This is a genomic window from Tenacibaculum sp. MEBiC06402 (assembly GCF_049239625.1).
GTDB lineage: Bacteria > Bacteroidota > Bacteroidia > Flavobacteriales > Flavobacteriaceae > Polaribacter.
Window position 1 is genome coordinate 1 of the sequence record NZ_JBMKKT010000081.1, and the last position, 57671, is coordinate 57671.

General features: G+C 28.9%; 55 protein-coding genes and 1 other RNA gene (1 of these 56 running past the window's edge). 30 read left to right on the forward strand and 26 right to left on the reverse strand.

What is annotated here, in order from left to right:
- Positions 1-81 precede the first annotated feature (81 nt).
- The 7 genes from ACOSP6_RS01595 to ACOSP6_RS01625 all read left to right on the forward strand — a co-directional run bounded on the left by ACOSP6_RS01595 (position 82) and on the right by ACOSP6_RS01625 (position 5046).
- A complete protein-coding gene (locus tag ACOSP6_RS01595) occupies positions 82-576 on the forward strand; it encodes a hypothetical protein (RefSeq protein ID WP_422095574.1) in 495 nt (164 codons plus the stop codon).
- 114 nt (positions 577-690) lie between these two features.
- On the forward strand, positions 691-1302 hold the full coding sequence (locus ACOSP6_RS01600) for a hypothetical protein (RefSeq protein ID WP_422095573.1): 612 nt from the start codon (positions 691-693) through the stop codon (positions 1300-1302).
- A 71-nt stretch (positions 1303-1373) separates the two neighbouring features.
- Complete coding sequence (locus tag ACOSP6_RS01605) at positions 1374-1985, forward strand: DUF6624 domain-containing protein (protein WP_422095572.1); 612 nt, start codon at positions 1374-1376, stop codon at positions 1983-1985.
- Between the two features lie 189 nt (positions 1986-2174).
- Positions 2175-2870: a CPBP family intramembrane glutamic endopeptidase gene (locus ACOSP6_RS01610; protein WP_422095571.1), complete on the forward strand. Its 696-nt coding sequence runs from the start codon at positions 2175-2177 to the stop codon at positions 2868-2870.
- A 151-nt stretch (positions 2871-3021) separates the two neighbouring features.
- Positions 3022-3705, forward strand: coding sequence for a DUF6624 domain-containing protein (locus ACOSP6_RS01615; RefSeq protein ID WP_422095570.1), 684 nt, complete (start codon positions 3022-3024; stop codon positions 3703-3705).
- A 21-nt stretch (positions 3706-3726) separates the two neighbouring features.
- Positions 3727-4359, forward strand: a complete 633-nt coding sequence (locus tag ACOSP6_RS01620; protein ID WP_422095569.1) for a hypothetical protein — start codon at positions 3727-3729, stop codon at positions 4357-4359.
- A 96-nt stretch (positions 4360-4455) separates the two neighbouring features.
- Positions 4456-5046, forward strand: coding sequence for a hypothetical protein (locus ACOSP6_RS01625; protein WP_422095568.1), 591 nt, complete (start codon positions 4456-4458; stop codon positions 5044-5046).
- 116 nt (positions 5047-5162) lie between these two features.
- Here the strand turns inward: ACOSP6_RS01625 and ACOSP6_RS01630 are convergent, their stop codons facing one another.
- The 5 genes from ACOSP6_RS01630 to ACOSP6_RS01650 all read right to left on the reverse strand — a co-directional run bounded on the left by ACOSP6_RS01630 (position 5163) and on the right by ACOSP6_RS01650 (position 11267).
- Positions 5163-6677, reverse strand: coding sequence for an NADP-dependent isocitrate dehydrogenase (locus tag ACOSP6_RS01630; RefSeq protein WP_422095567.1), 1515 nt, complete (start codon positions 6675-6677; stop codon positions 5163-5165).
- Positions 6678-7036: 359 nt separating this feature from the next.
- On the reverse strand, positions 7037-7555 hold the full coding sequence (locus ACOSP6_RS01635; RefSeq protein WP_422095566.1) for a hypothetical protein: 519 nt from the start codon (positions 7553-7555) through the stop codon (positions 7037-7039).
- Entirely contained in the window at positions 7555-8733 is a 1179-nt protein-coding gene (locus ACOSP6_RS01640; protein WP_422095565.1) for a hypothetical protein, read from the reverse strand. Before ACOSP6_RS01640 ends, ACOSP6_RS01635 begins: the two co-directional genes overlap by 1 nt.
- A gap of 2 nt (positions 8734-8735) precedes the next feature.
- A complete protein-coding gene (locus tag ACOSP6_RS01645) occupies positions 8736-10907 on the reverse strand; it encodes a type II secretion system protein GspD (protein WP_422095564.1) in 2172 nt (723 codons plus the stop codon).
- Positions 10908-10913: 6 nt separating this feature from the next.
- Positions 10914-11267, reverse strand: coding sequence for a hypothetical protein (locus tag ACOSP6_RS01650; RefSeq protein WP_422095563.1), 354 nt, complete (start codon positions 11265-11267; stop codon positions 10914-10916).
- Between the two features lie 85 nt (positions 11268-11352).
- Between ACOSP6_RS01650 and ACOSP6_RS01655 the strand changes: the two genes are divergently transcribed.
- Positions 11353-11766, forward strand: coding sequence for a type IV pilin protein (locus ACOSP6_RS01655; protein WP_422095562.1), 414 nt, complete (start codon positions 11353-11355; stop codon positions 11764-11766).
- On the opposite strand, the gene ACOSP6_RS01660 is transcribed toward ACOSP6_RS01655, so the two are convergent.
- Genes ACOSP6_RS01660 through ACOSP6_RS01690 form a run of 7 tightly spaced genes read right to left on the reverse strand, consistent with a single transcriptional unit; the run spans position 11763 to position 17247 of the window.
- A complete protein-coding gene (locus ACOSP6_RS01660) occupies positions 11763-12890 on the reverse strand; it encodes a type II secretion system F family protein (RefSeq protein WP_422095561.1) in 1128 nt (375 codons plus the stop codon). The genes ACOSP6_RS01655 and ACOSP6_RS01660 overlap by 4 nt on opposite strands.
- A 2-nt stretch (positions 12891-12892) precedes the next feature.
- The gene (locus tag ACOSP6_RS01665) at positions 12893-13342 is read right to left on the reverse strand and encodes a type II secretion system protein (protein ID WP_422095560.1); all 450 of its coding nucleotides are present in this window, start codon (positions 13340-13342) and stop codon (positions 12893-12895) included.
- Entirely contained in the window at positions 13335-13670 is a 336-nt protein-coding gene (locus tag ACOSP6_RS01670; RefSeq protein ID WP_422095559.1) for a hypothetical protein, read from the reverse strand. Before ACOSP6_RS01670 ends, ACOSP6_RS01665 begins: the two co-directional genes overlap by 8 nt.
- On the reverse strand, positions 13658-14902 hold the full coding sequence (locus ACOSP6_RS01675) for a hypothetical protein (RefSeq protein ID WP_422095558.1): 1245 nt from the start codon (positions 14900-14902) through the stop codon (positions 13658-13660). The genes ACOSP6_RS01670 and ACOSP6_RS01675 overlap by 13 nt, the downstream gene beginning before the upstream one ends.
- 6 nt (positions 14903-14908) lie before the next feature.
- Complete coding sequence (locus ACOSP6_RS01680; RefSeq protein ID WP_422095557.1) at positions 14909-15358, reverse strand: hypothetical protein; 450 nt, start codon at positions 15356-15358, stop codon at positions 14909-14911.
- Positions 15359-15360: 2 nt separating this feature from the next.
- Positions 15361-16770 carry a GspE/PulE family protein gene (locus ACOSP6_RS01685; RefSeq protein ID WP_422095556.1) on the reverse strand — a complete coding sequence of 470 codons (1410 nt, stop codon included), beginning with the start codon at positions 16768-16770 and terminating at the stop codon, positions 15361-15363.
- Positions 16771-17247: a prepilin peptidase gene (locus ACOSP6_RS01690; RefSeq protein ID WP_422095555.1), complete on the reverse strand. Its 477-nt coding sequence runs from the start codon at positions 17245-17247 to the stop codon at positions 16771-16773.
- A gap of 366 nt (positions 17248-17613) precedes the next feature.
- Here ACOSP6_RS01690 and ACOSP6_RS01695 point away from each other — a divergent pair, with 366 nt between their 5' ends.
- The 9 genes from ACOSP6_RS01695 (at position 17614) to ACOSP6_RS01735 (ending at position 27894) form a co-directional block, all read left to right on the forward strand.
- A complete protein-coding gene (locus tag ACOSP6_RS01695; protein WP_422095554.1) occupies positions 17614-18858 on the forward strand; it encodes a tyrosine-type recombinase/integrase in 1245 nt (414 codons plus the stop codon).
- A 9-nt stretch (positions 18859-18867) separates the two neighbouring features.
- Positions 18868-19725, forward strand: a complete 858-nt coding sequence (locus ACOSP6_RS01700; protein ID WP_422095553.1) for a hypothetical protein — start codon at positions 18868-18870, stop codon at positions 19723-19725.
- Positions 19726-19953: 228 nt separating this feature from the next.
- Entirely contained in the window at positions 19954-20247 is a 294-nt protein-coding gene (locus ACOSP6_RS01705) for a helix-turn-helix domain-containing protein (protein ID WP_422095552.1), read from the forward strand.
- A gap of 1 nt (position 20248) precedes the next feature.
- A complete protein-coding gene (locus ACOSP6_RS01710) occupies positions 20249-20569 on the forward strand; it encodes a hypothetical protein (RefSeq protein ID WP_422095550.1) in 321 nt (106 codons plus the stop codon).
- A 5-nt stretch (positions 20570-20574) separates the two neighbouring features.
- The gene (locus ACOSP6_RS01715) at positions 20575-21783 is read left to right on the forward strand and encodes a primase-helicase family protein (RefSeq protein WP_422095549.1); all 1209 of its coding nucleotides are present in this window, start codon (positions 20575-20577) and stop codon (positions 21781-21783) included.
- A 293-nt stretch (positions 21784-22076) separates the two neighbouring features.
- Entirely contained in the window at positions 22077-25340 is a 3264-nt protein-coding gene (locus tag ACOSP6_RS01720; RefSeq protein WP_422095548.1) for an Eco57I restriction-modification methylase domain-containing protein, read from the forward strand.
- Positions 25341-25391: 51 nt separating this feature from the next.
- Positions 25392-25964: a hypothetical protein gene (locus ACOSP6_RS01725; RefSeq protein ID WP_422095547.1), complete on the forward strand. Its 573-nt coding sequence runs from the start codon at positions 25392-25394 to the stop codon at positions 25962-25964.
- A gap of 39 nt (positions 25965-26003) precedes the next feature.
- Positions 26004-26966, forward strand: a complete 963-nt coding sequence (locus ACOSP6_RS01730) for a phospholipase D family protein (RefSeq protein ID WP_422095546.1) — start codon at positions 26004-26006, stop codon at positions 26964-26966.
- Between the two features lie 43 nt (positions 26967-27009).
- A complete protein-coding gene (locus ACOSP6_RS01735; RefSeq protein WP_422095603.1) occupies positions 27010-27894 on the forward strand; it encodes a restriction endonuclease in 885 nt (294 codons plus the stop codon).
- 25 nt (positions 27895-27919) lie between these two features.
- Here the strand turns inward: ACOSP6_RS01735 and ACOSP6_RS01740 are convergent, their stop codons facing one another.
- Positions 27920-28687, reverse strand: coding sequence for a hypothetical protein (locus tag ACOSP6_RS01740; RefSeq protein WP_422095545.1), 768 nt, complete (start codon positions 28685-28687; stop codon positions 27920-27922).
- 51 nt (positions 28688-28738) lie between these two features.
- Positions 28739-29467, reverse strand: coding sequence for an SMI1/KNR4 family protein (locus tag ACOSP6_RS01745; RefSeq protein ID WP_422095544.1), 729 nt, complete (start codon positions 29465-29467; stop codon positions 28739-28741).
- A 347-nt stretch (positions 29468-29814) separates the two neighbouring features.
- On the opposite strand from ACOSP6_RS01745, the gene ACOSP6_RS01750 reads away from it, so the two are divergent.
- The gene (locus tag ACOSP6_RS01750) at positions 29815-30711 is read left to right on the forward strand and encodes an alpha/beta hydrolase-fold protein (protein ID WP_422095543.1); all 897 of its coding nucleotides are present in this window, start codon (positions 29815-29817) and stop codon (positions 30709-30711) included.
- Positions 30712-30779: 68 nt separating this feature from the next.
- Here ACOSP6_RS01750 and ACOSP6_RS01755 read toward each other — a convergent pair whose 3' ends face one another.
- From ACOSP6_RS01755 to ACOSP6_RS01775, 5 genes are all read right to left on the reverse strand, one after another.
- Entirely contained in the window at positions 30780-32357 is a 1578-nt protein-coding gene (locus ACOSP6_RS01755) for a S8 family serine peptidase (protein ID WP_422095542.1), read from the reverse strand.
- Between the two features lie 124 nt (positions 32358-32481).
- On the reverse strand, positions 32482-32670 hold the full coding sequence (locus ACOSP6_RS01760) for a hypothetical protein (protein WP_422095541.1): 189 nt from the start codon (positions 32668-32670) through the stop codon (positions 32482-32484).
- A 98-nt stretch (positions 32671-32768) separates the two neighbouring features.
- Entirely contained in the window at positions 32769-34451 is a 1683-nt protein-coding gene (locus ACOSP6_RS01765; RefSeq protein WP_422095540.1) for a helix-turn-helix domain-containing protein, read from the reverse strand.
- Complete coding sequence (locus tag ACOSP6_RS01770; RefSeq protein WP_422095539.1) at positions 34448-35263, reverse strand: thiopeptide-type bacteriocin biosynthesis protein; 816 nt, start codon at positions 35261-35263, stop codon at positions 34448-34450. Before ACOSP6_RS01770 ends, ACOSP6_RS01765 begins: the two co-directional genes overlap by 4 nt.
- 5 nt (positions 35264-35268) lie before the next feature.
- Positions 35269-37479, reverse strand: coding sequence for a lantibiotic dehydratase family protein (locus ACOSP6_RS01775; RefSeq protein WP_422095538.1), 2211 nt, complete (start codon positions 37477-37479; stop codon positions 35269-35271).
- Between the two features lie 459 nt (positions 37480-37938).
- Here ACOSP6_RS01775 and ACOSP6_RS01780 point away from each other — a divergent pair, with 459 nt between their 5' ends.
- From ACOSP6_RS01780 to ACOSP6_RS01795, 4 genes are all read left to right on the forward strand, one after another.
- Positions 37939-38172 carry a hypothetical protein gene (locus ACOSP6_RS01780; protein WP_422095694.1) on the forward strand — a complete coding sequence of 78 codons (234 nt, stop codon included), beginning with the start codon at positions 37939-37941 and terminating at the stop codon, positions 38170-38172.
- Between the two features lie 27 nt (positions 38173-38199).
- A complete protein-coding gene (locus tag ACOSP6_RS01785; RefSeq protein ID WP_422095536.1) occupies positions 38200-38598 on the forward strand; it encodes a hypothetical protein in 399 nt (132 codons plus the stop codon).
- Between the two features lie 83 nt (positions 38599-38681).
- A complete protein-coding gene (locus ACOSP6_RS01790) occupies positions 38682-39407 on the forward strand; it encodes a GLPGLI family protein (protein ID WP_422095535.1) in 726 nt (241 codons plus the stop codon).
- 6 nt (positions 39408-39413) lie between these two features.
- Positions 39414-42074: a carboxypeptidase-like regulatory domain-containing protein gene (locus ACOSP6_RS01795; protein ID WP_422095534.1), complete on the forward strand. Its 2661-nt coding sequence runs from the start codon at positions 39414-39416 to the stop codon at positions 42072-42074.
- A gap of 71 nt (positions 42075-42145) precedes the next feature.
- Here the strand turns inward: ACOSP6_RS01795 and ssrA are convergent.
- Positions 42146-42544, reverse strand: a transfer-messenger RNA (tmRNA) gene (ssrA, locus tag ACOSP6_RS01800).
- A 362-nt stretch (positions 42545-42906) separates the two neighbouring features.
- Between ssrA and ACOSP6_RS01805 the strand changes: the two genes are divergently transcribed.
- Complete coding sequence (locus tag ACOSP6_RS01805; RefSeq protein ID WP_422095533.1) at positions 42907-44457, forward strand: helix-turn-helix domain-containing protein; 1551 nt, start codon at positions 42907-42909, stop codon at positions 44455-44457.
- A 21-nt stretch (positions 44458-44478) separates the two neighbouring features.
- On the opposite strand, the gene ACOSP6_RS01810 is transcribed toward ACOSP6_RS01805, so the two are convergent.
- Positions 44479-44658 carry a hypothetical protein gene (locus tag ACOSP6_RS01810; RefSeq protein WP_422095532.1) on the reverse strand — a complete coding sequence of 60 codons (180 nt, stop codon included), beginning with the start codon at positions 44656-44658 and terminating at the stop codon, positions 44479-44481.
- Between the two features lie 274 nt (positions 44659-44932).
- Here ACOSP6_RS01810 and ACOSP6_RS01815 point away from each other — a divergent pair, with 274 nt between their 5' ends.
- From ACOSP6_RS01815 to ACOSP6_RS01835, 5 genes are all read left to right on the forward strand, one after another.
- Positions 44933-45139 carry a hypothetical protein gene (locus ACOSP6_RS01815; protein ID WP_422095531.1) on the forward strand — a complete coding sequence of 69 codons (207 nt, stop codon included), beginning with the start codon at positions 44933-44935 and terminating at the stop codon, positions 45137-45139.
- 228 nt (positions 45140-45367) lie between these two features.
- A complete protein-coding gene (locus ACOSP6_RS01820; protein ID WP_422095530.1) occupies positions 45368-46591 on the forward strand; it encodes an NAD(P)-dependent oxidoreductase in 1224 nt (407 codons plus the stop codon).
- Entirely contained in the window at positions 46578-47213 is a 636-nt protein-coding gene (locus tag ACOSP6_RS01825) for a DUF2459 domain-containing protein (RefSeq protein WP_422095529.1), read from the forward strand. Before ACOSP6_RS01820 ends, ACOSP6_RS01825 begins: the two co-directional genes overlap by 14 nt.
- A gap of 22 nt (positions 47214-47235) precedes the next feature.
- Entirely contained in the window at positions 47236-47799 is a 564-nt protein-coding gene (locus ACOSP6_RS01830; RefSeq protein ID WP_422095528.1) for a hypothetical protein, read from the forward strand.
- Positions 47800-47805: 6 nt separating this feature from the next.
- The gene (locus tag ACOSP6_RS01835; RefSeq protein WP_422095527.1) at positions 47806-48021 is read left to right on the forward strand and encodes a DUF3820 family protein; all 216 of its coding nucleotides are present in this window, start codon (positions 47806-47808) and stop codon (positions 48019-48021) included.
- Positions 48022-48029: 8 nt separating this feature from the next.
- Here ACOSP6_RS01835 and ACOSP6_RS01840 read toward each other — a convergent pair whose 3' ends face one another.
- From ACOSP6_RS01840 to ACOSP6_RS01855, 4 genes are read right to left on the reverse strand one after another with little or no spacing between them, the layout of a single operon-like run.
- Entirely contained in the window at positions 48030-48809 is a 780-nt protein-coding gene (locus ACOSP6_RS01840) for a hypothetical protein (RefSeq protein WP_422095526.1), read from the reverse strand.
- A 42-nt stretch (positions 48810-48851) separates the two neighbouring features.
- Positions 48852-52340 carry a hypothetical protein gene (locus ACOSP6_RS01845; protein ID WP_422095525.1) on the reverse strand — a complete coding sequence of 1163 codons (3489 nt, stop codon included), beginning with the start codon at positions 52338-52340 and terminating at the stop codon, positions 48852-48854.
- An 18-nt stretch (positions 52341-52358) separates the two neighbouring features.
- Complete coding sequence (locus ACOSP6_RS01850; protein WP_422095524.1) at positions 52359-53951, reverse strand: hypothetical protein; 1593 nt, start codon at positions 53949-53951, stop codon at positions 52359-52361.
- A 26-nt stretch (positions 53952-53977) separates the two neighbouring features.
- Positions 53978-55516 carry a hypothetical protein gene (locus ACOSP6_RS01855; protein ID WP_422095523.1) on the reverse strand — a complete coding sequence of 513 codons (1539 nt, stop codon included), beginning with the start codon at positions 55514-55516 and terminating at the stop codon, positions 53978-53980.
- A 135-nt stretch (positions 55517-55651) separates the two neighbouring features.
- On the opposite strand from ACOSP6_RS01855, the gene ACOSP6_RS01860 reads away from it, so the two are divergent.
- Positions 55652-56020: a DUF1801 domain-containing protein gene (locus ACOSP6_RS01860; protein WP_422095522.1), complete on the forward strand. Its 369-nt coding sequence runs from the start codon at positions 55652-55654 to the stop codon at positions 56018-56020.
- Positions 56021-56024: 4 nt separating this feature from the next.
- Here ACOSP6_RS01860 and ACOSP6_RS01865 read toward each other — a convergent pair whose 3' ends face one another.
- Positions 56025-56972 carry a transglutaminase domain-containing protein gene (locus ACOSP6_RS01865; RefSeq protein ID WP_422095521.1) on the reverse strand — a complete coding sequence of 316 codons (948 nt, stop codon included), beginning with the start codon at positions 56970-56972 and terminating at the stop codon, positions 56025-56027.
- Between the two features lie 133 nt (positions 56973-57105).
- Here ACOSP6_RS01865 and ACOSP6_RS01870 point away from each other — a divergent pair, with 133 nt between their 5' ends.
- A protein-coding gene (locus ACOSP6_RS01870) for an outer membrane lipoprotein-sorting protein (protein WP_422095520.1) crosses the window boundary here: on the forward strand, positions 57106-57671 show its 5' portion. 175 nt of this gene lie beyond the right edge of the window; 566 of the gene's 741 nt are visible here — the first part of the coding sequence; it begins with the start codon at positions 57106-57108; the stop codon falls past the right edge of the window.

The window sequence follows — 57671 nt, forward strand, 5'->3', positions numbered from 1 at the left end:
AACATCGGAAAACGACTCGCGTCCTTTTCCCGCAAAAAATCATACACAAATACGTTGTATTTAATTTAAAACAAAAAAACTATGAATAAAATTAAAACACTTATTTTCTTATTGTTAGTAAATGCAAACTTATTAGCTCAACAAGTTGATATACCTCATGATTTAAAGCTAGAAACTCCTGAGGACTACAAAAAAACAGAACAATTAGTTTTGAAATCTACAGAATGGTTGTTAAAAACACCTATCGGAGACAACCCAAACAAACGAAAGGAAATTAATACATTCTTAATGAAATGGATGAGCGGAAGTCCAACTGTTACCATTGAATTAGTTGCTGGTATTGTACCGTTAGATTGCGCTGATTGCTTAATGTCTTTTTTAAGCGGATGGACTAAGTTTAGTCTACAAAATAATTACTCTAAAGACAAAATCAAATGTGCCCAAGCTGGAGCCGAAAATCTGATTGAGTTTTACAAGAAAAACAAGGTTGAATTGGGAAAAAAATCGGAGATTAAAAAACTAATTAAACAACAGAAAAAAGGGAAACTTAAAAAGTATATAGAATCGAAATTCTAAAAACTATCTACAACAAGATTTATAATTATTTATCTTTCCAAAAAATCGAAAAACTATTTGCGTTTCTTTCTCGTAAAAAAACAATAAGCAAATGCTTTTGCTTTAAATAAAATTATGAAAAAATTCATTTATACACTATACATCTTAACTTTTTTCACTTCCTGTGGCAAACCTTGTGAAACTTTAGAAGTATGGAAAATTAAAGATTATGTTATAACGAAAAAGGAATGCCCTGACATGGTAAAAACGTCCTATTATAGTTATTCTATTTACAGAAATAACGAGAAATCAAAAATGACTGCTTATAGAAAAGATAGTTGTACATTCACTTGGCAAGCCGAAAAGGACAGGTTTCTAATCTTAGACGTTTGCAAAAATCGAGTATCTGAAATTAAACCTAAAAAGAATTTGTTTGATTTGAAAAAAATTGACTCAGGATTAATTTATTCAAATACCCAAAAACAGATTAAAAAATTGACATTAGAACAGATTCAGAAGTTCACCTCTGACTGGAAAAATAGTAAAATTAGAGGATATTCAGAAGAACCTTTTGATTCCGCTTTTTCATTTTACCCAGCATATCAATACAAATTGACTTTATACTCTGGTCTAAATAAGACAGAATTTTATGGGTATAATTTTTTGATTTTAGATAGCACAAATTGGAAATATGAAATAAGTAATTCGGAAAATCTAGATTATTGGAATCACTATTGGGAAGAATAGAAACTAATGCCAACACGGTATAATTGCAATTAAAATACCTTCGGTATGACATTAAGATAAGTACTCTTTAAATGGAGCTAAAAAAATTTGCAGATAAAATAATCGAATTGAAAAATGCTGATTTGAAATTACGAGATGATTTGATAAAAACTGGTAATCTTGGAAATACTTACAACAAAAAAATGGCAGATTTACACATTCAGAATGCAAAAGAGTTGGAAAATATAATCAATTTAATAGGTTATCCCACAATAGACAAAGTAGGTAAACTAGCCAGTGATGCAGCATGGTTAATCATACAACATTCTATTGGGTTACCTCACTTTATGAAGAAATGTGCGAAGATGTTAGAGGAAGCTGTTCTTGACAATAATGCTAATCCCAGAAACCTTGCCTACTTGACGGACAGAATTGCGACATTTGAGGGAAAACCACAACTCTACGGAACCTCATTTGACTGGGACGAGAATGGAGAAATGAACCCAAAACCCTATGACAATCTGAAGAAGGTTAATCTCAGAAGAAAAAGCCTAGGACTCAACACAATTCAAGAACAAACACTACTAATGAGAGAACAGGTCAAAAATGAAAAGCAATATCCTCCTAAAGATTTAGAAAAAAGGAAAAAGGAATTCGATGAATGGAGAAGAAAAGTTGGTTGGGTTAGTTCAACACAACCATAGATAGATAGTTAATTTCAGCTTTCACAAAGCTTCTGAAGCTAAGAAAAAATACCATTCCTATAAATTATCTCACAAAAAATCTTTATGCATCATGAATAAGGAACTACTATGAATTGAAGGAAAACTCCTCTGATTTAATTGTAACCTAAACTAAAATATGATCGTCTTACCTACTCTTAAACAACAGAAATGAATGGAAAATTGACTTCTAAACAACTTAATCCTACTAGTTTTTTCTTTGATATCATTCTGTATCTCACAATAATGTTTTTGGTTAGAGAAGTTTATTTTTCCAAATTACCTTTTATCGGAAATGGATTAATCTGGTCCTGCACAACTTTGATAATTGCTATCTGGAGAATGAAAGTTCGTAATATTACTTGGAAAGATATTGGTTTACGTAAACCCAAAAACTTATTAAGAACATTCTTAATAACTATTGGGATATTAATTACTATTCCAATTTCAATTATTCTATTTCAGCAAATTCAAGAGTTACTTCCAATTAGCTTAGCACCAGATACGTCTGCAGAAGATTCAACTTCTAAATTCGGAAATTTAAAAGGTAATTGGATTCACTTTCTGACGATCATTCCATTTATTTTACTACAATCAGCATTAGAAGAACTCTTGGATAGAGGTTTTTTAATTAACTGGTTTGAACGATTTTTTTCTAAAATGCCTTTTGCAACTGCCACTGCCGTACTTTTACAAGCTATTATTTTTGGATTTAGGCATTCTTATGACATATCAGAAAGGTCAATTACAGTAGCTATAATTGGCTTAATAATGGGAATGGCGTATGTGAAGTTTGGAAGAAATTTATGGCCTATAATTATGGCTCATTGTATACTTAATACAATATCAATGATTGGAAAAATATAATCGTTAAATATAAAATTACCATCACAATAGTGAAATTAAAATTAATGTTTCTCTATAACTTCTGACCTTTGCAAAAAATCAATTTTATTCGTTATCTTTCCCTTGCAATGGAAAAGAATTCACTTCTTTTAAAAAACTAAAACAAATGCATATGAAAAGATTATTTATTCTAATGTTAATTACATTATTAAGCTGTAAAAACCACGATACAAAAATATCACAACAAAAAATAGATTTACCGAAAGACCTACCATCTATAGGAAAATTGCTAGACAGCATCTATGTGGAAGATCAAAAATATAGAAAAGAATTAAACGCTTTAGCTGAAAAGCATGGTTGGGAATCTGATGAAATAAATAAGCAATGGAAAAAAATTAGAAAGGTAGACTCCGGAAATCTAGTAATTATCGAACAAATACTTTCAAAACATGGATGGCTAAGTTCAAAGGAAATTGGAGAAAAGGCAAATTCTACATTATTTCTAGTTATCCAACATTCTGATCAAAAAACTCAAGAAAAATATTTACCCATGATGAGAAAAGCTGTTAAAGAAGGTCTGGCAAGAGCTACGAGTCTTGCCTTACTCGAAGACCGAGTTGCACTGGGAAAGGGAGAACTGCAAATCTACGGAAGTCAAATTGGAACTGATCAAGAAACAGGAGAAATGTATGTTTTACCTTTAAAAGATCCGAAAAATGTAAATGAAAGAAGAGCAAAAGTAGGATTAGGACCTATTGAGGATTATATATCTTACTGGAAATTAGAGTGGAATGTTGAAGAGTATTTAAAAAAACTACCAGAGTTAGAAAAAGAACTAAAATCTACTCACAAATAATTGTATTTATCTCTCCATATTATGAACCAACTAAAAACCATTAAATTTAAATTAACTGTCTTTCTTTTATTCTCTCTTTTAATTTCTTGTAAAACTGATCCTAATAAACAGATAGATGAAGGGAAAATTACTGCGAACGAATATCATAGCAATGAAATTGGTTGGACCATGGAGATCCCAAAAGGTTGGACTGTAACACAAAAAAGTATTGTTGATAAAAGAACCAAAAAAGGATTGGATGCTATTAGTGAAACAGTGGGAATAGAAATTGATGCTAGTGGTTTAAAACAACTTCTTAACTTTCAAAAAAATAAATTCAATATTTTTCAATCAACTTCTGAGCCAGTTGAGTTGGAATACGAAGGAGAGTGGGAAGAAATCAATAAAGGTTTAAAACAATTGATTTATGATACTTACTTACAACAAGGAATAAAAGCAGATTCTACCGAAACTAGAATTGTTACAATAGATGGTCTCGATTTTCAGTCTTATGAATTCACAATTTACGGTCCACAAGGAAATGTTATTCTGAATCAAATAATGTATAGTAGGTTTATCAATGGATTTGATTTTGGTGTAAACTTAAATTATAATAATGAGTCGGATAAAAAAGAGATGTTACAAGTTTGGTTAAATTCCAAATTTAAAAAATAACTGATTTTAAAAAAGGAGTAATTCTAAATAACAGTAAATCCATAATCTAAAAAAAATCATCGTGTCTATTACCGATTTTAAAAACTAGTGAAACTTATGAAGTATATTATCTGGGATGAAGATGATACCCCTCTTTCAGCAGAAGTTCAAATTCAGGATAAAGAATATTTTAAACGCTACGTTATACCAAATTTAAAACCCATAACAGAAAATGATTATATCGAGGCTTTTTCTGTTATTTTGCATACCGCAGCTCGCTCAGCATATATTTTATTTGATGAAAAATGTTTTTGGTTGATTGAATGGGAGCCTGGTTTAATTATACTTGAGTTTCAAAAAGAAGAAGTCATTAATTTCACTGCATTACGCTCTCCCATTCCTAATTTTGGAGGAAGAGAACCGTTAGAGATTGATATCGTATTAGAAGAAGAGGAAGATATCGATAATCACCAATACAACCTCATTTTTAATGCTTGGGATGCACAATTTGATAAACAACATCGAGAATGGTATAATTTTAAATCTGCGAGTCAAAATGAGTTAAAACTTTTTAATGATTGTCTATTATATGCTGATAAACTTGGGGATTTTACACAATCTAAATTTGAAAACAACTACGAAAACTACCTTAAAACAGGTAAGAAAAAAATTCAAAGCCTTGCTGGAACTGGAATTTTAACCAAGTGACAATATTTAGACATCTTATAAAACACATAGATTTTCATTGATTTACTAAAAAAGGGAAGATTTGAATCTTCCCCTTTTATGAAATTTGATGTTCTATAAATTATGTATGTTTTAGATTATTCTCCCTGTCCGAGTGAAAAAGCACGCTTGTTGTTAAACTCATATAAATTTTCCGTTTTTATGACATCAAAACCTTTACTATTTAGAGTCGATAAAAGTGCTAAAACTTGCTCGAATTCAACCTGAGTATACTTTTTATTCTTACTATTATTCAAAGCATCAAAGCCAACGAATCTGCATCGCCAATGATCCGTGCAATAGGTTTCTTTTAATCCTTCCGGATATACTTTAACTCCCCTATTCGTTATCATTTTAAGTTTAAGCTTATAAGCCGAAATCTTATCTAATGCATTTCCAAGTTCCTCTGAATTATTTCCTCCCCAATCTAAGAATACATCTACTCCGACTAAACTTTTTTCCTCAGGTTTACGAACATAATCAGGTATCACTATTCTTCCTGTTCCTTTATCCAGAGAACTCTTCTTTAATTGACTTGGAACTTTTCCTAAGTTATCTATTACTTTATCCGCAAATTCTTGAGTACCTAATTCCTGTAAGCTCTTCCCCTCTTGGAAGATATCCGCTGTGTGATATCCTTCCTCTAAAGTTGTCAACCAAGCATTCTTCACCTTATCTGCCACTTTTGGCTGACCAATATGAACTAACATTGAAACAGCCGCATTGATAAGTCCAGATGGATTCGCAATTCCTCTTCCAGCGATATCTGGAGCCGATCCATGAATAGCTTCAAACATGGCAATGTCCTTACCAATATTTGCCGATCCACACATTCCGACAGAACCACCTACTTCCGCTGCAATATCTGAGATAATATCTCCATATAAGTTTGAAGTTACAATTACATCATAATTTTCTGGATTAGCTGCTAGTTTTGCCGAACCAATATCTATAATTTGAGTTTCATTGATAATCTCTGGATATTCCGAAGCAATTTCTTCAAAAACTCTATGAAACAATCCATCAGTAATTTTCATGATATTATCTTTCACCATGCAAGTGACCTTCTTTCTTCCATAAGCCTTTGCATATTCAAATGCATAACGAATAATCCGTTCTGAACCTGGTCTTGTTATAAGTTTCAAACATTGATAAACATCCTGCGTTTGTCTATGTTCAATTCCTGCATACAAATCTTCTTCATTTTCACGGATGATAACTACATCCATATTTGGAAAATGACTTTTCACATATGGAGTATACGCTTGGACTGGTCTAACATTTGAAAAAAGTCCCAAAGATTTTCTCAAGGTGACATTTAAACTTTTATATCCTTTTCCTTGTGGAGTTGTAATAGGAGCTTTAAAAATTATCTTATTATCTCTAATTTTTTTCCAAGCATTGGCGTCGATTCCTGAAGTATTACCCGATAAATACATTTTTTCACCAAGTTCAATATACTCGTAATCTATTTCAGCTCCAGCCTTATCTAGAATACGTAGAGTAGCATCCATAATCTCTGGCCCAATTCCATCTCCTTTAGCTACAACTACTTTTGTTTTAACACCCGTGCTTGATTGTTTAATTCTTTCAGTAACTCCTATTGTACTCATAATAATCTAATTGTTTGCTTTACAATGCAAAGATCAAACAATAAATTCATTTATTTTTATTTATATTTTTTATACAATACATAAACAAGAGTAAATTAATTGAGTTTGAAATGATAAAATAAAAGACTTATATGGACAGGATATATTAGGTATGTTTTTCTAAACAACGATAACTTCATAATGGAATTCTGACACCTCCACTAACTTTAAAGATTAAATAAAATTTCGTATCAACAAACGAATCAATTAGTTGTGAACAATTAGATTTTCAAATTGACAATAAAAAAACATATTAATTATAAGAAACTCTTAATAATTATTAATATTAAACATTTTTGGTATTTGCATTCTCCACGTCCTTAATTTGAAATTACCTTTTTAAGTAACAACTCCAAAACAAGATACTCTTTTCTTCTAGCGTAGTCTTTTTTCTTTTTAAAGCTATAAGACTTTATTTCGCCTAACCCTTCACGTTCAAAATAATTTAAGAATTGTAATAAAGAATTAAAATCTCCTTTTATTGTGATTGGATATAACTGAGACTTTATAGAATTATCTAATACTTCAATAGGATTATTAAACTCTATTATTTCAATTTTAGAAGACTCTTGATAGCCGTTTATTTTTTTAAGTAAAATTTGTTGGAAAGAATTATCTACAAATATGTTTTCCTTAGCTAATATTGAATCTATATATTTTCCTTCGTACCTGAAAGCTAAAGTTCTTGAAGTTATATTATCAGTTTCAATCTTCTCTTTCAATAATTTAGCATACGTATTTTTTAAATCTATAGTACTTTTAAATGTAGTATAATATAATAACGGTATGGACACTATAAAACCAATTAAAAGAAGTATGTTTTTTCTCTTATAACTCATTATTTCACACGAATTAAAACATGAAAACTTGAATTCTTTTTTCTTTTATCTTTCTCTGTTGAAAGTTCTAGCAATTGGTTCACCCATTTTTTTTGTTCAATTTTATCAATCCAACTGGTAAACTCATTATAATTATTTAAAACTCCCTTTATTTCAATTTCTTTTACTTTAAACTTAACTTCTTTTTCTTTGCGAATTGTTCCTTCAATTGGTTGATAATTAATTTCGGAAAGGACAACTGAATTGGGAATTTCTTCTACAATTTGGTCAGCATATTTAGAAACTGAAAATAAACTTGAATTTTGTAACTCTGAAAGAAGCTTTCGTTTTTTTTCTAAGCTTACTGATATCTCTTTTAATCGGAGTTTTGCCCCTGTTTTTATTTCTAATTGTTCTTGTAGTTTAGCAACCTCTTTGTTGTAACTACTAAAAAAAAGAAAATTAACAAGAACCATAAGAAAAATAACTCCTAGAACGAGTTTATAGCCTAAATTAAAGGTCTTTTTTTCTTTGAACTGAGTTACATTATTTTCCGAAAAAAAGATACCTTTTTGCAAATAAAAACTCACAATAGCTCCTAATGATAACACATAAGAACTTTGAATTTTCAATCCATTTATAGTATAGATACTAACATCAAAACTTTTATTCTCAATTAGATGGATTTGTTTATCTAATAGAGTAACTTTTGCGTTAGAAGTATAAACTTCAGTCTCTTCAATTACATCAGAAATAGCGGAAACAGATAAACTTCCTATTAATACATCAACCACATCAATAGCATTTGATTGGTATTCTCTTACTAATTTCTCAACATAATCATTTCTAACTATTGAAATAAAAGAATTTGTATTGGAATAGGAAACTTGAGCATAAAAATTACTTTTTACAAGTGTTGGATATGCATTTTTAAAAACCAACTCTTTATTGGGCTCAACAAATGGTATTGATTTCGATAGTACTTGGTTATTATTTACAACCAATACCAAATGTTCCTGTTTAATTTCTTTTAGGTATGAAAATAAATTTTCTAAGCTATTAAAGCTTTCTGAATTCTTTAAAACTAGTTCATTCTTTTGCTTAGATAACTGCAAACAATGAAATTCTTCATTACCCTCACTATCAAACGAATGTTCAACCGCACAAAATGTATTCCCAAAAAACAAACGGTCTTTCATTATTAACGAATAATAGTTGGTTTAATTAACACAGATAATTTCTTCTTAGAATCGATTCTTGTTTTCTTACTAAAAAACCACTTAATAATTGGGATTCTTGCTAAAAAAGGCACTCCTGAACCTGAATCATTTTTCAATTTCTCTTCTAAACCTCCTAAAATAACTACATCTTGATTTTTAACTCTAATAATAGAGTTAAACTCTCTAGAATTAATACCTGGAGGTGCTTCGTTATCAATTCTGTTTGCCTCATTAAAACTAGACTGTAACACGTTAATACTCATAGTAATTTGATCATCCCCAGCAACCATAGGCTTTATTGAGATTGATAAATCCGCATCAATTGGCACATAATTTCGTATTTCGGTAGTTTGTGGATTCTGTGAACCAATGATATCTCTTCTAACAACAGCATAGTATGATCTTTCACCATTTGACAATACCGCTTCATGTCCATTTAATGTAGATAGTTTAGGAGTAGATCTAATTTTGATATTTCCGTTGGTTTCCATAGCCTGAATTTTTGCATAAAAATTAGGCACTACTTTCCCAATATTTAAAGACCCAAAACCATCAAATCCACCAATAACTTTATTTAAAGTAGTTGCTCCCAAAGTTACTCCGGTTGAAGGAAATAACGTCCCTGAATCATTTACAGGTTCACTTCCTAAACCTAGTTCTACTCCTGTATTAACTGTAGCTGTTTTGTTTACCTCAATAATCATTACCTCTATTAAAATAACTGGAACAGGCTTATCTATTTTTTTAATAAACTTTTGAAATCTTTTAATTTTTTCTGGATCACCAGCTACGATAAAGCTGTTTAATTCTGAATCTATTTCTATTTCTAAATCTTTTGTTAAATCCTTAGGTATTAATTTAGAAAACGATTGCAAATCTGATGAAGAGTCTTGGAAAGGAGTATCATTAGACCTTCTGGTCAAAGTGCTTCTAGAGCCTCCATTTCTACTTAATGTTCCCCCTTGACCTCCATTACTAAAGCTATTACCAGTACCCGAGAGCTGAGCATTGTTATTTAAGCTACCCAATGAAGAATTTGAAGAATTGAATAACGAATTATAATCATAATCATTTCGTTTAACACCTGTAGGTGTAGACATAATCTCGATAGAACGATGCATCAAAGGCACTGTAACATAAGTTTTCGCTGCTTCTTTATCTCCCTTAGTAAAATAATAAATATTATTTTCCTTTTTGTAAGTTAAGTTATCCTCGTCTTGTAAAATTTTAGTTAGTAACTCATCAAAAGTTATATTCTTTGTTTTGAACGTAAGCTTATTTAAACCTGATAAATTTGTATCAGTATCAACATACATATCGATGTTTAGAGCATAACTAATATCTTTTACAATTACTCCAACATCTTCATTTTCAAAATCAACTTCTAAAATTTTATTGATAGAATCTTTTACTTTAAAGTAAAAATTTGACGTTCTGTATCTACGTTTAGGAGTTTGTCTTTCGTTTCCTTTTTTTGTATAGTCGTTTCTTCCTGGATTCTCCTCTTCTTCAATTGATTGAAAAAGATAATAACCATCTTTGGTTTTAGTAACTTCTAAATCATTTGTAAATGCCAGTATTTCTATAGCCCCATCTAAAGGTTTATTTTTAATAAAACCGGTTATTTTTTTATTACCCGACGTTGGAGTAAATAACATATTTTTACCAGTTTCATTGGTCATTTTTTTTAAAACTACTGATAAAGTATCATTATTAAAATCTGCAGAAAAACGATCATTAATAGAGTCATATTCAATGAATATTACTTTTTCTTTTTTTGGTTTTTCTTCTGGAATATATTTCTTTACTGTTAAAATATTTCCTGTTGAAACTATTTCTAAATCAAATTTTTCACAAATGTGTATTAACAAATCCTTTACAATAACATCATTAAAATTGTAACTCACTAGTTGGTCTGTTAAATCAGAACCATTAATGAAATTAATATTTTTCTCAGTCTTTACAGTATCAAGAATTGTAGCTATTGTAACTCCTGAGGTGCTCAATGTTATTTTTTCTGATAACTGAGGAATGGCCGTTTGTTGTAAACTATCTAATTGTTTTTCTAATAATTGTATTCGGGAACTTTTAATTTGACCAAACAACGTAGCGCATACTAATAATGCCACTACTACTAACATATTCTTTCTCAATGTCAATTAATTTAAATTTAAGCTATATATTTCTTCAAGTGATTGGTATTCTGAATTTACACCATAAACTACCCATTCGTATTCACCTGCTTCTAATATGTTCGTAAATGAAGTTTTTGTTACCAATGTATCAGCAACTATTTGTGTTGCATTTAAAAAGTTGGGAGTTGCAATTCTAACTTTATATGCATCTGCTCCTTCTAAAGTTTTCCAAGAAAAAGTAATAGTTCCTGCCGCCATTACTGTTTCGTTTACAGGGGCTAATACTTCTACGGTATCGTCAGAAATATTATCCACAAAAATAGCTTCACAGCTACTAAGTAATGTTGCGAAGAACACCACTAAAACCATCTTTTTCATAATAGATAAATTAAAAATGGGTGTAAAAGTATAAAATAATTTCTTTTTTATAATTTTGCAGCTAGAAAAAATACATCTTATTGACATGAAATTGAAAGTTTTAAATAAAAAAGTTAATGCCTTTAACCTACAGGAGTTATTGGTAGTAATGGTGATTATTGGTATTTTGGTATTGATTGCTACTCCGAATTTAATGAACTTGGTAACAAAATCTAAAAGTACAGAAGCAAAAATTCAATTGGGTCATCTACATGGATTACAACTTGATTACCATTACATGAACTCTAAATACTCTAACAGTTTTAATGATATTGATTTTGAACCTCCAATAAATATAAACCAAGGAGGAAGTGCTTTTTACAGTTATGAAATTATAGAAGCTTCAGCAAATTCATTTAAAGCACGAGCTACTGCAGTTACTGATTTTGACGGTGATGGAACGTTTAACGTCTGGGAAATCGATCAAAATAAAAAACTTAAAGAAATTGTAAAAGACTAACCGATAACGGTACTTAAGTTAAACATCGGTATATACATAGCAATTAAAATTGTAGCCACTACTGCGCCTAAAAACAAAATAATTATTGGTTCTAGCACAGAACTTAACATTTTAGATTTATACTCTATTTCTTTATTATACTGTTCTGTAAGCCTTTCAAAAATAACTTGGTTCTGATTGGTTTCTTCGGCAACTTTTATGAGAGAACTCATTTTTGAATCGAAAATTGGGTGACTACTCATGCTTTCCGATAATGATTTTCCTAAAAGAATATCTGACTCTATTTCTATTAAAGCATTTTGTAAAGGATAAAAAGTTATCATTTTTTGAGTTAGCTGAATTCCACTTAGCAATGGAACTTTCGCACCTATTAATAATGAAATTGCTTGTGTGAATTGCGCTATTTTTACTTTTCTGAAAAACTCTCCTACAAAAGGAATTTTTAATAGAAATGATGAAGATATCTTTTTATACCATAACTTATCTTTCACAATTATTTTTCCAACAAAGAAGACAAGAATCATAACAATAAATACCCAATAATAATCTCTGAAAAAGTTTGAAGCACCTATAATTTTACTCGTAATCCATGGAAGCTCTACTTTATTTTGCTTAAAAATATCAGCAAACATAGGCACTACAAACTGCATCATAAATACAACAGCTAAAATGGCTGTGAATAGTATAATTAAAGGATAAGACAATGCTCCGATTATAGTTCTTCGTTGTTCATTTTTTCGTTTAAAAAAATTGCTTAACTCTTCTATAACTTTGTGCAACGTACCTGTTCTCTCTCCTATTTGAACTGAATAAAACTCGTAATCCGAAAAACTGTTTTGTTCTTTTAAAGCTTCTGAAAAATTCTTACCTGATATTAATTCAGTAATTATACTTTCAAAAAGTTGTTTGTCTTTTTCTTTTCTTTGCTCTTTTGCTATTAAATCTAAAGCATCTTTTAATTCTAAGCCCGCCTGCAACAAAACATACAGTTCAGTATAAAAAGCTTCCTTCTTTTTGTTAGAAAAAGATGACCCAAAAAGAACAATATCTTTCTTTAAAAGTTCATTTATATCTAAACCATCTTTGGTTTTTGTATTCTTAAAATTCTTTATTTCAAAACCCATAATTAATTGTTTAGATAAAATGCGGCATCCTTTACTGTATAAATAAACGTTGCTCGATTTGTTAAGTTTTTAGTTGTAAATCGTAAAGCATCTACTTTTCCTTTTTGAACTTTCTGACCATCTAAAAAAAGTACTACTTCTCTTAGAGGCACGTGAAAAGTATCATTATTACGTAAAATATAATTGTCTTCAATTATATATTTTATTGAATCAATTGGGTTATTAAATCTTAATTCTGAATTAGTAAAATCGGCTATACCAAAACTATTAAAATCTCTATGTAATACCTTTTCTAAGCTCAATAACTCTTCTTTTGAAATAGTTCGCTTTTGAATATGGCCAACTTGTTTTTTTACCATACTTAAAGCTACATAGGCTAATGAAATAACAATTGTAGAAATAATCATTACCACAATTAACTCAGTTAATGTAAATGCTTTAACTTTATTCATTGCTTATTAGTTTTTTAGATAATGTTTTATTAGTTCTTTTAGATCTAACTTCAAAACTTATCCAATCAATCCCTGCATTCTCTTCTTTTACTACTGCAATATCATATTTTCCATCATTAAAATAGTAAGGCACTTTCAATTTTTTACTTTGATATTGGTACATAAGTTCGTTCACAACAGAATTTTGATTGTACTTATCTCTAACACTAATATTTTTCAATAAATTACTAAGAATTCCCATCGCAATTCCAAAAACAATAACAATAATTATTGTTGCGACTAATACTTCATTTAGAGAAGATGCTTTTACTTTTTTTAATACAACCATTTGCAAACTCCTCTTTTATTTGTATTTCCAGTTAAACCAACATACTCTTCAGACAATTCCTTAGCATTAATTACACCATTATATATATGGTTAATATATGTACTCCCCTTTTGTTTTGTTATAAAGTTATTTGTAGAAACTTCTCCAATTACTTCCCCTAACAATTCGGTATTTCCTTCACAAAAAACTTCTCCGAAGACTTTCGTATTTGTGTCTAACTTAATTTGCGGCTCTAAATTTCTTTCCTCAGATTTTTCATGTAAAAAATAAAGTCCTCCTTTAACTATAGCTCCGGGTTCTATTAAAATATGATGATCCTTTTCTATTTTGGTAGCCTTATAGTTTAAAATTAGACAAGAAGGATAAGATAAAGCTACATTTCTTCCAACCTGTATTCTCTTAGTTGCAAATGCTTGAAAAGTGGCTTTAACACCAGACTGAATTTCAATTTCAGGGGCGATGATAATAATGTCTTGTAAGTCGGTTTCTTTAGTAACTATGATTTTACGTAACGACTCAATAATTATATTTCCTTTTAAAGAAATATCTTGAAGTGTAATGCTTTCATAATCTTTATAAAGTAATGTTGCATCTTTAAAAGATTGGACCAACTTTTCTCCTTCTCTAAGCTCAATATCTTTAAAATCTTTACTTAAAAGATTTGTAGTAAACGAGGAAAGTTGTTTTATTGATGAATTTTTAGGTAGACTAGAATTACTTACTTTAATCGCTCCATACACTAAACTAGAACCATAGTAAGAGTTACCAGCAATGTTTCCGCTTTTTACACCTCTTTTTGGAAGATGAGCTGTACCTGTTATTCTTGTATTTCCGACAACTACTAGTGGAGTAAAATTATCAGTTAAGTACAATGCTTTTCTTTCGGAATTGATATTTCCCATCATTCCAATTTTTTCAAAAGTTTCCTTATTAACTTTAGAAGAAATTTTAACTATATCAAACGCACCCCAATTACTTTTAACAACTGAGTTGTTTTCATTTAAACTTTCTGAAAATTTAATCTCATCACTTACACCAGTATTTTTTGATAGATACTTAAAACCATTTACATTATTGCTAATTGCTTTTTGGTAAAGCACATTTTTAGTAGCCAATTTTTGTTGTAACTGTATTAGCTGTATAAATGAAAATAAAATGATTAGTATGATTATTGCAATAACTAACACATATTGCAAAGCTCCTGCTTTTACTTTTGTATTGCTACTAAACATAAGTCCCTATTTTGAGAAACTCTTCACTTCTCCTTTATACTTAAGAGTTACCTCTCTATTATTACCAGAAACTACTCTAACATCATTAAAAACTTGGCCTATTTGCAGTATTTTCTGTGCTCCATTAATTGTAAGAATGAACAACTTTTTGTTTTTATTTTTGATAAAACCTTTGTACTGAATTCTTGGAAAAATAATAGGCTCCTTTTCTTTCTTAACTGTTCTAACAATTTTCTTTTTAGGCTGATTATATCTTCCTAAAAAAGGATCTCTTCCATGAGTAGCTACCGTGTATAACTCTTTTTCTTTGCCTTGTTTTGGTGTAAATTTCTTATAATTGACTTCAGTTAACTCCTCTTCACCTGAATTTAAATATCCAAAAATTTGAAATCCAACTATACTCCAAATAATAATTACAGCCGCCAGTAAAATGTAGGTTTTTCTTTGCTTATTCATCACTAAGATATTAATAAAGAATATACTTCATCAACAGAAGTAACTCCATCTTTAATTAGTTGAATGGCATTACTTTTTAAAGTTTTGATATTGTTTTCAACTAAATATTCTTCAATTTCTAATTCTTCTTTTTTGATTGCTTTTTCGATTGTTTTTGTAACTGGAATTATCTCGTAAATAGCTTTTCTTCCTTTGTAACCAGTTTGATAACAATGTTCACATCCAACAGACTTAAAATGCGTTTTAATAACTCCTTCATTAAATAACTCTTCAGGAATATCATCAACTTCAGTAGTTACTTCTATTTTGCAATTATCACACAATTTTCTTACTAAACGCTGTGCTACACTCACATTTAAAGTGCTAGCAATTAAAAAAGACGGAACACCCATGTCTATTAATCTAGAAATTGTTCCCCAAGCCGAATTTGTATGAATTGTAGATAACACTAAATGACCTGTTAATGCAGCTCTAATAGCCATGTTTGCAGTTGCAACATCTCTAATTTCTCCAACCATAATCACATCTGGATCTTGGCGTAAAAATGTTCTCAACGTACTCGCAAAATCTAATCCAATATCTTCCTTTAACTGTACCTGATTTACGCCTTCTAAAGTATATTCAATAGGGTCTTCAATAGTTAAAATATTTGTATCCTCTTTGTTAAGTTCTTTAAGTGTTGCGTATAAAGTTGTTGTTTTTCCTGAACCTGTGGGTCCTGAGATCAAAATAATACCATTTGGTTTTTTTACTGCCTTTTTATAGGTCTTTAATTCGTCTCCGTTAAAACCAAGTTTTTCTAATTGAATTGCAACATTATTTTTAGATAAGATACGAAGTACTAACTTTTCTCCATGCAAAGTAGGTAGAGATGAAACACGAATGTCAAAGTCTTCATAAGAAGTAGAAATGTTAATTCTACCATCTTGAGGAAGTCTCTTCTCAGAGATATCCATTCCAGACATGATTTTTAATCGGTTGATAATTTTAGGATACTCGCTTAAAGAAATTAAATATTTTTCTATTAGTTTTCCGTCAATTCGGAATCGAACTTTGTTTTGTTCTTCAAAAGCTTCAAAATGAATATCACTACTTCCTATTTCCTTGGCTTCATGAATAATATTCAACAAAAAATCATCTGAATAAGTCAAGGTACTCGTATCTTTGTTTCTTTGTCGATAATTAGATAATAGATACTTATTTATATTACCTTCTTCTTCTTTAAGAAGCTGTATTTTATTTCCTAGAATAATTTCTAACTCATTCGCTAAACCATCAAAATCCTTGCTGTCTGTTAATAATGAAATAATTTCATTTGTTTTTTGACAAGGAATAATACGGTATTGGTACGCTAACTCAGAAGGAATTAATTGTACCAAATCGGTAGAAATATCAAAATTTTTCTCTTTCATTTAAATAGAATATAGGTTTACTATATTGAACGCCAAATTTATAAATAAAATTAGAAACAAGAACAATGCTTGGAAACCAGCTAAAGGAATTGTTTTATGTTTTAGTATTGGTTTGACTATTAAAAACAAAATCAATGAAAAAATTAATGAGGCAACAAATAAATACAAGAATGTTTCCAGAGGAAAACCAAGGGCAAAAACTAAGAAAAATAAGATATCTCCAAATCCTAGAGCTTGAGAAAAATTCATTTTCATTTTGAATTTCACGTACAGTAATAACAGTAACATCAATAATAAAATCAAAATGAGATTGATAGAAATATGTAATAGAAATAACTCAAGTATTGTTTGCTGATAATATATTACCCCATTAAGAATTATAGTAGATACCAACAACCATAGGTAAACTTTTCTTTCCTTTATATCTTGAAGAAAAACAAGAAGCAATAATAAAATAAACAAATAACTCAATTCCATATAGGTTATATCTTAAAAAGTAATTTTCATATGTTAGGATAATCAAATATCTCAAATTTATAACGAAAATAATAAAGTTAAAGCGTCCTTTTGAATTTAATAGGGATGTCTTTCTGTCGTGAACTTTATGTATATATTTTGCAATTATCTACGTTGATACCCAAAAACAACAAACCCTGTAAATACAATACTTACAGGGTTTATTTGTGGAGACGCCGAGAATCGACCTTATTTTACCTTATTATATCTCAACCCACACTACAACTACTATAAATACTGATTTTGTAAAATTTTTATAACTTAATTTATGGTAAATTATATATCAAATACTACCTTTACTGTCACCTAAATTGTCACCTATTTGCTATGACGCATTCATTTAATGTTAAAGATAAAAACAAAGATGGGCTAACTTTAATTTACTTAAAAGCCTATTTTAAAAAAGAAGGAAAACGATTTGTTTACTCTACAGGGGAATCTATTAATCCTGAAGAATGGGATTTTAAAAATAGACAACCAAACAATTTAACTGGTAGAACTTCAAAAGCCGATTCTCACAGAACTATTAAAAGACAACTTGATCGATATTCTAATTTTTTCATACAAGTAACTGAAACTTTTAAAAACACAAACCAAGAGCTAACTGTTGAAAAAATAAAAAAGGAATTTGACAAAGAATTTAAACGAGTTGCTAAAGGAAAAAATAAATTTTATGAGGCTTATGATGAATTTATGCTATTCAAGCAAAAAAATCAAGAATGGTCTAAAGCAACTATTAAGAGATATAATAATATTAAGGCTTTACTTGAAGATTTTGAAAAAACAAAAAACTACAAAATCACTTTTAATACTATAAATCAAAAGTTTTATACCGAGTTTACAGACTTCTGTATGGTTCATAGAGGACATATTAATAATACTTTTACTAGAAATGTTGGATTGGTTAAAACATTTCTTTTTTGGGCTTTAAAAAATGGTCATACTTATAAGGCTGATTTTATAAACTTCAAAAAGAAACCAAAAGTAATAACCAATCAAATTGCGTTAAGAAAAGAAGATTTAGAACTTCTATTACAAACAGAAATGCCCTCTAAAAAGTTAGAAAAAGTAAAAGATGTTTTTATATTTTCATGTGTGACAGGAATGCGATTTGGTGAGTTAAAATTTGTATCAAAAAACACAATAAACGGAAAAGCATTATTACTTAAAGAAGAAAAAGGATCAGGTAAAAAAAGTAGGGAAATTCCTTTAAGCAACATTGCTCTTCATGTTTTAAACAAATATGATTATAATTTACCTTTGATTGCAAATCAAAAATTCAATGATTATGTAAAAGAAGTTTTTAAAGAAGCTGGATATACACATAATGTTGTAAAAACGTCTACAAGAGGTAAAGAAGTACTTCGCGAAGAAATGCCTTTTTATAAAAGAATCAGTTCTCACACTGCTAGGAGAACTTTTATTACAATGATGAAAAGAAACGGAAAAAGTGATAAACTAATCGCAGAAATATCTGGACATAATGATATGAAAACACTGAATCAGTATTATCAAATATCAAACGAAGATGTTAAAGATGCGGTTAATGATACTTTTAATATCGAAATCTAAAAAAATACTATGAATTACGGAGAACAGTTTATTGAAATATATAATTCAAAATTTGCGTCAATTTGCGTTAACGCAAAAGCGCAATTTGAAAGTTACTACACCACAAACTACACTTTTATAAAAGCCGAGAAATTAAATACACAACCTTTAGTTGAAGAGGTTGAGTTAATATCTAGTTCAATAAAAACAGATAGAAGTATTTTTGAAAGCTGTAAAAGAACATTAGAAGGCTTCAGAAATCACTACACTTCCGAAGTTACAATATCATTAATTAACGATGAAGTAAAAAACACTTTCAATAATTTCCTGAAGGATAATAGTAAAAAAATAGAGTATCAAGAGTTTATAAGTGCTTTTGCTAAAAGACAAGCGATATACGATTACTTTTCTTTTTTAGATAAAAATAATAAGGAGTTAACAAAAATGTTTAATGCTGAAAAAATTGGTGATTTTTTAAATGTTGTTAAAACAAGTAGAGAATTACATACATTAAATAATTTAAAGAAAGAACTTAAAAAGAAAGAACTTAAAAAGAAAGAAGACTCTGTTTATCACTTAACACAAAATGAAAAAATGATTTTACTTCATGTTCTTTTACATGAATTTAAAGATTCTGGATTGCATAGTTTAAGTACTGAGTATTTTCGCATACTAGCTTTAACATCTGAGTGCTTAATCGAAAAAGATATACAAAAAGCAAATACAAATTTTACCAAATATCAATATTTCTATAAAGGTGTTAATGCATCCGACAAACCTTCTTTTGAAAAACAGCAAATAATTGATGAGATTTTAAAGAAAATTGAAAGCATCAAGAACATAGAAAAGTTTAAAAGAGTACTAGTTAGATACAAAAACTCTAAATAATCTCCACCAAACTAAATGCTAAAAAAAGAAGAAATAAAAACATAAACCACTTCAAAACAACAATTTAAAAAAGCATTTAATGGTATTTAGCTACCATTAAACCATTGATTATACCTTTTATTTTATCACTAAACACACAATCTTTGTGGTAACAAAACATAAATATTCAATCCATGGATATAAGCAATTACTGAATATGATGTGTTTTTAATTCTTAAAAAATATATTATGAAAGGTATAATCTTAACAACACAGGAAGAGCTAACTAAAATCATTGATACAGCTGTTTCAACTAGAATAAATTCACTTGAAGATTTAATAAATAAAAAACTAAATCCTGAAAAAGAAAATGTAACTGTTAAAGAAGCTGCTAAAAGACTAAATGTTTCAGAATTAACAATTCGAAATTATATTAAAAGAGGTACCATTGAAGCTTCTAAAATTGGTAGAAGAATTGTTATAAACTTAGAAAGTTTGGATAATACACTACAGGAAGTAAAATCTTTAAAATATAGACGTTAATATGGAAGATTTAAACTTACAAAATCAAGATTTTACTAATAATTTGATTCTTATTGCTGATAATGTACAATCTGAAATTAGTAAACTAAAGATAAACAGATTAGCGGATTTTTTACTAAATAAGCATTTGGACTTCTATACACAAGAAATAGAAAAGATAAAAGATTTAGCAATATATAACCCAAGATTTAAATGGCAACTTCTTGAACAAGAAATAGACTCTTGTTTTAAATCGGATAAATCAGTTACGGGTGTAAACATTGTTTTTGATTGGAAAGAAACTTCTATTCCTAATAGACCTTTAATTAAATTAAAATTGTAAAAGTTATGGAGTATGTTAGAATAGGAACGGATTATTTTAAGATTTGTAACGTCCCATTATTTAGCGGTGATACAAATAAAACATTAATCAAATGGACAAAAGGAGAACTAATTACAGATAAAGGAAAAGATTATTTAAATATGATAAAAAAGTATGATGGCTTTATTACAATTCCAGATCATCAAAATTATCAACAAGAAATCAGTTCTTTCTACAATCAATATGAAAAAATCGAACATAAACTCTCAAAAGGTTCATTTGATAAAACCGTTGAATTTTTAAAACATATTTTTCAAGAGCAATATGAATTAGGTTTAGATTACCTTACTATTTTATGGCAAATGCCCACGCAAATATTACCCATTCTCTGCTTAGTAAGTAATTCTAGAAACACAGGTAAAACTTCATTTTTAAAATGGTTAAAATTGATTTTTCAAGGTAATATGACTATAAATAAAAATGAAGATTTTAGAAGTAGATTTAACAGTGATTGGGCATCTAAACTTATTATTTCTGTTGATGAAGTTCTTTTAGATAAAAGAGAAGATAGTGAACGAATTAAGAATCTCTCTACCGCTGGTTCTTACAAAGTAGAATCTAAAGGAAAAGATAAATTTGAAACTAATTTTTTCGGAAAGTTTATTTTGTGTTCTAATAATGAAGAAAATTTTATTCAAATAGATGAAAACGAAATTCGCTATTGGGTTATTAAGGTAAACTCTTTTCAAGTTGAAGATGTTGATATGCTTGAAAAGTTAAAAGAAGAAATTCCTCATTTTCTATATTATTTAAACAATCGAAGAATAGTATCGGAAAGAAAAACTAGAATGTGGTTCACTAAACAACAAATTTATACACCCGCATTAGATAAGGTTGTAAAAGGAAATAAAACATATTTAAGTCAAGAAATTAGAGAAATTATAGTTGATGATTTTGTTGCGTTTGAAGTTGATGTTTTGCGTTATACTGCTACAGATTTATTTGAAAAACTAAATAAAGGAGTAAGAACAAATCGCTCAAGAATATCAAAATGCTTAAAAAATGATTATAAACTTGAACCTTATAACGGAAGTTATAAAAAACACTTTCTAACGCTCAACACCTCCCAAAAAACAATTGTTGATTTTGAAACAAAAAAAGGGAGATATTATGAGTTCTTGAAAAGTGATTTCTTAGATAATTCGTTGATTGTTGACAAAACATCCAATTTGTGAGTAAAACTGATGCTTTCACGAGTATACAAAGGTTCAACAGTTCATCAACAACAGTTGTTGACGGACTGTTGATTTGTTGTTGAGTTTAAACACTAAGTATTTTTAAGACTTCCCATACTAAAATCAACATCTCAACAGAAACATCAATTTCATATTCTTTAAATAATTTTGTTTAAGTTTTTTTGCGTTAACAAAATAAAATATAGTGTCAAGTTTGCTCATTATTATTACAAATAAATACTGCAACTTCTCATTAATATTACTATTTTTAAAAACCCAAAAAATAGCTATTCATGGCATTATATCAACCATCTGTACTTAAACACTATCTAAAATTACAAAATAGTGAAGCAATTTCTAAGGCTTATAAAAAATATAGCAAGTATTTTTTAAACCCAACTATTCAAGATAATATTAGAAGTAGTAAAGAAGAAGAGTACCAAGGAATATTTTTAACGGAATTGTTTGTAAACGTACTTGATTATACACTGAAACCAAAAGAGCATTTCAATTTAGTTGCTGAGTATAAGAACCAAAACAATGCTAGAAAAGCTGATGGTGCTATTTTAGATAACGATATTGCTATTGGAGTTATTGAATTAAAAGGAACTAAAACTAAAGATTTAGAAAGCATTCGTAAACAAGCTTTTGATTATAAAGCCAACCAGAAAGGATGTATTTATGTAATTACTTCTAATTTCGAAAAGCTTCGTTTTTACATTAATGATGCCACAGAATTTGAAGAGTTTAACTTATTTGAACTTACTCCTGAGCGTTTTTCTCTATTATACATTTGTTTACAAAAAGACAATATATTAAGTAATACACCATTAAAAATTAAAGAAGCTTCTGTAGTTGAAGAAGAAAAAATAACGAAACAATTTTATAAAGACTATTCATTATTTAAGAGAGAGCTATACAGAGACTTAGTTAAACGAAATGCTAAAACTTTAAAAAATAATGCGTCATTACAAATAGCTACAAAACAAGCTAATGATTTAACAGATGAAGAAAAGACTGAATTATTAAAGCTAGAGAAGAATGTTAAGCTAACGCTATTTAAAAAATCTCAAAAACTAATAGACCGTTATCTATTTATATTTTTCGCAGAGGATAGAGGTTTATTACCTCCAAATAGTACACAACAAATATTAGATAAATGGAAAGCCGATGTAGATTTTGGTGATGATAGACCTCTATATAACCTATTCAAACAATATTTTACTCATTTAGACCAAGGAAGAGCAGGAACAACAAACAGAGCCGAAATCTATGCATATAATGGAGGGCTTTTTAAGGAAGATAAAACCTTGGATAGTTTAGACATTGATAGTGAACTGCTATACAAACACACTAGTAAATTAGCTGCTTATGATTTTGAAAGCCAAGTAGATGTTAACATACTTGGACATATTTTTGAAAACTCTTTAAATGAAATAGAAAGTGTTAATGCCGAAATTGAAGGTGCAGACTTCGATAAACAAAAAAGCAAACGTAAAAAAGATGGTGTTTTTTATACTCCAAAATATATTACCAAATACATAGTAGAAAATACCATTGGTAAACTGTGCGAAGAAAAGAAAAACGAACTAGGTTTTAAAGAAGAGGAATATTTTAAAGGACGAAAGAATAGACAAAAAAACACCATCTCCAAGTTAGTTGATATATTAGACTCTTACAGAGATTGGTTACTACAGCTCACCATTTGTGACCCTGCTTGTGGCTCGGGCGCATTTTTAAACCAAGCTTTAAACTTCTTAATAGCAGAACATCAATATATTGATGAGTTAAAAACTAAAGTATTAGGAGGTGGTTTTCAGTTTCCTGATATAGAAAACACTATTTTAGAAAACAACATTTACGGAGTAGATTTAAACGAAGAATCTGTAGAAATAGCAAAACTATCCCTTTGGTTACGCACCGCACAACCACGGCGTAAATTAAATGATTTAAGCTCTAATATTAAATGTGGCAACTCTTTAATAGATAGTAAAACAGTAGCAGGAGACAAAGCCTTTAATTGGCAAGAACAATTTCCTAAAGTATTTGAAAAAGGTGGCTTTGATGTCATTATTGGGAATCCGCCTTATGTAAATGTTGAATTAATTCCTTTAAACGAAAAGGATTATTACAAAAAGAAATATGAGGCTTTTTATAAACGAAGTGATTTATTTGTCTTATTTATTGATTTAGCAATTGAAAAATTAACGAATAGAGGTATGGTTTCTTTAATCATTCCATCAGTTATTTTGAATAACTTATCTTATAAAATAATAAGAGATAAGCTTTTAAATAATAATTGGCTATATGAGGCTTGTTATACAGGTGGGAACGTTTTTTCAGATGCCACGGTAGATACTGTAATTTTAACAATTAATAAAGATGAGGTCCAAGAAATAAAATTAATAGACGCTACAGATTTTGAAAACAAACTTATTCAACGTGTTCCATTGGACTATTTCAAAAAATATCAAAATGCTATAAGTGTTGGCTCGTACAGTAATGAAGAGCTTTACAATAAATTGTTTAACAAGGATTTTGTGAAAGTTGAAGATTATTTCAATGTTTTCCAGGGTATAGTTACAGGTAATAATGCTTCTTTTATATTTGAGAATGAAGATGAAATTGAAAAAGCTAATATTGATGAGGATTTATTGAAGCCTATTGTTTTAGGTAGAGATATAGGTAAATGGATAATCAAAGATGACTCTAAAAAAATACTTTATTTAAATAATGAAATTGATATAGAAAAATATACTTTATCAAAAAAGTGGCTATTACCTTTTAGACAAAAATTAGAAAAAAGAAGAGAATGTTTGAGGGGTGTTATACAGTGGTATTCTTTGCAATGGCCGAGAGATAAATCTGAATTAGATAAAACTCCTAAAATCTTATTACAAAGAACAAGGAATGAGAGTTTAAAAACTAGATTAGTTGCGACAATAGATGATACTGGTATATATGGTATGGAAAGTATAATATTTTTAACTCCGACTACAGATAAGGTAAGTGTTTACTATTTTTTATCAATCTTAAACTCTAAGTTATTAAACTATTTATTCGCAACAAAATTTTTAAACCTAGCTGTTAAAGGCGATTATCTTAAGCAAATAAAATTTCCAATATCTTCTAATGTGGATTACTTACATAATCTTTCATTTAGTATGATTGATTTCAATAAGGAATTAAACAATGTTTTAATAAAACTTCAAAATTATTTAAAGCAAAAATTCCAACTAGAAAAACTATCCAAAAAACTCCAAAACTGGTACGAGTTAGACTTTGGAGACTTTATAAAAGAGCTTAACAAAGCCATAAAAGCCAATAACAAACTACGTGCTAAACAAGTTGCAGAAGGTGTCATTTCGAGCGCAGTCGAGATACCAACCTTAACCAAAAAAGACGAGTTTGAGTGGTTAGACCTCTTTGAAGAAAACAAACAAAAAGCACAAGAGTTACAAACCCAAATTAACGAAACAGACAAAGAAATAGACCAAATGGTGTATGAGTTGTATGGGTTAACCGAAGAAGAAATCGCAATAGTAGAAAACTCGTAACGTCATTGCGAGGGACGAAGCAATCTTTATATAAAAAGCTAAAAGAAGAAAATGAAAGAAATATTAAATGAGTTTATAAATAGTTCAATTAAAAAATTACAGGATGCTCAATTAGCTTTAAATAGCAGCCAAATTAAAACTATAGAAATAGGTGCTGAGTATTTCAATGAAAAGTTTTTAGCAGATGAGGATGTTACTCAACTAAATGAGGAATTTAGCTTTTTAAGAAATCAAAACAAACCTACTCTTTATTGGTTCGAGTTAATGAACAATACTTATAACATTGAACTTAGAAGACATTACGAAGAATATAGAGAACGTACTAAAAAAGGAGAAGCAATATATCGAAACACTTCTTCTTATAAAACAAAACCAGACTACAGTAGTAAAATATTATACGTTGGTAAAGTTGAAAAAGCTTTTTGGGGAAGATTGGTAACTCATTTAGGATATAATGTAAGCGAAAAAACAGCAGGTATGCAGCTGTATCATTGGTATAACCCTACTATTTATGGTAAAATTGTATTAAATTACATTGAATTTGATCATGAAATGAAACATCTTATTGTAATACTAGAAAAACAATTAGCTAAAAAACTAAAACCTCTTATTGGTAGATATTAAAAAAATTATTGCAAAAACCCCGAAAAATACTAAAGAAAGATGAGTAAATTTTTAACCGGAAAAGAACTAGAAGACAAGTTAACAGATATTATTTGGAATGCTAAAAAATACATAATCATAATATCTCCGTTTATTAAATTAGATAATTACGTTAAAAACATTTTAGAAAAAGTTAAAAATCACCATGATATTGACTTTTTTCTTCTTTTCGGGAAGAATGAAGAAAGTAGAAATAGTAGTATCTGCAAAGAAGACTTTGAATACTTCACAGAATTTAAAAACATTACTATTCTTTACAACAAAGATTTACATGCCAAACACTATTGCAATGAAAATGAAGGATTAATTACATCTTTAAATCTTTATGATTATTCGATGATTAATAATGTAGAATATGGAGTTCATTTTAAAGATAGTCTTTTAAGTACCGATAACCTTTTTCGAGATACCGAAACGTTTACTGATAAATTATTATTTGAAAAATCTGATGTTATCTTTTTAAAGAAACCTGTTTATTCTAAAGGTCTTTTGGGGTTGAGTAAAAAATATCAAGACTCAAAAATTATTTTTGATATTTCCACTGTCTTTTTTAATAATAGCGAAGATTATGATAAGAAGCCCCTTAATGATTTTGATTTAAAAACAGAAACATCTATTGAGAAAAAATATAGTACGAAACCAATAAGAGAAATTATTGCAGAAGAGGAAAGTTTTAGTTTTACTCAAACTCCAAAAACATTTGTTTCAAATTTGAATACCACTTCAAAAGACTCTAATACTTACAGTCAAAAGAATGATAAACAACAAGAGATAGGATATTGTATTAGAACCAGAAGAGAAATTCCTTTCAATCCTCAAAAACCATTTTCATTGAGTGCTTTCCGTATGTGGGATGTTTATGGAAATTACGATTATCCTGAAAACTATTGCCATAAAACAGGTAAAGAATCGTATGGTAAAACAAGTATGGCTAATCCTATTTTAAAAGAAACTTATAAATAAAATCAACGTGTTAAAGAACCAAATACCAGACTTTCAAACCATTATGCTGCCTATGCTAAAATTATTAGCGGATGGTAATTCTAAAACATTAAACGAGGTAATGCAAGCTTTGGCTAAACACTTTAAGTTAACTCAAGAGCATTTAAAAATAAAAGTTCCTAGCGGTCAAATGGGATTGTTTAGAAATAGAGTTGGATGGACTCGAAGTTATTTAAAAAAAGCAGGTTTAATCAAATACCCAGAAAGAGGAGTTTACAAAATAACTGAAGACGGAAAAAAGTTTTTAGATACTAATCCATCTAAATTACGGATGAAAGAACTAGAGCAATTTCCTCAATATCAGGAGTGGCGTAAAACCTTTAGTGAAACTGGTGTTAAACAAAAAGAAAACACTAATAAAGAAGAACAAACACCTGAAGAAGTTTTAGCAGCTACTGTTACTGAATTAAAAAATGAGTTAGCAACAGAACTATTGGATAAACTAAAAGAAAACTCTTTTCAATATTTTGAAAATTTTGTTATTCGATTGTTACAAAAAATGGGGTACGGAGAATTTAGAGAGGACGCATCGCAACATACTGGTAAGTCTGGAGATGATGGAATAGATGGAATTATTTCTCAAGATCGTTTAGGTTTAGAAAATGTTTATATACAAGCAAAACGTTTTACTAATAATTCAGTTGGTTCACCAGAAATAAGAAACTTTATTGGTTCTTTAGCTTTACAAGGTGTGAATAAAGGAGTGTTTTTAACTACAAGTAGGTTTTCTTCTAGTGCTATACAAACTGCTCAAGATAGCAAACAACAAAAAATAGTTTTAATAGATGGTAAAGAACTTACAGAATTAGCAATAGAATATAATTTAGGAGTACAAGTGGCAGAAACAATTCAAATTAAAAAAATAGATTTAGATTACTTTGAAGAATAAATAATTTTATAAAAAACGCAAAGACCTATAAAACAAAAACATTCAACTGTTCACAATCATGTTCATTAGCAAAAATGAATACCTCATCTCGTAAAGGTATATCCATTTTTCGTATGGTGTCTGTTAGTCTATCCATAGATAAATGAATTCCATAAAAAGTATTTAATAAAAATAGTTTCTTTATTTCTTCCAAATAATAACCTTCGGTTAAAGCTTCATTTATCATATCAACTTTATCTTCTCCTAACTCCTTTTCAAAGTTTAATATAGGACTTAAAAACGATGTATAATCAAACCTTCCTACTCCATTAAACAAATCTTTGTCATGATTATATTTTAAATATTCTTGACCAGACAATAATTCAAATTGATAATCAGGATCATCATACCCACAGAAATAAGCTTCTGGATCATAATTATGTTCCATAAAAAGTATATTTAATTGAAAACTATTATCGTTAGATATATTCGAAGAAATATTAGTGAAATTTTCCCTAAGTTGATTTTCAATTTGCTGCTGATACAAAGAGTGACGAATATCTATCAAATCACAAATTATATTATCTATTTGTTTATGTAGATGAGTATCGTTCAGTAATTCTTTAATATTGTTTTTCCATTCTTTTTTAAAGCTTTCAATATCAACTTCTGGGTTAGCAAACCATTTTATTTTATCAACATTAATTAACTCTTTTTCAAGAAGCTTTGGGTAAGAAAAATCACCTCTTAATAATTCTACCGAATTTTTTAAATGGTACTCTAAATTTTCTTTTATCAACTTATTCTTATTCATACTTAAATTCTAAATTATTCTTTTTCAATTCAACAACATATATACCAACTATTAGCCAAGTTCCAATATAAAATCTTTATCTAATTCTGTAATAACCTCATTTTTACATTTCACTAAAATTTTTAACCATTCAGTAAAGTTTTCCACTTTATAAAACAATTGCTTACGTTGCATGCTATAATAGGCTAAAGACCATTCGTTATCTTCCTTTTCTTCATCTGTTAACCAAACCCAAGCACCTCCATTAGAATCTTCTGTCATTAAACATAATAAGGATTCTACTTTTACTTCTCTTTCTCCAACAAGTTCAATAGTGTTTCCTAAATCTTTTCTGTAGTCTTTTAAGAAAACATATTCTTTAATACTATCAACATTATTAGCATATATCCACTCTCCCCCATCTCCAAAATACTTTAGAAATGTTTTATATGATTTTGGTAATGCAAAACCTAAATGTTGTTCAATTTTCTTAATTTCGATATCATCTAATGTGTCGCCTATTTCAATATGATAATTTAAATCATCAAACATTTTAATGATGGTTGAAGAAATTTCATATTGACTATACTTAGCCTGTTGAAGCTTTAAAATACTATTGGGCTTCCTGCTTATTAATTTTTCTTTTTGAACTCTTTCTTTCTTTTCCTTTTCAATCTTAAACTGCTCATAGCGCAATTTTAATTCTGCCTCTTTCTCTGTAGACTTTGGCTTCCTGTTATGTTTCACGAACACAAAAACAAAAAGGGCTAAAATTCCAATAGCAAATAGTATCAATTTCATATCTATAGTATATAATAAAAACGCAAAAAAGCGCAATCAAAAACACTTACACAATAAACATTGTAAATCAAGCTCTTAATAAAAATTGTCTTAAGTGTAAATGCATATCAACAATAGCGCAATAGAAAACGCAAAAAAGCGCAATTTAACCTATAGCAATAAAACAACTAAAAATCAATCGTTTAAAAGTAAGCTAAATTAATATTGTAATTGCCGCAATTTAACGCAAGAAAACGCAATTTATTAATAACCGAAAAATACAAAATATTTATATTTGATAGATTTCAATTTAAAATGTCTAGGTTTTAAGTTTTTCGATATTTGTCATAATAAACAACCAAAAATTCATGAAACAGAATATTATAATAGTTATCCTTTCCTTTTTATTTACAAATATCTACGGGCAAAAAAATGAATTGGGTTATAAAACCGATAGTCATAAAATTTACTCATCAGACAATGATGAATATTTATTAAAAGTAACTTTCCCAAGAAACTACGATCCTAATAAAGAATATAAAACACTTTATTACTTAGATGCTTACTGGCTTACTGAAATAGTTTTAGGTTCTTATACAATTCTAGATTTATGTGATTATGTTGAGAATATAGTTTTTGTTGGAGTTTCCTTGCATGGTTCAGAAAAAGATTGGAATACACAAAGAAATATGGATTTCACTCCTACTCCGTTTCAAAACTTAGGACTTCTTGATAAACTAAAAGAAAAAGATGAAAAGAATAAGATGAAAATTACTATCACATCAGGAGCAGGAAATCTATTTAATAAAAACAGTACTGGTGGAGCGAACTTATTTTTAGATTTTTTAGAGAATGATATAATAAACTTTATTGAAAATAAATACCCAAATCTAAATAAGAGAAAAGGATTACTTGGACATTCGCTTGGAGGACTATTTGGTTTTTATACTTTGAAAAATCGTCCTGAATTATTTCAAGACTTACTTCTAATATCTGCATCCTTATCTTGGAATTCCTCAGAAATAGTTAGCGAAGAGTTTTTCTGGAAATTACTTAAATCTAAAACTGATATAAAGTTATACCATAGTTATGGAACAGATGAAGTAAAAGCAACAGTCAAATCAAATAATACTTTAAGCGAAATGATAACTCAGAAAGAAATAAAAAATTTCAATTATAACTTTTCACCTATAAAAAAGACAAATCATCATTCAGTTTTATCAAGAGCAATTTATGATGGTCTATTGTTTTTATATAAGAAATAAGAACACATTCGATAGAATGTTTTAATTGGAATTGAAAAAATAGTATTTAATTAAATTTATTCCAACCATTATCTTCCATAGATATTTTCTGCCATTATTAAGGCGTTGTATGCATTTAATATTTTTCCCGATTTAGAAAGTTTACTAAGAGGAGTTTTTCTTTTTTTATCTCCTTTTACAGGTGTTTTAACCTCTATGTTTAACGTGATTCCAGAACTCATTAAAATAGATTTTACTTCTGAAGGTTTTAGGTTGGGATATTTCTGATATATTAAGCTAGCTACACCACATGTAAGAGCAGAAGCCAAAGAAGTACCACTATCAAAGCCTTTTTTACTATTTGGGAAAGTAGTATAAATATCTTCAGCTGGAGCAAAAAAATCTACATCTATATTACCGTAATTACTATCATAATACAAAAGGTTATCATCTAATTTTCTTGAAATACCTCCAACTAAAATAAAATTATCAACTACTTCTTCACCATTATCAATATTATCATTAGGATAATAACTATTAACCTTATTTAAATCGTAACCTGAATTTCCCGCCGAAGAAACAATTAATACATTTTTTTGTTCTGCATATTTCATAGCACCTAAAACCCATTGATTGTTTAATGAAAATTCTTTTCCAAAACTCATATTGATAATTTTTGCTCCGTTATCAACTGCATATTTGATACCTACTGCAATATCTTTATCCCTTTCATCTCCAAAAGGAGATATACAAACAGGCATTATTTCGACATTTTCATTAATGCTTATAATTGATCCAGCAATTTTAGTTCCGTGCGTAAATAGGTTTATATTATTATCGACTAGATTATTTCCATAATAAATATCATTAACATCATCTGGATTATCTCCTATTAATGCCCTATCATCATAATTTAGATTTAAAAGTTTAGAAACTCTTTCTTGTGCCTGAGTTCTATAATTATCAACGTACTCCCTAGAGAAACCATACTTAATAAAGTTAGATTTTATTAATATACACTCCTGTAAATTTTCATCTTGAGAATATTTTTCTTTTAAACTATCTAAAGATTCTTGCGAATATTTTTGATTTAAAAAATATGTATTTAAAACACTATCAACTCTATTCAATGTAGTAACAAGCATATTTGAATATTCAATATCTTCTTTAGCAAACTCACCCTTTTTATCAAACCTTTCTTTTGCTTTAATAAACATTCTATACTCTACAGAATCTTTAAAGTTTAATGATGTAGTATCATTAAACCTGTTTTCAAATTTCTTAATTACTCTAGTAAAAGAATAACTTGTAAATGAATTATTTTCCCCATCATTACTACCTAAAAAATTCCATCCATTCACATCATCTACATAACCATTTTTATCATCATCCAAATTGTTTTCGGCTATTTCATTTTTATTTCCCCAAATATTATTTTTTAAATATTCATGATTAATATCTACTTCAGAATCAAGAATTGCTATTAAAACTTTCTTATTAGTTTTTGAAAAATCAATACTATCATGCACTCTTTCAATACTTAATCCTGGAATGGAATCTTTTATTATATCCATTAAAAACCAAGATTTTTTTTCGTCCTCGGAAAGATTGTTTTTTTTTGCTTTTAATTGAGATTCATTTACAACTATAAAATCCCTTTTAATCATATTGTTACAACTAAAAAATAAAAAAACTGCTATTAGACCTAGTATTTTTTTAAAAAACATTTGTTTAGATATAAGTTTTAATGTGATAGAAGCGAATATTTAAAAATACTCGCTTCTTATGAATTTAATTTCCTACTTCTCCTTCACCTTCTTTTTTAATTAGAACAAACTTTTTGGATTTATCAACACATTTTAAGTTTTTTCCAGTTTCCCCATTATCTCCATCTCCATCTCCATCCCCTCCTCTAATATGATAAGTGTTCTTTAGTTCAAGAATTCTAAATTTTTCTAAGTTCAATTTGTTTTTTTTCATGATATTTTTGGTATTAAAATTATGTCTCAAATAAACCATAAATAAAATTAAAACTAATGAAAGTATTCTTCAAATTAGTCCATATTTATGAATTTCGACTATTTTGAATCTTTTAATTTATCTAACTCTCTTAAAAAATAAGAGGGCTTTATTCCTTTTATTTTAAAAAAAGCTTTTGAAAAAGACTCTGAGTTATTGAACCCTGCTTCTTCTGCAATAGCTTTTATAGTAAACTTTCTTAGGTTTGAATCTTCTTTTAATCTTACTATAATGTAGTTTATTCTTAAATCACTTAAATAATTCGAAAAAGACTTTCCTTTGAAATGGTTAATCACTTTAGATAAATAATTCGTATTCGTATCTAAATCTTTAGCTAATAAATTTAGAGTTAAGTTCTTGTTAGTAAACTTTCTATTCTTTTCGAAATCATCCAACCTAGAAAGTGTTAAATTTACTATTTCCTCTGGAACCTTTATTCCTTGGGGTTTGACCTCTAGATCAACTTTTTTATCTTCAGCATTAGCAATAATTTCTTCAAATTTTCTTTTGTAAAACCTTCTCTTGTAGAATTGAAGAGCTGAAATATAAATAAACAAAACTATTAGAGTGATTAGGATTACAAATAACAATTTTGATTTTTTCTCTTTAAACTTAAGATCATTAATTAATTTTTCTTTATTCGAAATAAGTCTTGGTATGTCAAACTCCTTGATTAAATTTTTATTAATATATATTTCATTTGTATAAAGAATACTATCTAGTTTAATCAATTGATTTGTATAATCAATCTGTTGTTTTAAATTGTTATTATTTTCTGCATAGTTAATCAACTGATGATATGTATCTCTAATTATTGGTAATAAATCACCTGTTGATTTAAAAATTGTATCAACTTTTTTAAAATATTTTATAGCTAAGCTATTTTGCCCTATCATTTTATAAGATTTTGCTAAAAAGTAATAAGCTTCAGATGAGTTAGGCATATCTTTGTTATCAGTAAAATGAACCGAAGCTTTTGTTAGACTATCAATAGCTATTTTAAATTTTTGGTCAAAAAAATGCGTTATTCCTTGACTCAATATAAAATAATACCTTTCATTAGGTTCATCTAGTTTAATAGCTTCTTTATACCCAAGTTCATTATAAAAACTAGCAGAATCTAGTTGATTCAAATAATTATATGAATTAGCCATTGCATATATTGATTGTAGATATATATAATTGAATTTATATTTCATTTGACTCTTTGAAAAATTAAAATTTTTCTTGTGAATCTCAATAGCTTCTTCATGTTCCCCATTTCTATCTTTGACTAATCCAATATCATATTCAATAAAAAAAGACAAGGTTTTGTTATTTGTTTTTTCTACATATTTTTTCGCTAATAAATAATTTTTTAACTCCTTTTTAAACTTCCTTTTTTCATAATAATACTCTCCTTTCATCCTATAAGCTGAAGCTGAATATTCACTAAGCTTATCATTCTTTAAACTAATTAGAAGTATACTATCTAGATAGACTAATCTTTTGGGATCTTTCTCATATAGTAGACTCGCTATCTCATAACCCGTCAATAAGTTTAACGAATCTTTTTCTTTCTTTGCTTTGTTTATCCATACTTTTAAATAAAACTCGCTCTTTTTAAAATTGGATTCATTATTATATAATTCAAATAATTCATCAAAACTTTTTAAATTCAAGGAGTCCTGTGATGATTGACCGAAAGAGAATATCTTATTAATAATAAAAAAAACAAAAAAAACCTTTATTGAACGACTCATAGTCTTGCTGATTTAGATTTATATTCTCTATTCAAAAAATCATAAATAACCATTTCAAAAACTCTTTGATTATTTGAAAAAATTCTATTCAAAGACATATGTAAATAACTACTTAGTAATTCTTCAATATTAACTTCTAATTTATCCTCTTGCTTTATGAGAATAATTTGATTAACTAGGTATTTAAGGTTATCAACTTCAATTTTCTGAGATGCTAGATGAATCTTTTTTTGGAATTTGCGATACATCAAACTTAACGATTTTTTGGTCTTTGTCTTATCCGCTCCAAGCTCCTCTTTAAAAGACTTCTGCATTGTGTCTAAAAAAGACATTAAAAAATCCTCAGAAAAATTAAAAAGTTTAATTATTGATTCTATGTATTTAAAAGCAAAAACAAATAGCTCTTCATCATCTCTAGAATTTTCTATCATTTTAATTATGTTTTCGCTATCATTGAAAAAAAATGTCTCAGAAATCTTCATTGTATTACTACCATACCTTCTAATTTCTCTTTTGTAAGTATTTATTTGTAAATCCCAAATTTGACCACTATCCAAATAAAACTTGAAAGATTCATTCAATGCTTTAATTACTCGTCCTAATGAATTTGTATCATTTAACAATAACCTTAATCTTAAATGACTATCTATGTCTTTATACCTTATAAAAAACCATTTATTAATAATGTTTTCTTCTAAAAGCATCTTAACTAATGGCTTAATACTATATAATAATATATAATTTGTAGTTGTGGTTCCACAATAAATTTTATAGTAAATCCATTTGTCGCCAGGAAGAAACTCTTTTTTCAATTTTTCTATCTATTTTGATTTAATTTTTCTTGATTAAAAAACGAAATGACAACTTCATTACAAAAAGATTTTCCGTTATTTTTAATAAATTCTTCTTCTGAAAACAAAAACTCCTCCAAAATAAAGCTTTCACGATTTTTAACCGTATGATAAAGCATCTTAAAAGATGTCTGGTTTTCCAAATAAACAAGTAATTTTCTATCTCCTTCTATCAACTCTACGTATTTTGGTAATGAAAATTCATTTCTCCAAGTTTTTATTGAATGCTCAAAATCTTTACTTTCAAAAACCTCTTTAAGCAAAAGAGTTTTAAAATTCCATCTTGCTTTAGAAAAAATAAAATTATCAAACTCTATTCTCGGCAAAAATGTTAATTCCGTAAAAATAGAATTCCAATTAAACACTATACTTTCTCTATTATTCTGTGTTTGAATATCACATAAAAATCTATAAGCAGACAATAATTCTGGATTATTATACAGATGAGCACTTCCTAATTTTGGTACTATTTCTAAATCATGCCTTGCAGAAAATAACTTAATTCTATTATCCTCTACTGTAACTAATATATCTTGAATGTGTATTTGCTTTTCAACTTCAAGTGTAGAGTTAATTAAAATTGGAATTTCAAATTCTCTGAAATGAGACCTCTGTAATATATTTCCTGTTCTCACTTGTGGTAAGTGGTTAATTTCAGCTATAATTTTATTCCCGTTTATTTCTTCCTCTATTTTAGATATTTTATCAATGAACTTTAAAACATTTTTATCTCCTTTTGAAAACCTCCCTAATAAATTTACAGCACTTGATCCTCCAGCGTAATTCATGAAAATTTTTGATTCGTTTCCAACTTTATACAACTCTATTATAGTAGAAAACGTATCCGGTAAATCATTCCAATCAGCTGGAAAATTTTCAAAATCTTCTTCTTTTAATTTTATTGAATATTCATTTTTAGAGTAACAAGTAATTAATTTAGTTTGTAAAAAGTTATCAAAATCACTCCAGATAATCTCCTTGTATCTTTTTTTATCAGACTCAAAAATGATATCGTTCAAAAAACTTGATTTAATTTTATTTTCAATCCCATACCCTATACCTATGTCAGGGTCTAAAACTAAACTAAGAGATAGCTTTTTATCTTCATATCTCTTTTTAAACTTAATCTTAAAGTTTTCTAATCTCTGATCAGCTGAAGGTAAAGTAATTCTATTTAAAACCTTTAAGGCTCTTAAAATTTCTTTCTTATACTTTGTGTCTAGAGTATTTTCAAAAGTTGAAGAAAAAACATTAGTTTTAAATGTATAGCTATTATTATTTGGTGAAATTATGTCTTTTATTAATTTTTCAATTGATAAATACTGTTCTATTTCATTTTGAAAGCTATTATCTAAATTTTCGAGTCTTACATTTAAATCAAGTAATTTATTGTACCTATTATCTTTTCCAATAATGCTTAGGAGTTTGCTTAAATATTCTTCCCCAATAACATTCAAATCAACTTCAGAAATTAATATTTGATGTTTAATTAATTCATCAATATATCCTCTTGCCTCTTGATATGTTATATCCTCATCTATTATATCATCAATCAAATTACTTATTGTAGCTCCCGATTTAGATTTCGTTAATACCTTTTTTAAATGATTTGAAAATTTCAATCCCTCTAAAGAATACTCTCTTTTAAAATCTCTATAATTATGTTCGAAATATCTAAAATGGTTTCCTACTGTATATATACTATTATTAGGGTAATAAAGTACTTTTTCATATAAAGTTTTATCCCTTGAAACGGACAGGTATATCTCATTTAAAAGTATAAAATCTAAAGTCGTATCTCTTTTAAACAAATTAACATTCTCTAAGATAATATTTGTCTCAGAACCGAATTTACCTAAATTACAACCAGCAAATAATCCAAAAGGTGTAGATCTACTAGATATTCTAGTAAAATATTTTAGCACGGATGTTTTTAATTTATCTATTTTATTAGGACTTATAACTAGTCCTTTTTCCCATTTTTCAATTTGATTAAAAAGGTTTGGTGAAGCGAGATATATTGCTTCTCTCATAAGTTTATTACTCAGGATAATTTTAAAATCATTATCAGATAAACTTTTTTTTTGAATAATCTTTTTATAATCTGAAATTGGAAACAATGGTGTTCTTAAATAATACTCATCGAATATTTGATATGGATTATTGTCTCTACTCATAATTATAAATTTTCAAAGCCATACAAAACTACCATTTTACTTTCTAGTAAAAAAAAGTAAACAACCTTGTTTTTCAGCCTTTAGGATGTTTTTTTCTACTCTTTATTCATAAATATCGACTCCTCTTTTATGAATGTCGAGAATGATTAATTGTTTTCAATATGATTTTACTTTTTGTTTGCAATGCAATTCATCGACTAGGGAAAGTTGATATGAAAAAAACCATGAAGGAAAATAGAATAAAGAGAAGAGAACAGAACAATCAAGAATGTAAAAACGGGGAACCTCTATATCTTGAAGAGTTGTTCTTCTATTTTCCCTAGATGGCTGCCAGCCTAAGAACCTAAAAACTCTTGGGTTGGCATTAAAAAAATAGCATTAAAATATTTGTTGCGCAACAAATGGGCGTATACCGAAAAGCCCAAATAATAGAGTAGGTTAATCTAAAAACAATAATTTATGAAACTTTTAAAACCGATAGGCTTTACAATTATGTTTCTAACTTTAATGAGCTTCAACAACTCATCCAAAATAAATGATTTTGACAATACTGTTTGCTCAACAGGTACTATAGAATCAGCAGAATTTGGTACAGTTACAATGACAGTTTGTTACACAGGACCTGAGACAGGTAGTGCTTTAGCTGCAAAACTTAGAGCTAAAATTGCGGATGTAAGAGCGCAAGCAGAATAATTAATATCAATTAAAAAATTAAAGACAATGAAAAAAATATTTTTAACCTTAGCAGTATGCTTTGCTACACTTAGTAGCTTTGCAAATAACTTAAATAATTCTTCTAGAAACTTTTCTACAGATAAAAACATTAGCACAGATGACATTCAAGTCGTACTTAATGTTTTAATAGATGGAGAAAGTAAAGAATTCATTTTTTCTTCAAACTCTGAAGACTACAGTTCAAAATTCGATTTATATACGAAAATGATTAACGACAAAATTGTTAATTCAAATATCGATGACTGTACTGTTTCTGTAAAAGTTAGAGTTGGATGGGGTAGTAACTTTGTTGAAGTTGCAGTTACTAGAACTGTAGACTGTAGTCAATGGATTCAGGAATTAAGAAAAATTAAAGAAGAGATTCAAGCCGAACTAGGTATGTAGTTTTAGAACAATAAGGCTTTCTAGAAGACAATATTTAACAACTTAAATTTACTTTCTAGATAGCCTTTTTTAATGAGAAAAATATGAGAGCAACTATATTATTTGTTTTTTTATGGATAACAAACACTTATTCACAAAATGCTTCCGTAAAAATCAATTATGATTTTAACTTAAATTTAAATGATAATCAACAATATAAATCCGTACTATATATTGGAAAAGAAAAAAGTCTCTTTTTATGGAACAAACCATTTATAAAAAACTCAAGAATTGAAGATGAGGAGAGTATTAATGTTAATTTAAACGCTAACGATACAATTGGGAGTTTTAATCTTGGATTAAGATTAAAAGATAGCATATATAGTAGAATTCCTTACTTTAAAAAAGAAGTGATCCTTTTAAAAGAAAAAGTTCCTTCTATTGAATGGAAAATTCATAAAGAAACAAAGAAAGTTGGTGATTTCCAATGTCAAAAAGCAGTAGCTAACTTTAGAGGAAGGGAATACACAGCATGGTTTGCACCTGATTTACCTATTAAAGTAGGTCCTTGGAAATTACACGGATTGCCGGGATTGATTTTAATTGCTTATGATACAAAAAGAGAAATAGAGTTTTATGTAACATCAATTTCTCAATCTAGTTATAAAATTGAACCTAGCTTGAAAGCAAATAGAATTATGTATTTAAGTGAATATATAGAGTTCATAGAAAAAGGACCTCTAGATTTCTTAAAGAAATTAAAATCAAAACTTCCAAGAGGTACAGAAATGACAGTTGATATTAAAAAAGGTATTGAAAGTTTTGAATAATTTTTAATGAAGAAGTGTAAAATATTTTTTGTTTCAGTCTTTTTTTGTTTTTTCTACAACCATTTAACAAGTCAAACAGTAATTACAGGTAATGTAAAAACTGTTAATAATGAGCCTATTTACCAAGTAAATGTTATAGTAAAAGATCAATCCGAAAAAACTATAGTCAATTATACCAGTACTAACGAGGAAGGAGCTTTTAGTTTAACAATTAATAAAACAGGAAAGCTTAATCTAACATTTTCCTTGTTAGGCTTTGAAACACAAAACATTCCTATTGACATTTTAAAATTAGGAGATAAAAGTTTTTCTATTGTACTAAAAGAAAAATCATTTGAATTAAATGAAGTAGTAGTAAAATCTGAAAGATCAATTAAAATAAAAAAAGATACTATTGTTTTTAATGTTAAATCTTTTACAAAAGGAAATGAGGAAGTAGTTGAAGATTTACTGAAAAACATACCTGGTTTAGATGTAGATGCAGATGGCACTATTAAAATAGGTAACCAAGAAATTGAAAAGGTTATGGTTGATGGTGATGATTTTTTTGAAAAAGGCTATAAAGTATTAACAAAAAATCTACCTCCTAATCCTATAGATAAAGTAGAAGTATTAAAAAACTACTCAAATAACAAACATTTAAAAGGGGTAGAAGAAAGTGAAAAAGTAGCTTTAAACTTAGTTTTGAAAGAGGACGCCAAAAGGGTTTGGTTTGGAAATGCAGTTGCAGGTTACGGAATAGCTTCAGAAAATAGATACACATTTCAAAGCAACTTAGCTAATTTCGGAAAAAAAAATAAATATTATTTTATCACTAACATGAATAACATTGGTTCAGATGCAACTGGTGACATTTCAAACCTTATGTATTCATTTCGAATAGATCAACCTTCAAGTATTGGAGACAATGAAAAAGTTAATAACCTACTTGGTTTAGACGCTTTTATACCTAATTTTAAAGATTCAAGAACTAACCTTAATAATACTGAACTAGTATCTTTGAATGCCATTTTCAATCCTACAAAAAAACTAAGAATTAAACCCATTGTTTTTTTAAATTGGGATGAGAATGATTTTTTCAGAAATTCAACAGAAAACTTCCAAACTGCAAATACAACTTTCAGTAATACCGAAAACTTCTCGTTAAGAAAAAAAAGAATTACAGGCTTTGGTAAATTAGATATAACTTATAATGCTTCTAAAAAGAGTACGCTAGAAATTATCACCAAATATAATAGGGAAAGACAAAATAATATTAGCGATTTAATTTTCAATAACCGAAGTACTATAGAGCATTTCAAGTCAAAAAAAACATTATTTGATAATAAAGCTACCTTCACAAGTAAGCTAAATAAAAATAGAGTAATACTAGCAACAAGTAGGTACATTTACGAATCATTACCTGAAAATTATAGTATAAATCAATTTTTATATGACGATTTATTTCCAAATGTAACAAGTAATAATATTGCTCAAATAAATGATAACAATATGACTTTTTGGGGATTAGAAGGTCATTTATTAGACAGAAGAAAAAAAGGTAATTTATTAGAGGTTCAAATTGGAAATCAGTTAAGAAAAGATAATTTAACTTCTTCTTTCCAATTAAAAGATGATAATTTTATTGCCGAGACCCCTAACGACTATCAGAATAATCTTAGTTATCTATCTAATGATTTATACCTAAAAACAAAATATCTTTTAAAACTAAATAAAAAAGTATCTTTTAACGCAAATCTAGGAGTTCATCAGTTATTTAATAGATTTAATAAGAGTAGTGAGCAACAATTTTTTGTTAACCCTAAATTAGGATTTACTTGGAAAATCAATAACAACAATAAAATTAGCTCTTCATATTCCTATAACACAACAAACTCAAAAATCTTAGACATATACGACAACTTTATTTTAAGAGGTTTTAGAAGTTTTTCAAAAGGAACAGGACAATTCAATCTGTTAAACTCTTCTTCAGCCTTCTTTAATTATACTTTTGGGAATTGGGGAAGTAGATTTTTTGCAAACACTTCGATAGTTTATAATAAAAATCATGACTTTTTTAGCACTAATTCTATCATAAATCAAAACTATTCTCAAGCCGAGAAAATTCTAATAAAAGACAGAGATTTTTTAAGTATTAATTCAAGTATTGATCGATATTTTAAATTTATTTCATCTAACCTAAAATTAGACTTTGGTATTTCATCTGCTAATTATAAGAATATTGTAAACAGCTCTAATCTTAGAGAAGTTATTTCAAAAAATTATTCTTATGGGTTAGAATTACGTTCTGGATTTAATAGCTTTTTTAATTATCATATTGGTACAAAATGGCTGACAAACCAAATAAAAACAAGTACTTCAAATTCTTTTACAAATAATATTTCATTTTTAGATTTGTCTTTTACTTTTGATAAAGTAAATGCAGATTTCCAATTAGAAAGATATGCTTTTGGAAATGTTAATAAAGACAATAGTGCATATTACTTTGCAGATTTTAACTTAAGATATACCTTAAAAAAGAATAAAACAAAACTTTCATTAACAGGTAAAAATCTTTTTAACACTAATAGATTTAAAGAATTAAGAATTAGCGATATTGGTACATCAACAAATGAATACAGATTGGTACCAAGATATATTTTATTAAAATTCGATTATCGCTTCTAAACAATTTTTTGTCACCTAAATTGTCACCTAAAAACAACAAACCCTGTAAACAAAATGCTTACAGGGTTTATTTGTGGAGACGCCGAGAATCGAACTCGGGTCCAAACAAGTAGCAAAAAAGCTTTCTACATACTTAGTTCTTATTTAATTTTCGATTAAAAGCTGACTAAGAACTGCCCACTTTTAACTTATCTTCTTTAGTTTCGAAAGCCTATCGAAGTGCTAGACTCTCTATGTTTACTTTTACGATGCCCAAAAGTGAAACGCCGCAAACCAAGGCTTTTCGTGGACATTTAGCTTGCACACCTTGTGTGCCGGGGCTTGAATCTTACTATAATTCGGATTATTAAGCAGCTAAAGCGTAATTATTTTCGCCGTTTAAATTTTTGAAATAAGTTTTACGAGTATTCATTTCACTCCTCGGTATGCTTACAGTTTTACTAGTCTTGCTGTCAAAACCAGTCGTCCCCAATATGTCAAGGATGTATTATAAAATTTCAAAATTTATACCAAAATAAACAATGAGCCATAATGACATAGCCTCTTAAAAAGACAGACAACAAATATAAAAACAAGTTTACATAAACAAACAATAATCTTTTGTTTTAATTTATTTAAAAAATCTATGAGAGCTATTTTTCATATATTTATCCACACTGCAAACCGTTATTAGTTTATGCGTCCTTACTTTTGTCTTATTATTTTATTAGTATTCAACAGTATAAAATGTTTTTCACAACAAGCTTCAAATAAAAATCAAAATAGATTAAAAACATTAAAACAAAAATTTTATAACAATAAGAAAATTGGAACAGATAGTACTTTATTCTATATGAATGAACTATCATTAACACAACAAACTTCCTATAAAACTTTTGCGTATGCTGCTTCCTTGTATTTAAAAACAAGAGATAAATATCAATTAAATTTCGAATCTTATAAAGATAGCATAAACAAGTATCTACCTAAAATAAAGGAAAACAACACGAATTACACACTTCTTTTTGATATTCATATTTTGTTAGGAAACACTTACAAGAGAAGAGGACAAATGAAACTTGCCCTGCAACATTATTTAAAGGCTGAAAATTATGCTTTAATAATTAATGATGTTGAACGTATTGTTAAGATAAAAGGAAACGTTGCTCTTGTTTATCAGGACATGAGAAAACTTGATAATGCACTGCAACAAATAAATACAACGCTGAAAATTGTAGAAAACAATAAGGAACGATTAGGGAGTAAATATGCGACCAGAAAATTTAAAACTCTTCTTAATACTAGTGCTATTTACAATTCATTATTAAACGAAGAAAGAGAAACTTTTCGCTATGGAGACTCTTCCATTTATTATCTAAATACAATACTTTCTGATAAAGACCTTAAACTCTCTAAATTCAAATACGGACAAGTTTATAATAACTTAGCTACTGCGTACAACCTAAAAAAGGAATACAATAAGGCCGAACCATTTTTTCAAAAAAGTATAGCATTTTTTACTGAAAGTAACGCACAAGCTTATTTGTATAATGCTTTTTATAATTCAGGTGTGAATTATTGGGAAATGAACAAATTACAATACAGTAAACGTTCGTTTTTAGAAGTTTTACGAATAAAAAAAGACACTTTATTAGATCCAAACTTTGTGAATTCTCATAAATATCTGAGTGAAATTTATGTAAAGCAAAACAATAAAGACTCTGCTTCGTACTACTTTTCAAAGCACCAAAAAATTCTCGCTAAAGCATCTAAAGAAGAACAGCTAGAATATGAAAAGATATTTAGTGCTGATGAAACTTATTTACTCAAGAAAAGAATTGAAAGTTTAAAAGAAACAAACAAAAAAAGTCAAAATTTATTCACTTCTGCTATTATATTACTTATAGTAATTGTCTTGACAAGTATTTATATCATATCTAAGAACGTAAAAGAAAAAAGAAACGCTAAAAAAAGACTTAAAAGTCTCTTAAACTCGACTCAAATAGAATCAAAAGGTCAAAGTAGTTCTACTGCTGTGACTATTAAAAATGAGCATCATGAAGAAGTTATTGAAGGCTTAAAGAAAATCGAAAAAAGTTTATTTTTCCTAAAAGAAGAATTTAACCTTTATAATGCCGCAAAAAAAATAGGAACCAACACAACTTATCTCTCAAAAATTGTTAAGGACTATAAAAAAATGACATTTAGTGAATATACAAATGACTTGAGAATAAAATATATTGTAGAGAAACTAAACAACGATAAAACAGTTAGAGCCTATACAACTCAAGCGATTGGTGAAATAGGTGGTTATAAGAATGCGAAATCCTTTACGCGAATTTTTAAAAAATATACAGGAATAACCCCGTATCAATTTATCGAAAAAATAGAAACGGGGAAGTAAGGGCTTTTTATATAAGTGTTATTAAATACACACTGTACCGTCCTTCTTTTTCTTAGTCTTACCGTCTGCTAATGGAAAACAATCTTCATCGCCATCTGTATTAACTCCTCCATCTAATTTACCTCCTTTAGCATAAATCTTTATTTGCTCTTCTTTTGTCAATTCAAAGTTTTTTAAATCCTCCATAAATGTAAGTCTCATAATTATTTAGTTTTTTGTTTTCTAAAATTACCTTTTTTATGTCCTTTATCAACACGAAAAACACCTTTGTCTATGAAGAATACGTAATAAACTGTTTTTCAGAATATTAAAACCAACAATAGGAGTCACATTTTAAAAAAAGTACCTGCATATTTTATAAATGAGCACCTCTTTCAATTCTTTTTTTCAACATTTCATGAAATATTTGTGAACGAATTCATTTTTTGAATTTCATCAATGAAAATAATTTCACTAACCGAAAAATTCAAATAGTATGATTAAATCAATTTCAAAAATCGGAACAATTTTAAACAAACAAACATTACAAAAAATTAACGGAGGAGGTCCTGGTTCACCTTACTGGTGTAAAAACAGTGATAACTGGGGGCCAAACCCAACCGCATGTAGAAGAGGACAAGAAAGAGTTTATGACTACTCACTTGGATATTGTGTTTGTAAGGGAAAAGTTGCTGATATGTAAAATGCAAATACTTTTAGTTAAAGTAAAAAGACAACTCTCGGTTAATGAGAGTTGTCTTATTACTTATAATTAATGCTGCTCTTAGGAACCTCATCTATTCATACTTTTCTGGACTGTTAAAGACTAAAATACTACTTGTACAGTAGGTCAAAATCGTGTATTTTTGTAGACTGATGTTGTAATTTACAACAAATAACATCTTTTTTGTTAAATTTTATACAGTCAACCATGAAGTTTGGAATCATAAAGGAACGTAAAAATCCACCTGATAAAAGGGTCGTATTTTCTCCGGAAAAATTAAAAGAATTTAAAGCGCAATTTCCGGAAGCTGAAATTGTTGTTGAAAGTTCTGACATACGAGTTTTTAAAGACGAAGAGTACACGGCCGCTGGATTTGAAGTTACCAATGATGTATCCGATTGCGATGTATTATTAGGTGTAAAAGAAGTTCCTGTTGACAACTTAATTCCGAACAAAAAATATTTCTTTTTTAGTCATACCATTAAGAAACAACCTTATAATAGAAAGTTGCTGCAAGCAATGTTAGCTAAAAATATAGAAATGTATGATCATGAAACTATTATAAAAGCTAATGGTGCTCGTTTAATTGGTTTTGGTCGCTATGCTGGGTTAGTCGGTGCATATAACGGAATTAGAGCTATTGGATTAAAAGAAGGAACTTTTTCTTTACCTAAAGTGGAAACTTTGACAGATTTAGATGCTGTAAAAAGAGAGTTAGATAAAATTAAACTTTCAAACATAAAGATATTACTTTCTGGAACTGGAAAAGTAGCTAAAGGAGCTCAAGAAATTCTTGATCACTTAAAAATAAAACAAGTAAGTGATGCTTTATATCTTACATCAAAATTTACTGAACCTGTTTATTGTTTAGTTGATGTAATGGAGTACGCAAAACGTAAAGATGGTAAAGTTGGAGATAAGTATGAATTCTACAAAGATCCAACAGGATATGAAAGCAACTTTATGCCATATGCTAAAGAAACTGATTTCTTTATTGCTGGACATTTTTACGGTGATGGTGCTCCGTATTTATATACAAGAGAGGATGTAAAGTCAAAAGATTTTAATATTAGATATGTTGCAGATATTTCTTGCGATGTAGATGGTCCAGTTGCAACTACGTTAAGAGCTTCAACTATTGCTGATCCTATTTATGGTTACGACGCACAATCTGAGTCTGAAGTTGACTACAAGGATGACAACGCAATTGTAGTAATGGCTGTTGATAATTTACCTTGTGAGTTACCTAAAGATGCTAGTGAAGGTTTTGGCGACATGTTTCTTGAGCATGTAATTCCTGCTTTTTACAACAACGACAAGGACGGGATTTTAGAACGCGCCAAAATGACTACAAATAATGGAGAGTTAACGGAAAGATATCAGTATTTGCAAGATTATGTAGAAGGCAACGATTCGTATGCGCTTCATTAAAAAAACAATACGATATACTTCTTATTTTTTGTCGAGTATCGTTGGATATGTTTGTATTTCTATTCTACTTAGTTATATTACTGTAAATAAAGTTCAAGAAAAGTCGAGTCAACATATTTACATTGCTTCAAATGGAATTCATTTAAGTGTAATCATTCCTGAAGAATATTTATCTGTTGAACTAAAGAAAGATTTACAACTTAAAACAAATACAAAATTCATTAGATTTGGATGGGGAGATGTAAATTTTTATTTAAACACACCGACATGGAGTGATTTTAAAATGAAGTATGCATTGGGTGCATTATTTTGGAATAATCCTACCTTAATTGAGGTAAATCCGAAAAAAGCTTTCAACCCTAAATGGACGCCTGTTCCGGTAAATTCCAATCAACTTGAAAAATTGAATAAATATATCTTCGATACTTTCAAAATTAATCACAATTCTAAAATAAGAATTAAACAAAAAATGTATCCTAATTCACAATTGTTTGAAGCAAATGGCTCTTATTCTCCAATTAAAACGTGTAACACATGGGTAAACACAGGATTTAAGGAAAGCGGATTAAAAGCTAGCTTTTGGACACTGTTTGATTTTGGTCTTTTGCATAAATATCAATAATTTTATTAGTTTTACCGAAAAAATGAAAGAGTTTTCGAATAGAGTTTCCTTAAGAAAAGACCGTAAAAACTTATATATAGAGTTATTAGTTCAATCCTCTGCTATAGCGAGGTTTGCACTTCTAATATTATGCTTTTTAGTTGCCTCAGTTTTATTTTATTTCATGTTTTTCATAGCTAAAAACAGCGAATTTAATCAAGAAACTATAATTCCTTTTTTATTCCTCTTAGGAGTTAACGTTTGGTTGATCAGAAGTTATTTATGGAATAGATATGGTAAAGAATATTTAATTATTTCGAAAAAGAGTTTTAGTTATTATTATGATTATGGCTTAATTCAAACTAAGAAGACTACTTTCAAATGCAATGAATTAACTATTAAAATAGTAAAATTAAACTCCGAACATACTAAATCTACTTTAGCATTTTTCAGGTTTAACGAAGAAAATGATTTGCAAGAGGAAATGCATCCTACCTCTGTTTATATTCGAGATGAAGATATCAATTATCTAGTAAATGAAATTTATAATTTTCTAGATATTGATATTGAAAAGGATGAAGATTTTGGAGGTTTTCATTATAATTAATCAATAATGGAACGAGACAAACAATTTTTAATCGATACAGCAAATATGAAAATGCCTTTTGGCAAATATAAAGGAACGTACTTAATTGATATTCCAGAGTATTACATGGTATGGTATAAAAACAAAGGATTTCCAGCAGGAAAACTCGGAAAAATGATGGCTCTAGTTTATGAATTAAAGCTAAATGGCTTGGAAAGTATTTTACGAAAAATACGTGAATAATAGTCTTTCTACTTGGTAATAAACGTATTCAACCATACACCACTTTTCAAACTTAATAATTCCTCATATGTCTTAAGTTCTGGCAAAACTTTTTTGGAATCCCAAACAGTAAAAAAACCATTAAACTTAGAACTTATCGTTAACAAATGACCTAAAGCGGAATCATTCAATTTTACTGCAAGTACAATGATTTTATCGTTCGAAATCTCCTTTTCTAATGTGGTTTTATCTACAATTCTTGGCATAGCTTGTTCAAGTACATCATAATGAGATAATACATCTGCTAAAAAATAAGGCCGATTACATTTCCCACAATACGCCGTTTTTTTACATAAACACTCAAATTTTAATATCTCCTTCGCTATTTCATATTGACTCTTAATTACTCTGGGATTTTTTCTTCTTAAAATCGCACGCGTAACAGCTGCCCAGCACCAATTACTTTTTAATTGATTATTTACATAAAAGCTAGTAACAACTCCATTAGTAAATTCAACACATGAATTTAATGAAGCCAACTTAAACTGAATCGAAGTAACCTCTGCTATTGATGCTATCAATAAAACGAAATAATCTGGATATTCTTCTTCATGTAATGTTTTATACAAACTATTGTTTACAATAACCGATAAACTACCTGGCTTATTTTCAAATTGCGAAGTCCAAGAAATTTCGAAAATTAAAAAAAAACTAGTGCCTTTGTTTTCCACTTCAAAAGAAAACCTATCCTGAAATGAAATTAATTTGTTCGAATTGTAATTCGGTTTAGAATCAAACTTATAAAACATATGAAAAAAGAGGTCTGATTTAATTTCAGACCTCTCGTTTTTTTATCCAGCCGGATTAATTAAATATTTAACATCGTCTGATTTCACCACATTTACCAAACCAATTATTGCACCGAAATATGCTATTCCAGCTCCAATAACACCAACTATTTCTCCAACTTCTGTTCCTTTTGCAGCTATACCGCCCGAAGCAGCACAACCTCCCCCATTCGACAGAATATCTTGACTGTAAGACCAACCATCTTCTTTATTCAAAATATTGGCAGGTAGCGCCAAACAGAAGTTTACAGCATCCACAACGGCTTCTGACCCAGCAGCTACTACTCCACTTGGAATTCTCTTGAATCCAATATCTTTAATAACCGTTAAGCCCCATGTAATTAGTTTAAGAACATACCCAGCTGTAGCATCCGTATTTTTTTTTATTGGAAATGTTAAGGCATCGGTAACTACCGAAAATGCTAATCCAATTTTATCCAAAACACCCATTTCAGAGTCATTCTCCTCACTTGCAAAAGAGATTAACGAAATGATACTAGCAGGAATTGCTGCTATAGCCGCGATCCCTCCTCCTATTTTGGAATAATATTCTGCTGGAGATGTTGCTCCAGTTAACACAAAATCTCCCTTTTTTTGATGACCGAAAAGACTTTTAAAGTAATCTGGTGATTTCATTCCGTAATCACCTTCGCTAAATGCTGTTTCACCGGTAATTACTTTATGAACAAAACAATAAGGAATAGCAATAATTAACGCAACTCCGTTAGTAATGGTTAACTTTTCCTCTTCTCCCATTAGAGCTGTAAAATATTTATATAATGTAGATAAGAATGGAATATTTAACTCTTCAGTTAAAAACGCCTGAATATCTCCAACAAAATCTTTTAAAAATTCTATAACTCCTAAGATTATTGTTTTAATAGGATCGATAATAAGTTTAATTAAATCTGGAATAAGCTTATATGCATCTTCTACGTTGCCCGATAGTACCGAAGAAAAATCTTCAATAACTTGGGCTATATCAGTAATGGTAACAGAAACTGTTGGTTCAATAACATCTTGATAAAATTGAATAAAAGGATTATTTGTTTTTAACTTTTGACCTGTTCCTCCTCCTAACAAATTATGATGCATTATCTGCGAGAAAACCCAACTTCCTGCAGAGGAATTCATCGGGTTATCTAGATTATGAGCTTGACTTAAACTTTGTGATTTAACATTAGACGGAAGAACTTGTGATAAAATCAAATCCTCGGCTTTGTTTAAGTTTGTTTCTAGAAAATCATGTATTTCCTGAAGTTTATTTTCCAAAACCTCAGCTCCATAATCAATTCCATTATTTAACAAAGCGGCGATAACCTTATGAGCATTCCAAACTGTATCTAAACCTAATAAATGCCCTAACCATCTTAAAATTGCTGTTAAATCTATCCCAACTAACTTCAGAACCCAATTAATGGCTTTAAAAACTGTCAACATTGTATCTAAAACAATGGTTAAAACTTTATCGGCAATAGTGAGTACAAAATGTAACACTTCACCTACTTTTTTAATAACAAAACTTACTCCATCCTTAAGAAAAGTAACTCCTTTTTCAATTAACTTAATTCCGTCGACAAAAGCATGCTCTAACCAATGTAATGCATCTCCGGCAAAGGTTTTAATATCATCTAAAATTCCTCCTGTAGAAATGAATCCTCCATCATTTGGATTATGATGCTGCCAAACACCATTCGAGAGCTTCATTCCCATGGAAAAATTTGACGGTAAATGACTAACATTCAATTTTCCTGTTTCTTTTACATTTACATCTGTAAGCGTTACAAAAACATGATTAGCCTCTTGAGTACCAACTTTATGTGTAGATGCTGCATTTGTTAGTTGATCTAAATTATATGCCACACCATTTACGGTATCATCGGATAACGATTTTGATAAAACGGGCTTGCCATCTTGATCTTTAGCATTTTTTAAATCGTTTCCGTTTTCGATAGCAGTTAATCCCTTCTCTATTTTTCCATTTTGATAAATATTAATAGTTTTAGATAAGAAACTAGCATTCAAATGTAAAATTGGAGACGAAATATCCTCTGTCATTTGAATAATATTGATGTTACCATGATTATCGGACTTTACTGTAGCAGGAACATCAACATCTAAACTATAAATTTGTCCATTTATATTAGCAAAAATCCATTCCGAAGAAAGTATTTCAACCTCTGTGTTCGGTAAAATAGTTCCGTTTTGATCGGTTAATTTAATATTTGTTGTAAACGACGTAAAATCAATTAAATATTCTCCGCCTTTGACATTAATAGTTCGTTGATTCCAAATAGTTGTTTTTCCATCTTGCCAAAAATGCACTACATTCTCTTTTTGATCTATTAGATAAAGTTCATTTGTGTTTTTGACTCTATTTCGAATTGGAGCAATGTGAAGTGTATTCTGATTAAATAAAATGGCATCATTAAATGTATAACTTCCATCTTTCTCTTTTTTCCCATATATGTAATACAAGCGATTTGGACTAGCGGTAGCCCAAACAGAAATACTTTCTTCATCTTCCGCAACAATTACCTGATGAACATCTTCAATTGTATCAGAAACAACTTGAAAACCTTTACTAATTTTACCTCCTTTAAACAAGTAAACACCTGTATTGGTTCCAATGTATAAATCAGAAGAAATTGTCATCGGATTGGTTTCTATTCCAGAGGAAACAGCCATACAATTGTAAGTCATATTTCTATACTTTTGTGGCAACTCAGAGTTTCCCGGACTAAAATCATAAGTTTCACTTCCTTCAAATTGATCCGCAATAGTTGTACATTCAAGAGTTTGTGTATCTCCTATTTGATACAAAAAGAATTTTCCTTTTTGTCCAAAGCAATATCCCAATTCAATTTCTGTTGGCTTATGGACGTTCTCTGGAAGTTCTAATTTTACAGCTTCATTTTTTTCATTTATCTCATAATAGAACTCGTTATTATTTATTTTTCCAGTTGATACAATTAAAGGTTTTTTCTGATCAGCTGATACTCCCAACCGAATGTGGTCTGCGATAAAATTTGCATCGATCCCACTTACCTTTTTACATAACGTATTAAAACTCTCCCAGTTTGTCTTTGAAAAATCATTCGACAACTGCGATGCCACAAAAATATCAGTAGAAGTACTTCCTGTTTTAGAAAGTGCTACTGCGATATTAATATTCCCTTGACTGTCCTCAGAAAGGTCAAATGTTACTGCTTTATCGTAACCTTTAAATCCAGAACTTAACTCTATTTGTGTAAAACCATCATTTGAGCCGTTAGTATATTTTAGCAATCTAAATTTATGATCAGATCCAATAGCAAAAATTATTGCATGTCCTAAGCTGTCTTGCGCAACTAAAATGGTGTCAGAAGGATCAACAGGTGATGCTTTTAATTGATTTTTCATCAACTCACAAGACACGAGCATATTAACCTCTTTAACATCTTTTAAACCAGATGCTTTCAACGTAACTATATCGTTTAAATGTGTACTCATAATAATTAATTTTAAAGGTTAATGCTCTGATTTATACGTTAATTGCAAATAAAAATTACCTTCATTGTCAATCGATGGATTTTTGAAGTAAAACACTTGACCTGCCGGTAATAAAACTGTAGATCGGACAGAGTTAGAAAGATTTGAAAAAGCCTGTCCTATATTTCCAATATTTGGAATTTTAAGATCCATTAAATCATCGAAAAGTTTTGTAAAAAAACCTTGATCTAATCCTAAAGTTAGAGCGTCTAGAATAGTTCCGATTATTTTACCGATTATCTCATATGTTTTTGCACAGTCATTTTTAGAAGAATCATGTTGAACATTATCCAAATTTGTACTTTGCGATATTTTCAACGTTGGATTTCCGTTAGCATCTTTGGTAGATTCAATCGTAATTTTCCCTGACCAATTAATGGTACCACCCGCATGAGCTTTTGCTGTACAGGTTAACATTTTCTTACTGACCTCCTTGTATAGCTTAATCTTTCCTTTAATATTGATGTCAACACTAGAGGTTTTATTATCAAATGAAACATCCAAGGTATTTACATATTGATCCGTTCCTGCATTAACATTTGACATGTTTAAGTGAATACCACTTCCAGATAAAGACTTTGCTTTATCGTATGAATTTCCACTTCCCACATTTATATGTCCATGAATTTGTTCAAAGACATTCTTTTGTAAGTTATTGTAAAGAGGCTTCAGTATTAATGCTTCCACTAAATCAGCATGAGAAACAATCATCTTGGCGTTGATATCTTCAGTTGCGCCAATCCAGTTTGTATCAAAAGTTCCAGGAGAACCAGAAATATGTCCGAATCCTCCCTTTGTAGCTAGAACAAAGTTTAAATTACTTTTATCACTATTTACAGGATCCTCATACATTGAATAGGTCGTTCCTACAGGTTTTAATTCTGCAGGGACTTCATCTTCCTGAGGAACTTTAGATAGGTTTGTTTGATTTATGGAATATCCTAAAATGTATGGATTTCCAGACTTTATCAGCCATTTTAAATAAAATTGCATAAATAAAACCATCTGCTGTATACCAACATCACCAGAATCTCCAGCATTAGTGTGAGTCGGATTAAATTTCAATAAATCTGTTGACTCAAAATCCATCAATAAAGAATTCACAGAAAACATGTTATCTGTAAAATTCTCCAGTTGATTTTTTACCAAGTCTGGAACTTTGATTTTCTTTCCAATATCATCTTGTGCAATTTTATATAAATCCATATCTACATCAATTCCATAGCACCAATCATTTATATCATATTCTTTTAAATGTGCTAACGGACCATTTCCTTCCCAAAATGCAGCTTTACCAGAGACCATATTTAATTTAAACGTAATGTTTAATCCACTTGTAGAAATATCTACCTGAGGCATAATATTGGCATTAATGTATGCACAATTCGGTTTTATTTTTGATGCATCGTTTACTACTTCGTAAACGTAATTGTTGTTCTGAACTTCCTGTACTAAAATAAAAGATGAATGTATCGTTCCATCTCTTAATAAGTGTACTAATTGATCGTTAATGGTTTTCTCAGTCATTGAAACAACCATATCAAATTGGTTAAAAATTGATGTGTTTTTCATATTGAATACTATTTGATTATGTTTGGTTAATTAAGATCTAAGTATAAATTTCCTTCATTATCAAAAGAAGGAGAGTTAGATGAAGGTGTTACCTTGTATTTTTTTCCTGTAGGAGTTAAAACGAAGGAACTTATTGCATTCGAAAAATTACCTAATGCAAGAGAAATAGTTCCGATTCCCGGAATATTTACACTGAATGCTTCGGACAAAAGGTTTGAAAAGAACCCACCATCGGTCCAACCTGTAAATACATCTAAAATTCCGCCTAATATTTTACCTATCCAGCTAAACGCTTTGGCACAACTATTTTTACTACTTCCAGAAGACTGATGAGTGATTTTGAAACCATTAGTTAATGACAAACCATTACCATCAATAGCAATTTTAACATTTCCTGACCAGCTAACACTTGCGCTAGCGTGAGCTCTCGCCGTGCAAAAAAGAGCACTCTTAGAAACTTCTTTATAAACCCTTAAAGATCCATTAAACGCTAGATTCGTAAATCCGTTGTTATTCTGAATAGTTACTGTGAAAGAATTTACATATTGATTATCTCCACTCCCATAATTTGCTATATTAAAACTCCAAGTATTTCCGCTTATAGACTTTGCTGCGTTGTAAGAGTTTCCATGCCCCACACTTACATGTCTAGAAACCTGAGAGTAAATTGTTTGACTTAAATTATTATAAAATGGTATTAGAATTAGATCTTCAAGCAAACACTGATGTGAAATAATCATTTTACCAGCAGTGCTTGCATTGGCGAACCAGTTACTAGTTAAAACACTCGGTGAACTTACAATTCTTTGATGACCTCCTTGAGTTACCATGGTGTAATTAAGATTACTCAATCCTTCATTAGAAGTATCCGCATAAACCGTAAAATCAGTTCCTGTTGGTTTTAATTGGGCAGGAAGTTTATCCGAAAAATTGGTACTTGTATCACTACTTATATTATAACCTAATATATACGGATTTTGAGTTGCATCTAAATGTTTGAAATAGAAACTCATAAATTCCACCATTTCCTTTGGACAGTCGGTGAATGCTGGATTTGAAGTTTCTAAATCAGAGGATACAAAATTTAAAAACAATGAATTTATAGAAAGATTACTTGCCTGTAAATCATTTAACTGTTGATTAATATTTGAGGAAGCTTTCAGCTTATCATTGAATCGGGTTAGCTCTAGATTAATATTGATACCATATTTCCAGCCGGTCATATCGTATTTTTTCAATTTAGCAATAGGACCAAATCCAGCTTTATCAACAAAATATCCAACTCCCGAATCGAAGTTCAATAAAAGCGTTACTGCAGAGCCAGATTGCTCGATTTTTATGCTTGGAGTAACTTCTCCGTTAATATACTCTGCTCCATCTGGAATATCAGAAGCAGATTGCACAACCGAATAGTTATAATTCCCTGAAGAATCCACAGTTCTGTAAACAATTAATTCCTTCTCAATTGTTCCATCATTTACTAGTCCAAGTAATTCGTTATTAATAGTATTCTCGGTAAAAGAGGCTATTATATCAAATTGATTAAATAACAGTGTATTTCCCATGTTTTGAAAGTTTTTTAGATGTTTGGTATTGATAATTGTCTTAAATTTACTTTCAAAAAACACGCATTTTACATTTAATACCCTAACTGTAAGCTATTTGAGAATAGCCGTTGTCGTATGAATAATAAAACATAAATGAAACCAGCAGAGGAGTTTATACTAAGGCAAGAAGAACCATATAAATCAATTTTACTTCAGCTTCAAATTCTAATTGAACAAAATTTTCCTGAGGTGGAACTTCAATATAAATGGAAAATTCCTTTTTATGTAAAAGATGGAAGTCCTTTTTGTTATTTAAATCCATCCAAAAAGAAAGGTTATGTTGATGTTGGATTTTATGGAAATAACCAGTTTAAAAAATACAATGATGTTGTTGTTTCTGAAGGCAGAAAAGTAGTAAAATCATTACGTTATTTTTCTATAGAAGACATTAATAGTAAAATACTTATCTATATTTTATCTGAAGCTAATCGAAAGAAAGAAAAAGGTTTTTGGAAGAAATAATAATTCAATCTTCTACTTTAAATGCTATTGCTGATTTATTATTAAAATAAAGCGTTAATATCCCTTCTTTATTGGAATTAATAATTACGTTGGTAAACTCTCCGGACCTTTTCACTCGAGGTGTTTTTGTAAAATTCTCATCATCAAATTTATAGGTAATTTTCAAATTTTCATTCACGTTTCTCAGTGTAATAAACTTCTTTTTCTCGCTGTTATTTAATTTTCCGCTCACTGGAGAGACTAATTCTGCTTTTGCCTTTATAAATCCATCCCAAAACATCGGCAAAGCACTAAACTTGTTAATGGTAAATTGATTTAAATAATCAGCCCATCTTTTTTTACTTGGGTAATGCGTAAGTCTCATTTGTTTGGTTGAAATATCGAAATAGCTGAAATTGCATTCTGGTCTATCTAAATTCCTATCGTAATCTATACCGTATGTGGCATCAATCATTAACCATCTTCCTTCGAGCTTAACAGCATTCCAAATATGATTTTTAAACTTTGGTTTAATTCCAATATCTTCTGGATTATTTCTTACATAACCTTTTACCAGCTCATTTTCGATATTAAAATAATCACATAACTTCTTTAATGTTAAAGCCATATGCTCACAAACACCTGATTTATCCTTTATTGATTCTTCAACCAACCTATCGTTTTTAGCTCTTATTTTTCTTGATAAATCTTCATTATCGAAATAAACTATTTGCTCTGGTTCATGTATAAATTTACTGTTTGAAACTTGATATTTTATATGTAAAGTTATCCACGCATATGTAGCTTTTACTTTATTAATATTTGTAGAGAAGTCCTTTTCTACTTTTTCAAATAATTCTCTTGATGAATTGATGTCTGTATAATTACGTACAATATTCTTAATCTGAAAATTACTTTGAGATTGTCCAATGAAAAAGACAAGAACACAACATAGGAAAACAATTTTTTTCATCTCTTTTTTTGCATATAATTTAATCAATAAATATAAATCATCAATAAAAAATCATATTTTTAAGAAAATCATGTAACAATTTACATTTTTGGTCTTCTAACCAAAATATACTATCATTAAAATAATCAATACAATGAAAAATCTTAAAACTTTACTTTTTGCATTTACACTGGTATTTTCTGGAACTACCATTTCTGCGCAAACTGCCGACGAAATAATCAATAATTATATTGAAAATATTGGAGGAAAAGAGAAACTTGAACAAATAAAAGGTGTTCAAATGATTGGTAACATGAAAATGCAAGGAATGGAAATTCCTTTTGAAATGTTATCTACTAAAGACGGAAAACAATTAGTTTCTATTGAACTACAAGGAAATAAAATGGTTTGGTCTGCTTTTGATGGAGAAACTTCTTGGCAAAGAAACCAGATGACAATGGAAGCAGAAAAAAGTGACAATGAAGCAACCGAAAATTTAAAAAACGAATTAGAACAATTTCCTGATCCATTTTTAAACTACAAGGAAAAAGGATACACAGTTGAATTGATTGGAAAAGAGACAATTGATGGCACTGAAACTTTTAAAATTAAATTAACGAAAAAACCAGTTTTAGTGAATGGTGAATTAGTACCAAACATTACTCACTACTATTTTGATACTGAAAACTTTGTCCCAATTGTTACTGAATCTCAAGTAAA

What these genes read in the sequence shown, in the direction of transcription:
- ACOSP6_RS01660 (WP_422095561.1), bottom strand. Translation starts at nt 12,890, where the DNA reads ATGGGTTTTGAAATAAAGAATTTTAAGAATACAAAAACCAAAGATGGT.
- ACOSP6_RS01780 (WP_422095694.1), top strand. Translation starts at nt 37,939, where the DNA reads ATGAAACTTTTAAAACCGATAGGCTTTACAATTATGTTTCTAACTTTA.
- ACOSP6_RS01695 (WP_422095554.1), top strand. Translation starts at nt 17,614, where the DNA reads ATGACGCATTCATTTAATGTTAAAGATAAAAACAAAGATGGGCTAACT.
- ACOSP6_RS01635 (WP_422095566.1), bottom strand. Translation starts at nt 7,555, where the DNA reads ATGAGTTATAAGAGAAAAAACATACTTCTTTTAATTGGTTTTATAGTG.
- ACOSP6_RS01705 (WP_422095552.1), top strand. Translation starts at nt 19,954, where the DNA reads ATGAAAGGTATAATCTTAACAACACAGGAAGAGCTAACTAAAATCATT.
- ACOSP6_RS01690 (WP_422095555.1), bottom strand. Translation starts at nt 17,247, where the DNA reads ATGGAATTGAGTTATTTGTTTATTTTATTATTGCTTCTTGTTTTTCTT.
- ACOSP6_RS01710 (WP_422095550.1), top strand. Translation starts at nt 20,249, where the DNA reads ATGGAAGATTTAAACTTACAAAATCAAGATTTTACTAATAATTTGATT.
- ACOSP6_RS01685 (WP_422095556.1), bottom strand. Translation starts at nt 16,770, where the DNA reads ATGAAAGAGAAAAATTTTGATATTTCTACCGATTTGGTACAATTAATT.
- ACOSP6_RS01640 (WP_422095565.1), bottom strand. Translation starts at nt 8,733, where the DNA reads ATGAAAGACCGTTTGTTTTTTGGGAATACATTTTGTGCGGTTGAACAT.
- ACOSP6_RS01665 (WP_422095560.1), bottom strand. Translation starts at nt 13,342, where the DNA reads ATGAATAAAGTTAAAGCATTTACATTAACTGAGTTAATTGTGGTAATG.
- ACOSP6_RS01790 (WP_422095535.1), top strand. Translation starts at nt 38,682, where the DNA reads ATGAGAGCAACTATATTATTTGTTTTTTTATGGATAACAAACACTTAT.
- ACOSP6_RS01680 (WP_422095557.1), bottom strand. Translation starts at nt 15,358, where the DNA reads ATGAATAAGCAAAGAAAAACCTACATTTTACTGGCGGCTGTAATTATT.
- ACOSP6_RS01850 (WP_422095524.1), bottom strand. Translation starts at nt 53,951, where the DNA reads ATGAAAAACACATCAATTTTTAACCAATTTGATATGGTTGTTTCAATG.
- ACOSP6_RS01825 (WP_422095529.1), top strand. Translation starts at nt 46,578, where the DNA reads ATGCGCTTCATTAAAAAAACAATACGATATACTTCTTATTTTTTGTCG.
- ACOSP6_RS01600 (WP_422095573.1), top strand. Translation starts at nt 691, where the DNA reads ATGAAAAAATTCATTTATACACTATACATCTTAACTTTTTTCACTTCC.
- ACOSP6_RS01860 (WP_422095522.1), top strand. Translation starts at nt 55,652, where the DNA reads ATGAAACCAGCAGAGGAGTTTATACTAAGGCAAGAAGAACCATATAAA.
- ACOSP6_RS01625 (WP_422095568.1), top strand. Translation starts at nt 4,456, where the DNA reads ATGAAGTATATTATCTGGGATGAAGATGATACCCCTCTTTCAGCAGAA.
- ACOSP6_RS01765 (WP_422095540.1), bottom strand. Translation starts at nt 34,451, where the DNA reads ATGAGTCGTTCAATAAAGGTTTTTTTTGTTTTTTTTATTATTAATAAG.
- ACOSP6_RS01775 (WP_422095538.1), bottom strand. Translation starts at nt 37,479, where the DNA reads ATGAGTAGAGACAATAATCCATATCAAATATTCGATGAGTATTATTTA.
- ACOSP6_RS01820 (WP_422095530.1), top strand. Translation starts at nt 45,368, where the DNA reads ATGAAGTTTGGAATCATAAAGGAACGTAAAAATCCACCTGATAAAAGG.
- ACOSP6_RS01675 (WP_422095558.1), bottom strand. Translation starts at nt 14,902, where the DNA reads ATGTTTAGTAGCAATACAAAAGTAAAAGCAGGAGCTTTGCAATATGTG.
- ACOSP6_RS01610 (WP_422095571.1), top strand. Translation starts at nt 2,175, where the DNA reads ATGAATGGAAAATTGACTTCTAAACAACTTAATCCTACTAGTTTTTTC.
- ACOSP6_RS01620 (WP_422095569.1), top strand. Translation starts at nt 3,727, where the DNA reads ATGAACCAACTAAAAACCATTAAATTTAAATTAACTGTCTTTCTTTTA.
- ACOSP6_RS01755 (WP_422095542.1), bottom strand. Translation starts at nt 32,357, where the DNA reads ATGATTAAAAGGGATTTTATAGTTGTAAATGAATCTCAATTAAAAGCA.
- ACOSP6_RS01605 (WP_422095572.1), top strand. Translation starts at nt 1,374, where the DNA reads ATGGAGCTAAAAAAATTTGCAGATAAAATAATCGAATTGAAAAATGCT.
- ACOSP6_RS01650 (WP_422095563.1), bottom strand. Translation starts at nt 11,267, where the DNA reads ATGAAAAAGATGGTTTTAGTGGTGTTCTTCGCAACATTACTTAGTAGC.
- ACOSP6_RS01700 (WP_422095553.1), top strand. Translation starts at nt 18,868, where the DNA reads ATGAATTACGGAGAACAGTTTATTGAAATATATAATTCAAAATTTGCG.
- ACOSP6_RS01655 (WP_422095562.1), top strand. Translation starts at nt 11,353, where the DNA reads ATGAAATTGAAAGTTTTAAATAAAAAAGTTAATGCCTTTAACCTACAG.
- ACOSP6_RS01805 (WP_422095533.1), top strand. Translation starts at nt 42,907, where the DNA reads ATGAATGAACTATCATTAACACAACAAACTTCCTATAAAACTTTTGCG.
- ACOSP6_RS01615 (WP_422095570.1), top strand. Translation starts at nt 3,022, where the DNA reads ATGAAAAGATTATTTATTCTAATGTTAATTACATTATTAAGCTGTAAA.
- ACOSP6_RS01865 (WP_422095521.1), bottom strand. Translation starts at nt 56,972, where the DNA reads ATGAAAAAAATTGTTTTCCTATGTTGTGTTCTTGTCTTTTTCATTGGA.
- ACOSP6_RS01785 (WP_422095536.1), top strand. Translation starts at nt 38,200, where the DNA reads ATGAAAAAAATATTTTTAACCTTAGCAGTATGCTTTGCTACACTTAGT.
- ACOSP6_RS01830 (WP_422095528.1), top strand. Translation starts at nt 47,236, where the DNA reads ATGAAAGAGTTTTCGAATAGAGTTTCCTTAAGAAAAGACCGTAAAAAC.
- ACOSP6_RS01730 (WP_422095546.1), top strand. Translation starts at nt 26,004, where the DNA reads ATGAGTAAATTTTTAACCGGAAAAGAACTAGAAGACAAGTTAACAGAT.
- ACOSP6_RS01715 (WP_422095549.1), top strand. Translation starts at nt 20,575, where the DNA reads ATGGAGTATGTTAGAATAGGAACGGATTATTTTAAGATTTGTAACGTC.
- ACOSP6_RS01595 (WP_422095574.1), top strand. Translation starts at nt 82, where the DNA reads ATGAATAAAATTAAAACACTTATTTTCTTATTGTTAGTAAATGCAAAC.
- ACOSP6_RS01815 (WP_422095531.1), top strand. Translation starts at nt 44,933, where the DNA reads ATGATTAAATCAATTTCAAAAATCGGAACAATTTTAAACAAACAAACA.
- ACOSP6_RS01795 (WP_422095534.1), top strand. Translation starts at nt 39,414, where the DNA reads ATGAAGAAGTGTAAAATATTTTTTGTTTCAGTCTTTTTTTGTTTTTTC.
- ACOSP6_RS01750 (WP_422095543.1), top strand. Translation starts at nt 29,815, where the DNA reads ATGAAACAGAATATTATAATAGTTATCCTTTCCTTTTTATTTACAAAT.
- ACOSP6_RS01835 (WP_422095527.1), top strand. Translation starts at nt 47,806, where the DNA reads ATGGAACGAGACAAACAATTTTTAATCGATACAGCAAATATGAAAATG.
- ACOSP6_RS01810 (WP_422095532.1), bottom strand. Translation starts at nt 44,658, where the DNA reads ATGAGACTTACATTTATGGAGGATTTAAAAAACTTTGAATTGACAAAA.
- ACOSP6_RS01720 (WP_422095548.1), top strand. Translation starts at nt 22,077, where the DNA reads ATGGCATTATATCAACCATCTGTACTTAAACACTATCTAAAATTACAA.
- ACOSP6_RS01725 (WP_422095547.1), top strand. Translation starts at nt 25,392, where the DNA reads ATGAAAGAAATATTAAATGAGTTTATAAATAGTTCAATTAAAAAATTA.
- ACOSP6_RS01745 (WP_422095544.1), bottom strand. Translation starts at nt 29,467, where the DNA reads ATGAAATTGATACTATTTGCTATTGGAATTTTAGCCCTTTTTGTTTTT.
- ACOSP6_RS01735 (WP_422095603.1), top strand. Translation starts at nt 27,010, where the DNA reads ATGCTGCCTATGCTAAAATTATTAGCGGATGGTAATTCTAAAACATTA.
- ACOSP6_RS01845 (WP_422095525.1), bottom strand. Translation starts at nt 52,340, where the DNA reads ATGAGTACACATTTAAACGATATAGTTACGTTGAAAGCATCTGGTTTA.
- ACOSP6_RS01740 (WP_422095545.1), bottom strand. Translation starts at nt 28,687, where the DNA reads ATGAATAAGAATAAGTTGATAAAAGAAAATTTAGAGTACCATTTAAAA.
- ACOSP6_RS01840 (WP_422095526.1), bottom strand. Translation starts at nt 48,809, where the DNA reads ATGTTTTATAAGTTTGATTCTAAACCGAATTACAATTCGAACAAATTA.
- ACOSP6_RS01760 (WP_422095541.1), bottom strand. Translation starts at nt 32,670, where the DNA reads ATGAAAAAAAACAAATTGAACTTAGAAAAATTTAGAATTCTTGAACTA.
- ACOSP6_RS01630 (WP_422095567.1), bottom strand. Translation starts at nt 6,677, where the DNA reads ATGAGTACAATAGGAGTTACTGAAAGAATTAAACAATCAAGCACGGGT.
- ACOSP6_RS01855 (WP_422095523.1), bottom strand. Translation starts at nt 55,516, where the DNA reads ATGGGAAATACACTGTTATTTAATCAATTTGATATAATAGCCTCTTTT.
- ACOSP6_RS01670 (WP_422095559.1), bottom strand. Translation starts at nt 13,670, where the DNA reads ATGGTTGTATTAAAAAAAGTAAAAGCATCTTCTCTAAATGAAGTATTA.